This window comes from Prosthecodimorpha hirschii, from assembly GCF_001305515.1.
GTDB lineage: Bacteria > Pseudomonadota > Alphaproteobacteria > Rhizobiales > Ancalomicrobiaceae > Prosthecodimorpha > Prosthecodimorpha hirschii.
Genome location: NZ_LJYW01000001.1, coordinates 3,782,182 through 3,832,959, shown reverse-complemented (window position 1 = coordinate 3,832,959; position 50,778 = coordinate 3,782,182). Strand labels below are relative to the sequence as shown.

48 protein-coding genes (1 of these 48 only partly in view) are annotated in these 50,778 nt (G+C 70.2%); 20 read left to right on the top strand and 28 right to left on the bottom strand.

Annotation, left to right across the window (positions count from 1 at the left end; genetic code table 11):
• The 5 genes from ABB55_RS30935 to tsaD form a co-directional block, all read right to left on the bottom strand.
• Positions 1–205: class I SAM-dependent methyltransferase (locus ABB55_RS30935; protein WP_420848250.1), on the bottom strand; the 205-nt coding region annotated here is incomplete at its 3' end.
• A 23-nt stretch (positions 206–228) separates the two neighbouring features.
• Positions 229–645: an EVE domain-containing protein gene (locus ABB55_RS16820; RefSeq protein ID WP_054359835.1), complete on the bottom strand. Its 417-nt coding sequence runs from the start codon at positions 643–645 to the stop codon at positions 229–231.
• Positions 646–652: 7 nt separating this feature from the next.
• Positions 653–943, bottom strand: coding sequence for a YciI family protein (locus ABB55_RS16815; protein ID WP_054359834.1), 291 nt, complete (start codon positions 941–943; stop codon positions 653–655).
• 178 nt (positions 944–1,121) lie between these two features.
• Positions 1,122–2,120, bottom strand: a complete 999-nt coding sequence (locus tag ABB55_RS16810; protein WP_054359833.1) for an NAD(P)H-dependent glycerol-3-phosphate dehydrogenase — start codon at positions 2,118–2,120, stop codon at positions 1,122–1,124.
• Positions 2,117–3,193: a tRNA (adenosine(37)-N6)-threonylcarbamoyltransferase complex transferase subunit TsaD gene (gene tsaD / locus ABB55_RS16805; RefSeq protein WP_054359832.1), complete on the bottom strand. Its 1,077-nt coding sequence runs from the start codon at positions 3,191–3,193 to the stop codon at positions 2,117–2,119. Before tsaD ends, ABB55_RS16810 begins: the two co-directional genes overlap by 4 nt.
• Positions 3,194–3,456: 263 nt before the next feature.
• Here tsaD and hemC point away from each other — a divergent pair, with 263 nt between their 5' ends.
• The 4 genes from hemC to ABB55_RS16785 all read left to right on the top strand — a co-directional run bounded on the left by hemC (position 3,457) and on the right by ABB55_RS16785 (position 9,276).
• Positions 3,457–4,377, top strand: a complete 921-nt coding sequence (gene hemC / locus ABB55_RS16800) for a hydroxymethylbilane synthase (RefSeq protein WP_054359831.1) — start codon at positions 3,457–3,459, stop codon at positions 4,375–4,377.
• A 14-nt stretch (positions 4,378–4,391) separates the two neighbouring features.
• Positions 4,392–5,105 carry a uroporphyrinogen-III synthase gene (locus tag ABB55_RS16795; RefSeq protein ID WP_054359830.1) on the top strand — a complete coding sequence of 238 codons (714 nt, stop codon included), beginning with the start codon at positions 4,392–4,394 and terminating at the stop codon, positions 5,103–5,105.
• Positions 5,106–5,666: 561 nt separating this feature from the next.
• Positions 5,667–7,289, top strand: coding sequence for a hypothetical protein (locus ABB55_RS30420; RefSeq protein ID WP_054359829.1), 1,623 nt, complete (start codon positions 5,667–5,669; stop codon positions 7,287–7,289).
• A 10-nt stretch (positions 7,290–7,299) separates the two neighbouring features.
• Positions 7,300–9,276, top strand: coding sequence for a heme biosynthesis protein HemY (locus tag ABB55_RS16785; protein WP_054359828.1), 1,977 nt, complete (start codon positions 7,300–7,302; stop codon positions 9,274–9,276).
• On the opposite strand, the gene ABB55_RS29055 is transcribed toward ABB55_RS16785, so the two are convergent.
• Positions 9,174–9,935: a tRNA-uridine aminocarboxypropyltransferase gene (locus ABB55_RS29055; protein WP_083463691.1), complete on the bottom strand. Its 762-nt coding sequence runs from the start codon at positions 9,933–9,935 to the stop codon at positions 9,174–9,176. The genes ABB55_RS16785 and ABB55_RS29055 overlap by 103 nt on opposite strands.
• A gap of 334 nt (positions 9,936–10,269) precedes the next feature.
• Here ABB55_RS29055 and ffh point away from each other — a divergent pair, with 334 nt between their 5' ends.
• The 5 genes from ffh to rplS all read left to right on the top strand — a co-directional run bounded on the left by ffh (position 10,270) and on the right by rplS (position 14,162).
• Entirely contained in the window at positions 10,270–11,814 is a 1,545-nt protein-coding gene (ffh, locus tag ABB55_RS16775) for a signal recognition particle protein (protein ID WP_054359826.1), read from the top strand.
• A gap of 79 nt (positions 11,815–11,893) precedes the next feature.
• On the top strand, positions 11,894–12,244 hold the full coding sequence (rpsP, locus tag ABB55_RS16770) for a 30S ribosomal protein S16 (protein ID WP_054359825.1): 351 nt from the start codon (positions 11,894–11,896) through the stop codon (positions 12,242–12,244).
• Positions 12,245–12,279: 35 nt separating this feature from the next.
• Positions 12,280–12,978 carry a ribosome maturation factor RimM gene (gene rimM, locus ABB55_RS16765; RefSeq protein WP_083463690.1) on the top strand — a complete coding sequence of 233 codons (699 nt, stop codon included), beginning with the start codon at positions 12,280–12,282 and terminating at the stop codon, positions 12,976–12,978.
• 38 nt (positions 12,979–13,016) lie between these two features.
• Complete coding sequence (gene trmD, locus ABB55_RS16760; RefSeq protein ID WP_244472176.1) at positions 13,017–13,721, top strand: tRNA (guanosine(37)-N1)-methyltransferase TrmD; 705 nt, start codon at positions 13,017–13,019, stop codon at positions 13,719–13,721.
• A 69-nt stretch (positions 13,722–13,790) separates the two neighbouring features.
• Positions 13,791–14,162, top strand: a complete 372-nt coding sequence (rplS, locus tag ABB55_RS16755) for a 50S ribosomal protein L19 (RefSeq protein WP_054359823.1) — start codon at positions 13,791–13,793, stop codon at positions 14,160–14,162.
• A 102-nt stretch (positions 14,163–14,264) separates the two neighbouring features.
• Here the strand turns inward: rplS and ABB55_RS16750 are convergent, their stop codons facing one another.
• A complete protein-coding gene (locus tag ABB55_RS16750) occupies positions 14,265–15,179 on the bottom strand; it encodes a glycosyltransferase family 61 protein (RefSeq protein ID WP_054359822.1) in 915 nt (304 codons plus the stop codon).
• 318 nt (positions 15,180–15,497) lie between these two features.
• Here ABB55_RS16750 and ABB55_RS16745 point away from each other — a divergent pair, with 318 nt between their 5' ends.
• The 4 genes from ABB55_RS16745 (at position 15,498) to ABB55_RS16730 (ending at position 18,481) form a co-directional block, all read left to right on the top strand.
• Positions 15,498–16,037 carry a prolyl-tRNA synthetase associated domain-containing protein gene (locus tag ABB55_RS16745; RefSeq protein WP_054359821.1) on the top strand — a complete coding sequence of 180 codons (540 nt, stop codon included), beginning with the start codon at positions 15,498–15,500 and terminating at the stop codon, positions 16,035–16,037.
• A gap of 389 nt (positions 16,038–16,426) precedes the next feature.
• A complete protein-coding gene (gene trxA / locus ABB55_RS16740; RefSeq protein WP_083463689.1) occupies positions 16,427–17,485 on the top strand; it encodes a thioredoxin in 1,059 nt (352 codons plus the stop codon).
• A gap of 106 nt (positions 17,486–17,591) precedes the next feature.
• Positions 17,592–18,269: an LON peptidase substrate-binding domain-containing protein gene (locus ABB55_RS16735; protein ID WP_054362119.1), complete on the top strand. Its 678-nt coding sequence runs from the start codon at positions 17,592–17,594 to the stop codon at positions 18,267–18,269.
• A gap of 5 nt (positions 18,270–18,274) precedes the next feature.
• Positions 18,275–18,481 carry a Trm112 family protein gene (locus tag ABB55_RS16730; RefSeq protein ID WP_054359820.1) on the top strand — a complete coding sequence of 69 codons (207 nt, stop codon included), beginning with the start codon at positions 18,275–18,277 and terminating at the stop codon, positions 18,479–18,481.
• 64 nt (positions 18,482–18,545) lie between these two features.
• On the opposite strand, the gene folD is transcribed toward ABB55_RS16730, so the two are convergent.
• The 9 genes from folD to ABB55_RS16685 form a co-directional block, all read right to left on the bottom strand.
• Positions 18,546–19,469, bottom strand: coding sequence for a bifunctional methylenetetrahydrofolate dehydrogenase/methenyltetrahydrofolate cyclohydrolase FolD (folD, locus tag ABB55_RS16725; RefSeq protein ID WP_054359819.1), 924 nt, complete (start codon positions 19,467–19,469; stop codon positions 18,546–18,548).
• Positions 19,470–19,600: 131 nt separating this feature from the next.
• Positions 19,601–19,927, bottom strand: a complete 327-nt coding sequence (locus ABB55_RS16720) for a DUF167 family protein (RefSeq protein ID WP_054359818.1) — start codon at positions 19,925–19,927, stop codon at positions 19,601–19,603.
• Complete coding sequence (locus ABB55_RS16715) at positions 19,924–20,211, bottom strand: YggT family protein (protein ID WP_054359817.1); 288 nt, start codon at positions 20,209–20,211, stop codon at positions 19,924–19,926. The genes ABB55_RS16720 and ABB55_RS16715 overlap by 4 nt, the downstream gene beginning before the upstream one ends.
• A 202-nt stretch (positions 20,212–20,413) precedes the next feature.
• Entirely contained in the window at positions 20,414–21,661 is a 1,248-nt protein-coding gene (gene ispG / locus ABB55_RS16710; RefSeq protein WP_054359816.1) for a flavodoxin-dependent (E)-4-hydroxy-3-methylbut-2-enyl-diphosphate synthase, read from the bottom strand.
• Positions 21,662–21,790: 129 nt separating this feature from the next.
• The gene (locus ABB55_RS16705; RefSeq protein WP_054359815.1) at positions 21,791–23,077 is read right to left on the bottom strand and encodes a TRAP transporter large permease; all 1,287 of its coding nucleotides are present in this window, start codon (positions 23,075–23,077) and stop codon (positions 21,791–21,793) included.
• Positions 23,074–23,571, bottom strand: a complete 498-nt coding sequence (locus tag ABB55_RS16700; protein WP_054359814.1) for a TRAP transporter small permease — start codon at positions 23,569–23,571, stop codon at positions 23,074–23,076. The genes ABB55_RS16705 and ABB55_RS16700 overlap by 4 nt, the downstream gene beginning before the upstream one ends.
• A 153-nt stretch (positions 23,572–23,724) precedes the next feature.
• Positions 23,725–24,726 (bottom strand): sialic acid TRAP transporter substrate-binding protein SiaP, encoded by a 1,002-nt coding sequence (locus ABB55_RS16695; RefSeq protein ID WP_054359813.1) that lies wholly within the window; start codon positions 24,724–24,726, stop codon positions 23,725–23,727.
• 92 nt (positions 24,727–24,818) lie between these two features.
• Complete coding sequence (locus ABB55_RS16690) at positions 24,819–25,493, bottom strand: GntR family transcriptional regulator (protein WP_054359812.1); 675 nt, start codon at positions 25,491–25,493, stop codon at positions 24,819–24,821.
• On the bottom strand, positions 25,490–26,380 hold the full coding sequence (locus ABB55_RS16685) for a dihydrodipicolinate synthase family protein (protein WP_054359811.1): 891 nt from the start codon (positions 26,378–26,380) through the stop codon (positions 25,490–25,492). The genes ABB55_RS16690 and ABB55_RS16685 overlap by 4 nt, the downstream gene beginning before the upstream one ends.
• 113 nt (positions 26,381–26,493) lie before the next feature.
• Here ABB55_RS16685 and ABB55_RS16680 point away from each other — a divergent pair, with 113 nt between their 5' ends.
• The 3 genes from ABB55_RS16680 to ABB55_RS16670 are packed head-to-tail and all read left to right on the top strand — an operon-like array spanning position 26,494 to position 29,710.
• Positions 26,494–27,864 carry an aconitase X gene (locus ABB55_RS16680; RefSeq protein ID WP_244472057.1) on the top strand — a complete coding sequence of 457 codons (1,371 nt, stop codon included), beginning with the start codon at positions 26,494–26,496 and terminating at the stop codon, positions 27,862–27,864.
• Complete coding sequence (locus tag ABB55_RS16675; protein ID WP_054359810.1) at positions 27,861–28,298, top strand: aconitase X swivel domain-containing protein; 438 nt, start codon at positions 27,861–27,863, stop codon at positions 28,296–28,298. Before ABB55_RS16680 ends, ABB55_RS16675 begins: the two co-directional genes overlap by 4 nt.
• Complete coding sequence (locus ABB55_RS16670; RefSeq protein WP_054359809.1) at positions 28,295–29,710, top strand: MFS transporter; 1,416 nt, start codon at positions 28,295–28,297, stop codon at positions 29,708–29,710. The genes ABB55_RS16675 and ABB55_RS16670 overlap by 4 nt, the downstream gene beginning before the upstream one ends.
• A gap of 146 nt (positions 29,711–29,856) precedes the next feature.
• On the opposite strand, the gene ABB55_RS16665 is transcribed toward ABB55_RS16670, so the two are convergent.
• The 5 genes from ABB55_RS16665 to htpX form a co-directional block, all read right to left on the bottom strand.
• On the bottom strand, positions 29,857–30,099 hold the full coding sequence (locus ABB55_RS16665) for a hypothetical protein (RefSeq protein ID WP_054359808.1): 243 nt from the start codon (positions 30,097–30,099) through the stop codon (positions 29,857–29,859).
• A 158-nt stretch (positions 30,100–30,257) separates the two neighbouring features.
• Positions 30,258–31,874: a bifunctional phosphoribosylaminoimidazolecarboxamide formyltransferase/IMP cyclohydrolase gene (gene purH, locus ABB55_RS16660; protein ID WP_054359807.1), complete on the bottom strand. Its 1,617-nt coding sequence runs from the start codon at positions 31,872–31,874 to the stop codon at positions 30,258–30,260.
• Positions 31,875–31,986: 112 nt separating this feature from the next.
• Positions 31,987–33,693, bottom strand: coding sequence for a heparinase II/III family protein (locus ABB55_RS16655; protein WP_054359806.1), 1,707 nt, complete (start codon positions 33,691–33,693; stop codon positions 31,987–31,989).
• Positions 33,694–34,006: 313 nt separating this feature from the next.
• A complete protein-coding gene (gene rsmB / locus ABB55_RS16650; protein ID WP_083463687.1) occupies positions 34,007–35,407 on the bottom strand; it encodes a 16S rRNA (cytosine(967)-C(5))-methyltransferase RsmB in 1,401 nt (466 codons plus the stop codon).
• Complete coding sequence (gene htpX / locus ABB55_RS16645) at positions 35,404–36,477, bottom strand: zinc metalloprotease HtpX (RefSeq protein ID WP_054359805.1); 1,074 nt, start codon at positions 36,475–36,477, stop codon at positions 35,404–35,406. The genes rsmB and htpX overlap by 4 nt, the downstream gene beginning before the upstream one ends.
• A 243-nt stretch (positions 36,478–36,720) precedes the next feature.
• Between htpX and ABB55_RS16640 the strand changes: the two genes are divergently transcribed.
• Positions 36,721–36,951 carry a DUF1674 domain-containing protein gene (locus ABB55_RS16640; RefSeq protein WP_054359804.1) on the top strand — a complete coding sequence of 77 codons (231 nt, stop codon included), beginning with the start codon at positions 36,721–36,723 and terminating at the stop codon, positions 36,949–36,951.
• 128 nt (positions 36,952–37,079) lie between these two features.
• Here the strand turns inward: ABB55_RS16640 and ABB55_RS16635 are convergent, their stop codons facing one another.
• The 4 genes from ABB55_RS16635 to sucC all read right to left on the bottom strand — a co-directional run bounded on the left by ABB55_RS16635 (position 37,080) and on the right by sucC (position 43,393).
• Positions 37,080–37,808, bottom strand: coding sequence for a GntR family transcriptional regulator (locus ABB55_RS16635; protein ID WP_054359803.1), 729 nt, complete (start codon positions 37,806–37,808; stop codon positions 37,080–37,082).
• 373 nt (positions 37,809–38,181) lie between these two features.
• The gene (locus ABB55_RS16630) at positions 38,182–41,043 is read right to left on the bottom strand and encodes a phosphoenolpyruvate carboxylase (protein WP_160321256.1); all 2,862 of its coding nucleotides are present in this window, start codon (positions 41,041–41,043) and stop codon (positions 38,182–38,184) included.
• A gap of 215 nt (positions 41,044–41,258) precedes the next feature.
• The gene (gene sucD, locus ABB55_RS16625) at positions 41,259–42,161 is read right to left on the bottom strand and encodes a succinate--CoA ligase subunit alpha (RefSeq protein WP_054359801.1); all 903 of its coding nucleotides are present in this window, start codon (positions 42,159–42,161) and stop codon (positions 41,259–41,261) included.
• Positions 42,161–43,393 (bottom strand): ADP-forming succinate--CoA ligase subunit beta, encoded by a 1,233-nt coding sequence (gene sucC / locus ABB55_RS16620; RefSeq protein WP_054359800.1) that lies wholly within the window; start codon positions 43,391–43,393, stop codon positions 42,161–42,163. Before sucC ends, sucD begins: the two co-directional genes overlap by 1 nt.
• A gap of 141 nt (positions 43,394–43,534) precedes the next feature.
• Here sucC and ABB55_RS16615 point away from each other — a divergent pair, with 141 nt between their 5' ends.
• Both ABB55_RS16615 and ABB55_RS30415 read left to right on the top strand, forming a co-directional pair.
• Positions 43,535–44,077, top strand: coding sequence for a hypothetical protein (locus tag ABB55_RS16615; protein WP_054359799.1), 543 nt, complete (start codon positions 43,535–43,537; stop codon positions 44,075–44,077).
• Positions 44,074–44,250: a hypothetical protein gene (locus tag ABB55_RS30415; RefSeq protein WP_160321255.1), complete on the top strand. Its 177-nt coding sequence runs from the start codon at positions 44,074–44,076 to the stop codon at positions 44,248–44,250. Before ABB55_RS16615 ends, ABB55_RS30415 begins: the two co-directional genes overlap by 4 nt.
• 68 nt (positions 44,251–44,318) lie before the next feature.
• Here ABB55_RS30415 and ABB55_RS16610 read toward each other — a convergent pair whose 3' ends face one another.
• The 3 genes from ABB55_RS16610 to ABB55_RS31150 form a co-directional block, all read right to left on the bottom strand.
• Complete coding sequence (locus tag ABB55_RS16610) at positions 44,319–46,463, bottom strand: acetate--CoA ligase family protein (RefSeq protein WP_152982270.1); 2,145 nt, start codon at positions 46,461–46,463, stop codon at positions 44,319–44,321.
• Positions 46,464–46,915: 452 nt separating this feature from the next.
• On the bottom strand, positions 46,916–48,226 hold the full coding sequence (gene oxlT, locus ABB55_RS16605) for an oxalate/formate MFS antiporter (RefSeq protein ID WP_054359798.1): 1,311 nt from the start codon (positions 48,224–48,226) through the stop codon (positions 46,916–46,918).
• Positions 48,227–48,656: 430 nt separating this feature from the next.
• The gene (locus ABB55_RS31150; protein WP_276326406.1) at positions 48,657–48,791 is read right to left on the bottom strand and encodes a hypothetical protein; all 135 of its coding nucleotides are present in this window, start codon (positions 48,789–48,791) and stop codon (positions 48,657–48,659) included.
• Positions 48,792–49,160: 369 nt separating this feature from the next.
• Here ABB55_RS31150 and ABB55_RS16600 point away from each other — a divergent pair, with 369 nt between their 5' ends.
• Positions 49,161–50,778: the 5' portion of a thiamine pyrophosphate-binding protein gene (locus ABB55_RS16600; RefSeq protein WP_083463686.1), read on the top strand. 140 nt of this gene lie beyond the right edge of the window; only the first 1,618 of its 1,758 coding nucleotides appear in the window; its start codon is at positions 49,161–49,163; its stop codon lies off the right edge, out of view.

Below are 50,778 nucleotides of genomic sequence, written 5' to 3'. Positions count from 1 at the left end.
GATCGAGCACATGGCGCGCGAGCGCCTGCCCGCCCGCCCAGGCAAAGGCCCAGTAGGGCGGCGGCAGGCCGATCGTCTCGAGCTCCGCCTCGGTCCGGTGCCAGAGCTCCACCGCCTCGTCGGCGAGGTGGAGCCGGATCTCCGGCACATGCGGCGGCGCCTGCAGGCGGGTGTTGGCCGCCACGAAGGCGACCAGCGCCGGCAGGTCCGGATCGGCGGGCGTGCCGGTCACGAGCCGCCGCCACGCTCCAGGATGGCGTCCCATTCCGCGTCGGTGACCGGCTGCACGGACAGGCGGGAATTCTTGACCAGCACCATCTCGGCGAGGCGCGGATCGGTCTTGATCGCGGCCAGTTCGACCGGAACCTTCAGGGGCGCGACCGCCTTCAGGGTGACGGCGCCGAACCGGCCGGCCTCGTCCTTGGGGTCGGGCGCCCAGGGCTTGACCACCTCGACCACGCCGACCACGGCCTTGCCGTCGTTGGAATGGTAGAAAAAGCCGCGGTCGCCGACCTGCATCGCCTTCATGTGGTTGTTGGCGAGATGGTTGCGCACCCCGTCCCAGAAGGTGCCCGCCGGCCCGGCCGCGACCTGGTCGTCCCAGGACCAGACGCCGGGCTCGGACTTGTAGAGCCAATGCGCCATCGCGCCCTCACGCCGCCGGATTGCCGAAGGTCCAGCGCCAGGGCTTGACCTCGACGCTCTCGAACAGGCCGGCCTTGGCGTAGGGGTCTTCGGCGAACAGCGCCTTGGCGGCGCCGAGGTCGGCGGCTTCGACGACCACGAGCGAGCCCGACATGGTCTCGGCGGCATCGTCCAGGAACGGACCGGCCAGCTTCAGCGTCGCGCCGAGGCCTTTCAGCCAGGCGACATGGGTGTCGCGGGTATCGAGGCGGAGCTGCAGGTGGCCGGGCTTGTCGCGGCAGATGGCGAGAAACAGCATGGATCAACGATCTCCGATCGGGTTTCGGCGAGCGACCATAAGGCCAGTCGCCCGCAAACGGAATCGTCCCGTCGCAAAGAAGGCGGGAAAGCGCCCGTCCGTCCGGCACCGGACCGGACGGCTTGGGCCGGGCGGCCTCAGCCGGACGGCTCCGGCTGGACGCTTCCGGCCGGGCGATTCAGGTGCCCTCGCGCCGGAGCGGCCGCGTCATCAAACCCTCGACGGCGGCATCGACCGACAGCCGGCCGGCCAGCACCGCCGCCACCGCACCGGTGATCGGCAGGTCGACCCCATGGCGCTCGGCCAGATCGAGCGCGACCGACGCCGTGAAGGCGCCCTCGGCCAGCTTGGCGCCGGTGCCGGTCAGGTCCGCGACCGAGCGCCCCTCGCCGATGCCGATGCCGAGCGAGAAGTTGCGCGACTGCCGGGAGGTCGCCGACAGGACCAGGTCGCCGAGGCCGGACAGGCCCATCAGCGTCTCCGGCTCGGCGCCGAGCGCGCGGGCGAGGCGGCCGAGTTCGGCGAAGCCGCGCGCGGTGAGCGCGGCCTGCGCGCTGGCGCCGAGGCCGCGGCCGACCACGATGCCGGACGCGATGGCGATGACGTTCTTGAGCGCGCCGCCGATCTGCACGCCGACCACGTCGGTCGCCGCATAGGGCCGGAAGCTCGGCGAGACCAGCGCGGCCGACAGCCGCTCGGCAAGCGCGCCATCCGCCGCCGCGACGGTCAGCGCCGTCGGCAGGCCGCGCGCCACGTCGTCGGCAAAGCTCGGCCCGGACAGCACCGCGGCCGGCCGGCCCGGCAGTTCCGCCGCGACGATCTCGGTCATCAGCGCGTCCGTGCCGCGCTCGATCCCCTTGGCGGCGACCAGGACCGGCACGCCCGGCCGGACATGGGCGGCGAGGTCGCGCAACAGGCCGCGGGTCGCCTGCGCGGGCACCGCGGCGATCACGATGTCGGCCGCCGCCGCCTCGGCCAGATCGCCGGTCGCGGTGAAGCGCGGTTCGAGCCGGATGCCGGGCAGGAACTTGGAATTGGTGCCGAGGGAGCCGACCTCCGCGGCCACGGCCCGGTCGCGCGCCCAGAGGGTGACGGTCCGGCCCGCCCGTGCCGCCACCAGCGCCAGCGCGGTCCCCCAGGCGCCGCCACCGAACACCCCGACCCTGATCCCGCTCATGCCTTGGCTCCGTGCTGGCCGGAGCCGAGCTTCGGCACGGCATCGGCATCGAGCGGCCAGCGCGCCCGCGCCGGGGCATCGAGCCCGTCGACGAGGCCAGCCGCCAGCCGCTCCGCACCGGCCCAGGCGATCATGGCGCCGTTGTCGGTGCAGAGCCCGGCGGGCGGCACCACGAGGCGCGCGCCGACCGCCGCGGCCGCCGCCCGCAGCGCGGTTCCGATCGCCTGATTGGCGGCGACCCCGCCGGCGACGACCAGGACGGGCGCGGTCACGCCGGTCTGCTTCGTGAAGACGGCCAGCGCCCGGCGGGCCTTGATGGCGACGATCTCGGCGACGGTCGCCTGGAAGGCGGCGGCGACATCGGCGACATCCCGGTCGGTGAGCGGCGCGGCGGCCTGCGCCGCCTGGCGGACCGCGGTCTTCAGGCCCGACAGCGAGAAGTCCAGGCTGTCCCGGCCGAGCAGCGGCCGCGGCAGGGCGAAGCGGTTGGCGTCGCCCGCGCGCGCCGCCCGTTCGACCGCCGGCCCGCCCGGATAGGCGAGGCCGAGCAGCTTGGCGGTCTTGTCGAAGGCCTCGCCGAGGGCGTCGTCGATGGTGGTGCCGAGCCGGCGGTAGCGGCCGAGCCCCTCGACGGCGACGAACTGGGTATGGCCGCCGGAGACCAGCAGCAGCAGGTAGGGAAATTCGACACCGTCGGTCAGCCGTGCGGTCAGCGCATGGCCTTCCAGGTGGTTGACGGCGACGAGCGGCAGGCCATGCACCAGGGCGATGCCTTTGGCGCTCATCAGCCCGACCAGGACCCCGCCGATCAGGCCCGGGCCGGCGGTCGCCGCAACGCCGTCGAGATCCGCGAAGCCGATGCCGGCCTCGGCGAGCGCGCGCGCGACGATCCCGTCGAGAGCTTCGACATGCGCGCGGGCGGCGATTTCGGGCACGACGCCGCCGAACCGCGCGTGGTCCTCGAGCTGGGAATGGACCACGTTCGACAGGATGCGCCCGCGTCCGTCCGCGTCGCGGGCGACCACGGCGGCGGCCGTCTCGTCGCAACTCGTCTCGATTCCGAGAATCAACATGGCGATCAGGGGACCCGGTTGGCCTCGTGCGGCGGTGGACGCCGTCAGGCGCAGGACGGTGCCGGACCCTGCCGGCGCGGTTTCGGAGTGCGCCGTCCAGCCGGTTTTCGGATGAACGCCGGATGGCGCGTGCGGCCGCCTTCGGCTAAAGACAAGTCTCGATATGGGGCTTGCCCGAGGCCGGTTCTAGCGTCCGCATTATGGACCGGCATCAGGCGATCCAGAGGGCGGCGCGCCCGGCTTTAACAGACGGTGGTCTTCACGTGCAATCCAAACTGTGGCGGATCGGGACGCGCGGCAGCGCACTCGCCTTGGCGCAGGCCTACGAGACGCGCGCACGCCTGATGGCGGCGACCGGGGCACCAGAAAGCGCCTTCGAGATCGTCGTCATCAAGACGTCCGGCGACCGCATCCTCGACCGGCCGCTGTCGGAGGCCGGCGGCAAGGGATTGTTCACCAAGGAGATCGAGGAGGCGCTGCTCGACGGGTCGATCGACCTCGCCGTGCACTCCTCGAAGGACATGCCGACCCTGCTCCCGGACGGGCTGGCGATCACCGCCTTCCTGCCGCGCGAGGACGTGCGCGACGCCTTCGTGTCGCCGGTCTATCACAGCCTCGCCGAGATGCCGGCCGGTGCGGTGGTCGGGACCTCGTCGCTGCGCCGCCGCGCCATGGTCATGCGGCTCCGGCCCGACCTGAAGGTGGTGGAATTCCGCGGCAACGTGCAGACCCGGCTGACCAAGCTGCAGTCCGGCGTCGCCGACGCGACGCTGCTGGCCCATGCCGGGCTGAAGCGGCTCGGGCTCGGCCATGTCGTCAGCCAGGTGATCGAGACCGACGATTTCCTGCCCGCCGTCGGCCAGGGCGCGATCTGCATCGAAAGCCGGGTCGGCGACGCGGCGACCGATGCCCTGGTCGCCCATCTGCACGACCCGCAGACCGGCATCTGCCTGGCGGCCGAGCGCGCCTTCCTGGCCGCCCTGGACGGATCGTGCCGCACGCCGATCGCCGGCCTCGCCCGGATCGATGGGGACGGCTTGCGCTTCGACGGGCTGATCCTGAAGACCGACGGCAGCGAAGCCCACACCATCGCGCGCCAGGGCGCCGTCGCCGACGCCGCGCGCATCGGCGCCGAGGCCGGACAGGCCCTGAAGGCGGTCGGGGGGCCGGACTTCTTCGGCTGAGAGGGGCGAGCGCGATGCGGGTTCTGGTCGTCCGTCCCGAACCGGAGGCGCAGAAGACGGCCGCGGCCCTCCTGCGGCGCGGCCATGAGGCGATCGTCGCCCCGCTCCTCGCGATCGTCCTCGCCCCCAACGCGGCGATCCGGCCCGACGGCCTCGCCGCCCTCGCGGTGACCAGCGCCCGGGCGCTCGAAGCGCTCGCGGCGCGGCCGGACTGGCCGATGCTGGCCGGACGGCCGATCTTCTGCGTCGGCGACGCGACCGCGACGGCCGCCGCCCGGCTCGGCGGCACGGATGTCCGCTCGGCCGCCGGCAATGCCGCCGATCTCGCCGCCCTGATCGCCGCCAGCCTGAACCCCGAAGCCGGAGCCATCCTCTATGCCGCCGGACGGGACCGATCCGGCGATCTGGACGGCTGGCTGCGCGCGGCCGGCTTCGCGGTCGACCTGGTCGAAGTCTACCGGGCCGAAGCCGCCGCCCGGCTGCCGGAAGCGGCGGCGGCCGAACTCTGCGCGGGGCGGATCGATGCCGTCTTGATCCACTCGCGGCGCACGGCGGAGATCTTAGTCAGTTGCCTGACTGAGTTGCGACCGATCCCCGACCTGGGGCATGTTGTCGTCCATGCCATCTCGGCGGCGGCGGCCGAGCCCCTTGAGGGCCTTGGCTTTCGCCGGATCGAGATCGCCCCGCGCCCGACCGCCGAGGCGATTTTGGAAACCTTGTCGGCGTAAGTCGGGACCGGCGCCGGTCGGCCCTCACGATCTCGCCACGATCGCCGCGATAGGTTGGTCGCCGCGATCGCATGATCGCCAAGAGCGGTTCGCAGCCGGGGAGGAACGCTGATGGCAAGGGACGGCAAGACCCGCTCCGGTCGACCCGACGGACAGGCCCGCGGTCGCAACGGCGGCTCGGAACCGGGCATGGCGGCGCCGTCCGGCGAGCAGCCCGCACCGATGCCGATATCGGCAGCGGCATCCGTCGCCCATGCCGGCCCGGATCACCCCATCCCTTCGGCCTCCGCAGGGTCGCCGCCGCCGGCCGACGGAACCGGACCGGACGGCCCCGCGACAGCTCCCGCCGATTCGGTCGCCGCAGCGCCGCCAGCCCCAGCCGGCTTGGCGGGCAGCCCGCCCGGCGGACCTTCCGATCCCATCCCGGTCTCCGCCGCGTCGGACGGACCGGTCGCAGAGCATGGACGTCCGATGTCATCCAGCACGCCCCGCCCCGTAGATCCGCTCCCCGAAGCCCCGGAGGTCGGTCCGGATCCCGCTCCCGCTGCGTCCGGCGGTCCCGTGCCGGGTCCGGCCGGGTCCGGCTTCGACCTGCGCCTTGCCGCCGCGGCGGCGGTCGGCGGCCTGATCGGCATCGGCGGCTCGCTCCTCCTGGCGGTCGGCGGCAGCTGGCCGGACAATTCTCCCGCCGCGAGCCTCGACCGCGCCCGCGTGGCCGGCTTCGAATCGCGTCTTTCCGAGGCCGAAAAGCGGCTGGCCGCGCCAACTCCGTCGGCCTCAGGCGCCGCCGTCCCGGCCGATCTCGCGCGGCGGCTCGCCGCGCTCGAACAGGTTGCCGCCGACCGCGGCAAGCAGATCGAGGCGCTGCAGAAGGACCTGCAAGGCCTGCGCAGCGCGGCCCCGTCGGGCGCTTCCCCGGGGGCCTCGTCCGGGGCCCCGGTCGCGTCCGGCACCGCACCGGCCGCCGATCCGGCCCGGCTGGACGAGCTCGAACGCAAGTTCCTGGCCGATATCGCCGTCGCTCGCGGCGGCTTCGAGCAGGCCTTGGCGGCGCAACGCCAGGCGCTTGCCGCCGAGATCAAGGGCGTCGCCGGCCGCACCGAGGCGCTGACCGCGCGGCTCGATGCCGGCGAACGGGCCGCGGCCGAGAAGCTGACGGCCGAAATCCGCAGCCTGGGCGACAAGGTCGCGGCCGGAGACACGGCGCTGGACGCCAAGCTGTCCGGCCTCGCCGAGACGCTCGGCCAGTCGGCGCGCCGGCTCGAAGCGCTCGAGACGGCGGCCGGCGACACGGCCAAGCGGCTGACCGGCTACGAGGATCTGAGGAAGACCGTCGACGTGCTGTTCGCCCGCGTCGCCGGTTTCGAGGAAACCCGCCGGCGCATCGAGACGATCTCGGCCGACATGGCCCGGCTCGCCGATCTCGGCAAGGCGGTCGAGGCGAACGGCACGGGGCTCGGCGAGGCCCGCCGCCAGGTCGAGGCCTTGACGGCGCGGTCGACGGAGGCCGAGCGGCGCACCGGCGATCTCGACGGCCGCCTCGGCCAGATCGGCAAGGGCCTGGACGCCGCGGCGGCCCGGACCGCCGCCGTCGAGGCCCGCTTCAACGGCTTCAGCGACCGGATCGGCGAGATCGAGAGCTTCGCCCGGCGCGGCGCCGATGCCCGCACCGACGCGGTGCTGGCCTTGTCGCTCGGCGCCTTGCGCGCCGCCGTCGACGACGGCCGCCCCTTCGCGACCGAACTCGCCACCGCCCGGACGCTGGCGCGCGGCGCGGTCGACCTCGCCGTCCTGGAGCCGCTCGCCGCGACCGGCGTGCCGACCAGCGCGCTCCTGGTCGACCGCTACGGCGCCGTCGCCAAGCGCATCCTGCAGGCGACCGCTCCGGCGGAAGCCGGCGGCCTGATGGACAAGCTCCTCGCCAATGCCGGTCAGGCCGTTTCGATCCGCAAGGTCGGCGAGGTCGGCGGCGACGGGCCGGAAGCCCGCGTCGCCCGTCTCGAAGACCGGCTCAAGGCGCGCGATCTGGCCGGGGCGCTCGCCGAATGGCGCGCCCTGCCCGAAGCCGGCCGCAAGGCCTCGGCCGACTGGGCGGCCGGGCTCGAAGCGCGCGTCGCCGTCGACAAGGCGCTTGCCGCCTCGACCGCCTCGGTCCTCTCCAAGCTCGTGCAGCCCGGCCAGTGAGAACCCCGCGATGATCCGCGTCCTCGTCTTCTTCGCCGTCCTCCTGGCGCTCGCCTTCGGCTTCTCCTGGCTCGCCGACCATCCGGGCGAACTGACGCTCGTCTGGCAGGGGGTCGAGATGAAGACCTCCACCATGGTGGTGGCGATCGCCATCGTGGCCTTCACGGCCGCGGTGCTGGCCGTGTTCGCCCTGCTGCGCGGTCTCGTCCGGACGCCCGGCGCGGTCGGCTCCTTCTTCACCCGGCGCAAGCGCGAGCGCGGCTGGCGGGCCTTGAGCCAGGGCATGATCGCGGTCGGCGCCGGCGATCCCTCGACCGCCGGCCGGCTCGCCCAGGAGGCCCGGCGGGTGCTCGGCGCCGAGCCGCTGGCGCTGCTCCTGGAAGCCCAGGCGGCCCAGCTGTCGGGCGACCGTGCCGCCGCCCACGAGGCCTTCGAGCGCATGCTGGAGGATCCGGAGACGCGGCTCCTCGGCCTGCGCGGCCTCTATGTCGAGGCCGGCCGCTACAACGATGCGACCGCCGCGCGCCATTTCGCCGAGGAGGCCAACACGCTCGCGCCGCGCGTCGGCTGGGCCGGCCAGGCGCTGCTCGAATTCCAGTCCCAGGACCGGGACTGGGACGGCGCGCTGGCGACCCTCGACCGCAACGCCCGCCACAGAATCGTCGACAAGCCGCGCGCCAAGCGGCTGCGCGCCGTGGTGCTGACCGCGCGCGCCCTGGAAATCGAGATGGGCGAGCCCGATCTCGCCCGCAACTTCGCCATGGAGGCGCATGGGCTGGCGCCCGAACTGGTGCCGGCGGCCGTGGTCGCCGCCCGCCTGATGGCCCGGGCCGGCGACATCAAGCGGGCCGCGCGCGTGGTCGAGACGACCTGGCGCCACGAGCCGCATCCGGAACTCGCCGACGCCTATGCGCATCTGCGGCCCGGCGACAGCGCGCAGGACCGGCTCGCCCGCATCAAGGATCTGATCCGGGTCCGCGCCCATCACACCGAATGCGCCTTCGCGCTCGCCCGCGCCGAATTGGAAGCGCGCAACGTCTCCGCCGCGCGCGCCGCCCTGAAGCCGGTCATGCACCCGGCGCCGAGCCGGCGCGCCTGCCTGATCATGGCCGAGATCGAGGAAGCCGAGCACGGCGCCCCCGGCAAGGTGCGCGGCTGGCGCGCCCGGGCCGCGCGCGCGCCGCGTGATCCGTCCTGGATTGCCGACGGTTTCGTCGCCGAGCGCTGGGCCCCGGTCTCGCCGGTCTCCGGCCGGCTGGACGCCTTCGAGTGGAAGGTGCCGGCCGATCTCCTCGGCGGCCCGGTGACCGACCCGTTCGACGAGACGGACGAGGCCGGCGACGACACCGCCGGCCTGCTGCCGCTCGAACAGGCGCGTCCCGACCCGACCCGCGCCGACTCGTTCCGTCCCGATCCGGCCCGTCCCGAACAAGGTCGCCCGGCCCACATGCCGCCGGCCGCGGAAGCCGAGCCGGCGAAGGCGCCGCCCGCCGCGGAGCCGCCCCGCGCCGAGCTGCTGCCGCCGGAGCCGACCCGCCCTGCGCCGTCGGCCCCCGCGCCCTCCGCTGCGACGCCCCCGTCCGCAGCGCCCGCACGCGAAAAGGCCAAGTCCGGCGCGCCGGACCGCAAGCCCGAGCCTGCGCTGATCGAGGCGAAGCCGGAACCGGTCAAGCCGGCCGGCCCGACCGCTCAGGCCGGCCCTGTCGCCGCCGAGCCGGCCAGGCCGACCGTCGTGGCGTCCGACAAGGTGGTGATCCTGCCCAAGGCGGCCGGCGAAACGCGGCCCGAGCCGCCGCGCGGCGAGACCGGCAAGCCGGACGCCCCGAAGGCCGACGTCCCCAAGCCCGACACCGCGCGCGCCGAAGCGGCGAAATCCGCGGCCTCCTACGTGTTCGCGCCGCCGCCGGACGATCCGGGCCCGGATGCCGGCGCGGCCGACGGCGCGGAGGCCGGCGAGCCGGGCCGGCGCTTCCGGCTCTTCTCCTGAGGCGGCGGCAGCGAATCCCGGTAGCGCTGCAGCATGCGCCGGAAGCTCGACAGCATCGCCTTCTCGATCTCCGGCTTGCCTTCGAGCCGGCTGATCACGAAGGCGACCGCCTCCAAGGTCGAGAGGCCTTCGCGGCGCGGCTCCTTGCGCAGCTTGCCGTAGAGCGAGGGCTGCGCCGGCCGGATCACCAGCCGGCGCGCCTTCAGGACCCAGGGATTGCGCCACCACAGCGTCTTGGCCTGGCTCCAGCTGCCGTCGAAGGCGACGACACCCTCGATGCCCTTGAGCGCCGCCGCCTGGTCGGCGACCGGCTTGCCGTCCTTGTCGACCACGGCCAGATCGCGGCCGGGCGGAAAGGCGTCGGTATCGACCGAGCCGAGATGCATCACCGCCCAGCGCTTCACGTCGACCTCGCGCCCAACCGCCTTGGACAGGCTCGGCCAGGACAGTCCGACCTTGAAGATGCCGCCGACGAAATGCCGGACGGCCAGCCGCGCCGAGCCGAGCGTCACGTCCTGCTCCTGCGGATGCTGCAGGATGGCCAGCCTGACCCGGGTCTCGACCGGCTCGACGAAGTCGCAGACGCACAAGGCCGCCGGCTTGCCGCAATGCGGGCAGGATTCGGGGGCGGCGGCGGGCAAGGCGGGGGTATCGGTCATGGGTTCGATCTCGGTTCGGCGTTCTGTCTATCCGGTCGTGCGACCTGCCGCGAGGGCCGAATAGGATCGGCATCCTTGACCCCCGCCGGCTTTGCGCGTATTGACCCGCGGTCTCGCCGAGAATTCGACGACGATCCGCCGACCGGGACCCGATCCCGGAGGTCCACGCCCGCCAGCGCGTTGCGCCCGCGGGCGCGTTTCCGTTTGGCGGGTTCGGTTCCGGACATGGGCTTTCCGCCCGTTCCGGTCTGTCGGCCTCCCGGACGAGACCCTATCTGAGTGCGATCGGGATCAACCCGTCGCCCTCGGGCGGCCTGAGCGAAGAGCGAGACGCATGTTCGAGAGCCTTTCGGAACGCCTGTCCGGCATCCTGGACAAGCTGACCCGGCGCGGCGCGCTGACGGAGGAAGACGTCAACGCGGCCATGCGCGAGGTGCGCCGTGCGCTGCTCGAGGCGGACGTGGCGCTCGACGTCGTGCGCTCGTTCACCGACAAGGTGCGCGCCCGCGCCGTCGGCCAGGAGGTGATCCGCTCGGTCACGCCCGGCCAGCAGGTGATCAAGATCGTCCACGACACGCTCGTGGACATGCTCGGCTCGGATGCCCGGCCGATCGACCTCGAAGCCCCGGCCCCGGTCGCGATCATGATGGTCGGCCTGCAGGGCTCGGGCAAGACGACCACCACGGCCAAGATCGGCCTGCGCCTGACCGCGCGGTCGCGCCGCAAGGTGCTGCTCGCCTCGCTCGACACGCGCCGCCCGGCCGCGCAGGAGCAGCTGCGGGTGCTCGGCGTCCAGAACGAGGTCGACACGCTGCCGATCGTGGCCGGCCAGTCGCCGACCCAGATCGCCGAGCGGGCCATGACGGCCGGCCGGCTCGGCGGCTACGACGTGGTCATCCTCGACACCGCCGGCCGCATCCATATCGACGAGCAGCTGATGCTCGAGATGGCCGAGATCAAGCGCGTCGCCAAGCCGCACGAGATCCTGCTCGTCGCCGACGCGCTGACCGGCCAGGACGCCGTCAATCTGGCCAAGTCCTTCGACGAGCGCGTCGGGCTGACCGGCATCGTGCTGACCCGCATGGACGGCGACGGCCGCGGCGGTGCGGCGCTGTCGATGCGTGCGGTCACCGGCAAGCCGATCAAGCTGATCGGCGTCGGCGAGAAGGCCGATGCGCTGGAGGATTTCGATCCCGCGCGCATCGCCGGCCGCATCCTCGGCATGGGCGACATCGTCGCGCTGGTCGAGCGCGCCGCCCAGGAGATCGACGTCCAGAAGGCCGCCAAGGCCGCCCAGCGGATGCAGAAGGGTCTGTTCGACCTGGACGATCTCGCCGAGCAGCTGCGCCAGATGGAAAAGATGGGCGGCATGAAGGGCATGATGGCCCTGCTGCCCGGCATGGGCAAGATGAGCAAGGAACTCGACAAGGTCGACGACCGGATCGTCAAGCGCCAGATCGCGATCATCTCGTCGATGACCTCGAAGGAGCGGCGCAAGCCCGAACTGCTCAATGCCTCGCGCAAGCGCCGCGTCGCGGCCGGCTCGGGCACGCGCGTGGAGGACATCAACCGCCTCCTCAAGCAGCACCGCCAGATGGCCGACATGATGAAGATGCTCGGCAAGAAGAAGGGCGGCATGCTCGGCGGCCTCGGCAGCATGCTCGGCATGGGCGGCGGCGCGCCGCAGATCGACCCGGCCGAGCTCGAACGGCTCGCCAAGTCCGGCAAGCTGCCCGACATGCCGCCCGGTTTCGGCGGCGGCGGCGGCCTGCCGCCCATGCCGCCCGGCGGGCTCGGCCTGCCGCCCGGCATGGGCTTCCCCGGTCCGAAGGGACCCGGCGGCTTCCCCACCCTTCCGGGGCTCGGCAAGAAGAAGTAGCCGACCCCACCCGCAAAACCGCCCCGGTCTCCGGGGCGCCTCGATCCCAGCCTCAAGACTTCGAACGGAAAGGTCTACGATGTCCCTCAAGATCCGGCTCGCCCGCGGCGGCACCAAGAAGCGCCCCTACTATCGCATCGTCGTGACCGATGCCCGCAACCCGCGCGACGGCCGCTTCATCGAGAAGGTCGGCACCTACAACCCGATGCTGGCCAAGGACTCGACCGATCGCGTCAGCCTGGTGCCGGAGCGCATCAAGCATTGGCTGAGCGTCGGCGCCCAGCCGACCGACCGCGTCCTGCGCTTCCTCGCCGATGCCGGCATCGCCACGCGCGAAGCCCGCAACAATCCCGAGAAGGCCGTCCCGGGCAAGAAGGCCCAGGAGCGCGCCGCCGAGAAGGCCAAGAAGGCCGAAGCCGCCGCAGCGTGATCCGCTGATCCGTCCGTCCGGGAGCAGCCAAAGCCATGGCGCCGAAGCGCATCCTCGTCGGACAGATCGGTGCCGCCCACGGCATCCGGGGCGACGTGCGGGTGAAGTCCTTCACCGAACCGCCGGAGGCGATCGCGGATTACGGTTCGCTCGCCTCCGAGGACGCGGCCTTCGCCCTCACGGTCGAGCGCCTGCGTCCGGCCGACACGGTGCTGATCGTGAAGTTCCGCGAGGTTGCCGACCGCAATCGCGCCGAGGAACTGAACGGGACGCGCCTCTTCGTCGACCGCGACGCCCTGCCGGCGCCGGAGGACGAGGAGACCTTCTATCAGGCCGATCTGATCGGGCTGAGGGCCGAGGGTGCCGACGGCACGCTCTACGGCACGATCCTGGCGGTGCCGGATTTCGGGGCGGGCGACCTCCTGGAAATCCAGCCGGCCGCCGGCTCGACCGTCTACCTGCCCTTCACCAAGGCCTTCGCGCCGGTGGTGGACGTGGCCGGCGGACGGGTCGTGATCGAGCCGCCGGAGGGCCTGTTCGCGGGCGCCACGCCGGACGACGAGGCCGCCGCTGCGGCGGAGGCGTCGGGCGGCCCGGAGGGCGTCGAGGCCGGCAGCCTGAAGCGCCGGCCCGGACGCCGGCGGAAGGGTCGCAAGGCTGCCGGGGATGCGGCGGGTCCGGCGGCGGGTCCGGCAGCGGGTCCGTCCGATGCGGCCGGAGGATCGGAGCCTTGACCGGCTTCCGCGCCACGGTGCTGACGCTCTATCCGGAGATGTTCCCGGGTCCGCTCGGGATCGCGCTCTCCGGCAAGGCGCTGGCCAAGGGGCTCTGGTCGCTCGACGTGGCGGACATCCGCGACGCGGCCGAGGACCGGCACCGCAGCGTGGACGACACGCCGGCGGGCGGCGGTCCCGGCATGGTGATGCGGGCCGACATCGTCGCCCGTGCGCTGGACCGGGCGGCCGCACCGGACGATCCGCGCCCGCGGCTCCTGATGAGCCCGCGCGGCCGGCCGCTCCGGCAGGATTTCGTCCGCGACCTCGCGGCCGGACCGGGGGCGGTGATCGTCTGCGGCCGGTTCGAAGGGGTCGACGAGCGGGTCATCGAGGGACGCGGGCTGACCGAGGTTTCGGTCGGCGACTACGTCCTGTCCGGCGGCGAGCCGGCGGCGCTGGTGCTGCTCGACGCGGTCGTCCGGCTGCTGCCGGGCGTGATGGGCAAGACCGAGTCCGGTACGGAGGAGAGCTTCGAGGCCGGGCTCCTGGAATATCCGCACTACACCCGGCCGCAGGTCTGGGAAGAGCAGACGATCCCGGAGGTCCTGACATCCGGCGACCACGGCAGGATTGCGCGCTGGCGCCGCGAGGCGGCGGAGCGGCTGACCGCCGAGCGCCGGCCGGACCTCTGGACGGACTACCAAGCCCGGCGACGGGCGGACGAGACGAACCGGCCGCGACGGTCGCGTTCCCGCGATTGACGCGACGGGGACATGACAAGCGGCTCGACATCGAGTATAGGCAACGCCGATTTCGGAACAGGTGCACCCATGAACATCATCGATCAACTCGAAGCCGAGCAGATGGCGGCCATCGCCGAGAAGCGCTCGATCCCGGACTTCGCCCCCGGCGATACCGTCCGCGTCAACGTCAAGGTCGTCGAAGGCAACCGCACCCGCGTGCAGGCCTATGAAGGCGTCTGCATCGCCCGCTCCGGCTCGGGGCTCAACGAGAGCTTCACGGTGCGCAAGATTTCCTACGGCGAGGGCGTGGAGCGCGTGTTCCCGGTCTACACCCCCCTGGTCGAGTCCGTCGACGTGGTCCGCCGCGGCAAGGTCCGTCGCGCCAAGCTCTATTACCTGCGCGGCCTGACCGGCAAGGCGGCCCGCATCGTCGAGAAGCAGGACAAGAAGTCGGCCTGATCCGGGCCGCTCCTTCTGCTCGATGCCGCGAGAGGCCGGGGGTTCCCCGGCCTTTTTGCGTTGGCGCAAGATGGAAGGCGCCGGGACGGCACGCCGGGCGGATCAGGGCAGCAGGCAGGCCAGTACCGAGTCCGGGTCGACCAGACGGGACACCGTGCGCGCCGCAGCACCCGAGACATAGTCGAGCGTCGGATAATGCACCGTCTGGGTGAAGCCTTTCCGCTCGGCGATGATCCCGAAGTGCCGGCTGGCCGGACGGCGACGGGCGAAAATCTCGACCCTGCCGGGCACGTCCATGAACAGCAGGGTGTGGAAGGCCGATCCCTCGAACCCGGCGATGCGCTCCGCGCCGTCGAGCCGGTCGATTTGCTCGGCCACGCTCAGCGTCTCAGGATGCACGATGTCCCAGCCGTGGTGCTGCAGGACCGCTTCGAGATCGGCCTCCCCGACAATGCGCCCCTGATTGGCGGCCAGACGGCTGCGCGACAGCCAGACCTTCCGTCCGGCCGTGACCGGGGTGCCGCGGCGCAGCCGAATGGCGTCGAAATAGTCCGGCTCGTAGCGGGTCGGGCTCATCCAGCCCGGCTCCGGAACCTCCAGGCTGTCGATGCGCGTCAGTCCCTCGACGAACTGGAAGCGGGCCGGGTCGATGCCGAACAACGCGAAGATCTGGCCATGCCACGTCCGCATCGGTCTGTCGTAATGGCGCAGCCACAGGATCGGCTGATCCGGTGCGGCCGCGCGCAGAGCCCACAGGCGGGTCAATCCCTCCAGCAGGAAGTGGCCGTAGTGGTTGAACAGGATGCCGGCGAAGAGATGGTCGCCGGCCAGCCTGCGGGGCTCTTCCGACGGAACCGGGACGAACTGCGACAGGCGCTGTCCGCGCCGAAAGCGAAGGTCTTCGATCGCCGCCCCGGTTTCGTCATGAGCCCCATAGGCGAACAGCCATGTCGGATCCGAGGCCGGCCGGAGCGGCGTGAGGCAGACGTTTCGATAGCTTCGGCTGACCAGCGTCATTGGCCCGTTTCACTCCGCCGCAAGACCGCGGACGTCCCATCACCGATTTCTAGCATGCCACCGTGGCGATCCGCAGTACGGCGTCCACACGCCTTGATCCGCCCTCCCCGGATGCGCCATCCGGACCGTACCCTGCCAATCGACGGACCGCGACGGGCCTGCTAGATCAGGTCGGACCGCGATGCAATCGTCTCGCCACGGGAGCCTGTCCCGATCGACGGACGTGCGGCTCGGCCGCTCTGGACGATCCCGAACAGACGGACAGCCCCCGGCGAGCGACCCTCCGATCCCTGTCTTTCCTTCAATGATGAGTTCCCCATGCCCCTGACCCGCGCCGACCTGATGCGCCGCTTCGACGACCTCGGCATCAAGACCGAAACCATCGAGCACGAGGCCTTCTTCACCGTGGCCGAGAGCCGGCAGGGCAAGGGGAACATTCCCGGCGGGCATACCAAGAACCTGTTCCTGAAGGACAAGAAGGATCGCGTCTTCCTGGTCGTCGCGGAGGCGGATGCGGCCATCGACCTGAAGAAGATTCACGAGAAGATCGGCGCCTCCGGCCGCGTCACCTTCGGCAAGCCCGAACTGCTGATGGAGCTGCTCGGCGTCATTCCGGGCTCGGTCACGCCGTTCGGCCTGATCAACGACGTGCAGGGCCGCGTCACCGTGGTCCTCGATCAGCCGATGCTCGACCACGAGATTCTGAACTACCACCCGCTGGAGAATACCGCGACCACGTCGATCCGGCGCGAGGACCTGCTCGCCTTCATCCGCGCGACCGGACACGATCCGCAGGTCGTCGCGGTGTCGCACGGCAAGCTCGATCTCGACGCCCCCGAGCCCGCCGCCGCCGATTGAGTGCAGTTCCCGCGCGCGCCGGAATTGCCATGACGAAGGTTCGTCACCATGTTATTGCGCGACCGAGGTTGCCGGCGGACCGGGCCGGACGCCCTCGGCCGCCAGGCTGGGCGCCGGATCTGATCCGACCAGGTCGATGGCGGCCGGCGGGAGCGATCGGCGGTACCGGATAGGGCCGGCAGGCATCCCCCGGCCACGATCGTCATGGATCGGGTCGCGCGGGACGCGACGGGAAGGGACATGGCGCCAACGCGCCGGTCGGTATGGATTCGGCGCGGACGCGCCGGTCGGTAGATTGGGCGCGAAAGCGCCGGTTGGTATGGATTGGGCGCGGCAGCGCCGGTTGGTATGGATTGGGCGCGGCAGCGCCCTGGCGACGGGACAGGACCATGAGCGGACCCAGCTTCTCCTTCGGCAACCAGTTCAGCGGCCGCCCCGCGGCCCAGCCGGCAGAGGCCCGGCCGGCGGCTGGCGCGGCGCCTGCGGGCCGCCCGGCTTCGGGCGGCGTGACCGCGTCCTTCGGTGCAGCCCCGGTGCCTCCGGCCGGCGGTGCCATGCCGGCCCCCGCCGCCAAGGGCGACGATCTGATCAAGGAGACCACGACGCGCGACTTCATGCGCGACGTGATCGAGGCCTCGCGCCAGGTCCCCGTGCTGGTCGACTTCTGGGCGGAGTGGTGCGGCCCCTGCAAGCAGCTGACGCCGGTCATCGAGAAGGTCGTGCGCAATGCCAAGGGCAAGGTGCGGCTGGTCAAGATGAACATCGACCACCATCCGGAGGTCGCCGGCCAGCTGGGCATCCGCTCGATCCCGGCCGTGATCGCGTTCAAGAACGGCCAGCCGCTCGACGGCTTCATGGGCGCCGTTCCGGAAAGCCAGATCCAGAGCTTCATCGAACGCGTCGCCGGGCCGGTCGGCCCGTCCGACGCCGAGACGCTTCTGGCCGAGGCCGAAGCGGCGCTGGCGGCGGGCGACCTGCAGGGCGCGGCCGATCTGTTCGCCGCCGTGCGCGAGATGGAGCCCGACAATCTCGCCGGCCTCGCCGGCCTGGTCCGCACGCTCGTCGCCGCCAAGGAGTTCGACGAGGCCCGCGCCCTGATCGCGACCGTCCCGGCGGCCAAGCAGTCCGACCCGGCGGTCGCCGCCGCCCGGGCGCAGCTGGAACTGGCCGAGCAATCGGCCAAGCTCGGCGATTCCCTGGAGCTGGAGGCGCGCCTCGCCAGCGACGCCAACGATCACGACGCGCGCTTCAATCTCGCCCTGATCCTCAACGCCCACGACAAGCGCGAGGCGGCGGTCGATCATCTGGTCGAGATCGTCCGTCGTAAACGGGACTGGAACGAGGAAGCCGCACGCAAGCAGCTGCTGCAGTTCTTCGATGCCTGGGGTCCGAAGGACGAGATGACCCTCTACGGCCGGCGCCGCCTCTCCTCGGTGCTGTTCGCCTGATGAGGCCCTCGCGCCGGCGGCCCCCGTCCCCGGCGCGAACGGGTTCGGACGGTCCGAACCGCGCCATCGCAGACCGGAGCGGCCACCAAGGGAGGCGACCATGACGCTGGCAGGCAACCGGACCTATCGCGGCCCGGACGACATTCCCATGGTGGTACCGGTCTTTCCGCTGCCGGCCGCGCTGCTGCTGCCGCGCGGGCAGTTGCCGCTCAACATCTTCGAACCGCGCTATCTGGCCATGGTCGACGCCGCCCTGCGCGGCGACCGGATCATCGGCATGGTCCAGCCGCGCTTCGACCACGGGTCGGTCGATCTGACCGGCCGGCCGGCGCTGTGCGAGGTCGGCTGTCTCGGCCGGATCACGCAGTTCGCCGAGACCGGCGACGGCCGCATCCTGCTGACCTTGTCGGGGATCGTCCGCTTCTCGGTCTCGGAAGAATTGTCGACCACGACGCCCTATCGCCAGGTGCGGGTCGCGACCGAGCCCTTCGCCGAGGATTTCGAGCCCAATCGCGGCGAGGCCGAGGTCGACCGCAAGGCGCTGATGAGCGTGTTCCGGGCCTATCTGGAGGCCAACAACCTGGAGGCCGACTGGGCCAGCTTCGATCAGGCGCCGACCGAGGCGCTGGTCAACACGCTGTCGATGATGGCGCCCTACGGCCCGGCCGAGAAGCAGGCGCTGCTGCAGGCCTCCGACCTGAAGACGCGCGCCGAGATGCTGATCGCCCTCACCGAGCGAACCCTGACCGGCGAGCCGGGCCGGCCGCGCAGCCCGCTGCAGTAGAGCCCATGACCGAAAAGCGCCCCGTCGAAGACCGCCAGAAAGGCCGGATCGACCCGAAGCTCCTGGAGCTGCTGGTCTGTCCGCTGACCAAGACCACGCTCGAATACGACGCCGAGCGCCAGGAACTGATCTCGCGCGCCGCCCGGCTCGCCTACCCGATCCGCGACGGCATCCCGATCATGCTCCCGGACGAAGCGCGCACGCTGGATTGACGGCGGTGGCGCCGGGTCGGGGCGCCGGATGCGCGCCGACCCGTCTTCCTGCGGCCAATGATCGTCAGCGGAACAGATCCCGGTCGATCTCGGCGAAATAGGCCGGCGCGGCGAGGCCGCGGCGCTGGCAGGCGGCGATCAGGGTATTGCCGAGCAGGGTCGCGATGGTCATCGGACCGACGCCGCCCGGGACCGGCGTGATCGCGCCGGCCACCTCGGCCGCCGCCGCATAGTCGACATCGCCGACCAGCTTGGTCTTGCCTTCGCCCTTCTCCGGCGCGGGCACGCGATTGATGCCGACATCGATCACCGTGGCGCCCGGCTTGACCCAGTCGCCCTTGACGAATTCCGGAATGCCGACCGCGGCGACCAGGATATCGGCGCGGCGACAGACCGCCGGCAGGTCCTGGGTGCGGGAATGGGCGATGGTGACGGTGCAGTTGGCCTTCAGCAGCAGCTGCGCCATCGGCTTGCCGACGATGTTGGAGCGGCCGACCACGACCGCCTCCTTGCCGGCGAGCTTGCCGAGGGTCGCCCGCAACAGGATCATCGAGCCGTAGGGCGTGCAGGGCACCAGGCTCCACTGCCCGGTCGCCAGCTTGCCGACATTGACGACGTGGAAGCCGTCGACATCCTTGTCGGGCGCGATCGCCTCCAGGACCTTGGCGGAATCGATATGCTTGGGCAGCGGCAGCTGGACCAGGATGCCGTCCACGGCCGGGTCGGCATTGAGCTTTCCGATCAGGGCGAGCAGGTCGGCCTCGGTCGTGGCGACATCGAGCTTGTGCTCGATCGAGTTCATGCCGACCTCGACCGTCTGCTTGGCCTTCGAGCTGACATAGACCTTGCTGGCCGGATCCTCGCCGACCAGCACCACCGCCAGACCGGGCACGAAACCGTGGTCGGCCTTGAGCCGCGCCACCTCTCCGGCCACCGCCGCCCGCAGCGCCTCGGCCTGGGCCTTGCCGTCGATGATCTGTGCCGTCATGAACCTCTCCCCCATCGGCCGCGCGGCGCCGGGCCGCGTCGGGCGCAAAACCCTCTGGCCGGACCCGAGCGGGCGCCGGCAGCATCATCCCTGCGATCGTTCGAGATGACTGGTATTTGGTATACCAGAACTCAACCGTGATCGACCAGTCGTTCGACGGCGGCGGAGAGCTCGGACGGATCACCCTCGATACGCAGGATCTTCGTCCGGGACGTCTGGCCGGAAACGACCGCGACCTTGCTCTTCGCGACGCCGAGCGACTTGGCGACCAGTCCCTCCAGCGCCACGTTGGCGGCCCCCTTCTCGGGGATGGCCCTGACATGGACGGCGAGCACGGTCTCTCCGCTCGACAGCACTTCGAACGCACCGACCTTATCGCGACCGGCGCGCGGGGTCAGCCGGACGCGCAGTCGCACCGCGCCCGCCTCGGTCTTGACCGCGTCGCCGGCGCCGCTCACGGCACGAAGCGGAACAGATAGATCAGGTACTCGCGGATCAGGTAGAGGCCGAGAATGACCAGGATCGGCGCGATATCGATGCCGCCGAGATTGGGCAGGAAGCGCCGGATGCGCGCGAACAGGGGTTCGGTCGCCCGATAGAGGAAGTTGCCGATCGTATCGACCAGCTGATTGCGCGAATTGACGATGTTGAAGGCATAGAGCCAGGAGAAGACCACCGCGAGGATGACGATCCACCAATAGATATCGATCGCGAAAATCAGAACCTTGACGAGGGGCTGCATGGACGATCCCTGGGGCGGCGCTTCACGGGAGAGACGGGCCGTCCGGCGCGACCCGGCGGCTCCCCCCATGTAAAGCGCGGCCCCCGCGGCGACAAGAGGACGCGGCATCGCGGCGGGACGGCATGATCGCGAGGGCGGACGCATGCGGATCGGCGCACCCGACGCGCCGGACCGAAATCCGGCCGCACCGGCTACCGATCGCCTATTCCGCCGCCTTGGCGCCCGAGCCGAAGCGCCGCTCGACATAGTCCTCGACGATGCGCGTGAAGGCCTCGGCGATGCCGGGGCCGCGCAGCGTCATGGCCTTCTTGCCGTCGATGAAGACCGGCGCGGACGGGGTCTCACCGGTGCCCGGCAGAGAGATGCCGATATCGGCATGCTTGGATTCGCCCGGTCCGTTGACGATGCAGCCCATCACGGCGAGGTTCAGCGCCTCGACGCCGGGATATTTCTCGCGCCAGGCCGGCATCGACCGGCGGATATGATCCTGGATGTCGCGGGCGAGTTCCTGGAACACGGTCGAGGTGGTCCGCCCGCAGCCCGGGCAGGCGGCGACGATCGGCACGAAGGAACGGAAGCCCATGGTCTGCAGCAGTTCCTGCGCGGCGACGACCTCGCGGGTGCGGTCGCCGCCCGGCTCCGGGGTCAGCGAGAAGCGGATCGTGTCGCCGATGCCCTGCTGCAGCAGGATGCCCATGGCGGCCGAGGAGGCGACCAGGCCCTTGGAGCCCATGCCGGCCTCGGTCAGGCCGAGATGCAGGGCGTAGTCGCAGCGCCGGGCCAGTTCGCCGTAGACGGCGATCAGATCCTGCACCTGGCTGACCTTGGCGGAGATGATGATCCGGTCGCGCGGCAGGCCAATCTCCTCGGCGCGCGCGGCAGAGAGCAGGCCCGACTGCACGATCGCCTCGTGCATCACCTCGCGCGCGGTTCGCGGGCTGCCGGCGGCGGCATTCTCGTCCATCAGGCGGGTCAGCAGCTCCTGGTCGAGCGAGCCCCAGTTGACGCCGATCCGGACCGGCTTGCCGTACAGGATCGCCTTCTCGACGATGGCGCCGAACTGGCCGTCGCGCTTGCCCTTGAAGCCGACATTGCCCGGATTGATCCGGTACTTGTCGAGCGCCTCGGCGCAGGCCGGATGGTCGGCGAGCAGCGTGTGGCCGATATAGTGGAAGTCGCCGACCAGCGGCACGCGGATGCCGCGGCGGGCCAGCCGGTCGCGGATATGCGGCACGGCGGCGGCGGCCTCGTCGCGGTCGACCGTGATGCGCACCAGTTCGGAACCGGCCCGCGCCAGATCGGCGACCTGGGCGGTGGTCGCCTCGATGTCGGCCGTGTCGGTGTTGGTCATCGACTGGACGACGATCGGCGCCGAGCCGCCGACCACGACCCCGCCGACGGAGACGGGAACGGAACGGCGGCGCGGCAGCGGCGCGAAAGGGCTGGTCATCGGCGATTTCCTCGGCTCGTCCGCCCGAGATGGGACGAGGCGGCCGTCATCGTCAAGAGGCTAGAGCCTGTCCCGTCTGGATCGAAGCGATCCAGACGAAAAGGACTGGCTCAAGGTGTTGATGCCCGGTCAGTGCCCGAGCACCAGGCGCGGCAGCCAGGTGGTCAGCGGCGGCCAGAAGGTGATCGCCGCCAGCACCGCGATCAGCGGGATAAGCCAGGGCACGATGGCGCGGCTCATCGCCTCGAAGCTGATATTGGCGACCCGGCAGGTGACGAACAGCACCACCCCGACCGGCGGCGTCACCGTGCCGATCATCAGGTTGAGGACGAAGATCAGGCCGAACTGGATCGGATCGATACCGAACTGCGCTGCGGCGGGCGTCAGGATCGGGATCAGGATCAGCATGGCGGCGAGCGCCTCCATGAAGCAGCCGACGATCAGCAGCAGGATGTTGACCACCAGCAGGAACATCATCGGATTGCCGACGAGATCGACGATCATCGGCCCGGCCGTCTGCGGGATGCGCGAGATCGACAGGCACCAGGCGAGCGCGCCGGCGGTCATCACCAGCGCCAGCACGATGCCGGTCGTCTCGACCGTCTCCACGACGATGCGCGGCAGATCGGAGAGGCGGAAATCGCGGTAGACGACGAGGCCGAGGAACAGGGCGTAGACGGTCGCCACGCCGGCCGCCTCGGTCGGCGTGAACAGGCCGCCCATCATGCCGCCGAACAGGATGACCGGCGTCATCAGCGCCCAATGGGCCCGCCGGTAGGCATGCCAGACCGCGCCGAGGCTCGGGAAGGGATGGCGCGGCAGGTTGCGGCGACGGGCGACCTCGGCGACCATCAGCATCAGCGCCACGGCCATCAAGAGCCCCGGGATGACGCCGGCCAGGAACAGGCCGCCGATCGAGACGTCGGCCGAGACGCCGTAGACCACCATCGGCAGCGAGGGCGGGATGATCGGCCCGATGGTCGCCGAGGCCGCGGTGATCGCCGCGGCGGTCTCCGGATCGTAGCCCTCGTCCTTCATGGCCTTGATCTCGAGCGTGCCGACGCCGCCGGCATCGGCCACCGCCGAGCCCGACATGCCGGCGAAGATCACCGAGGCCAGAATGTTGGCGTGGCACAGGCCGCCGCGCAGCCAGCCGACGCAGACGGTGGCGAAGCCGAAGATGCGCTCGGTGATGCCGGCCGAATTGAGGATGTTGCCCATCAGGATGAACAGCGGCGCGGCCAGCAGCGGGAAGGAATTCGCCGCCTGGGCGATCTTCTGCGGCACGATCGAGGCCGTGAAGCCGCCGAGATAGACGAAGGCGTAGGCGGCCAGCCCCATCGAGGCATAGAGCGGCACGCCCATCAGCAGCGCCGCGAACCACACCGCCAGGATGGCGAACATCATGGTCGTCATGACAGCGCCTCCGCGGAGGCCTGGGCGCGGCGCGGCCGGCCGGACAGGGCATCGAAGAGGTCGGCCAGCGCCTGCAGGGCGACGACGGCGCCCGCGAAGGGCAGCGGCACGTAGAGGATCGCGGTCGGCACCGGCAGGCTGACCGCCTCCACGTCCCAGGTCCGGCCGATCAGGGCGTAGCCATGCACCGCCATGCCGACGCCGAGCGCGACGATGCCGGCCTGGGTCAGCACCTCCAGCACGCGCTGCAGCACGATCGGCAGCCGGCTGGAGAAGACATCGATGCGGATATGGCCGTTGCGGCGCGTGCCGATCACCCAGCCGACGAACCCCGTCCAGACCAGCAGATATTGCGCCGCCTCGTCCGACCAGGCGAGCGGATCGCCGAGCTGTCGGAAGACCACGCCCAGCACCACGGCGGCGAGCAGGGACAGAAGCAGCACGACGGCGGCCGCCTCGACGAGGCGATCCACGGTGCGGACGAGGAGGCGCATGGCGGCTCCGTTTGACAGGGGAAGGGGTCAGGGGGATCGACGCGAACGGCGGTCGGGACGGTCCGGCGCGCGGATAGGCGTCGCCCTCCCCGGACGGCAGCGGGCGCCGTCCGGGTCAGGTCCGCCGATGCGGCGGGGCGGGTCGCGGCGCGATCAGAGGGCGAGCAGGCCGTCGAAGACGCCCTTGCCCCACTTCTCCTCGAATTTCGGCGGCACCTGCGCCAGGACCGGCTTGCGGAAGCTGTCCATGTCCGGCTCGATCACCGTCATGCCGCCGGTCTTCAGCGTGTCGACCAGCGAGGCCTCCTGGCCGGCCAGTTCCTTGTCCTGCCAGGCGACCGCCGCCGCGATGGCGGCATCGAGCACAGCCCGGTCGGCCGCCGCGAGGGTCTTCAGGAAGTCCTCGTTGAAGATGACCAGGCGCGGCGTGATGATGTGGCCGGTCAGGACGAGATACTTCTGCACCTCGTTCAGCTTGGCGCTGGCGATGGTCGGCAGCGGGTTTTCCTGCCCGTCGACCGCCCCCTGGCTCAGCGCCAGATAGAGTTCGTTGAAGGCGATCGGCGTCGCCTTGGCGCCCCAGGCCTCGGCCATGGCGCGGAAGGTGTCGACCGGCGGCACGCGCAGCTTGAAACCGGCCATGTCGGCGGCGGACTTGACCGCCTTGGAACCGGTCGTGATGTGGCGCTTGCCGTAATAGGTCACCGCCAGCATGCGCATGCCGCGCTTGGCGACCAGCTGCTCGTTCATTTGCTTGAACAGCGGCGTCGCGCCGAGCTTGGCCATATGGGCCGCGTCGCGCCACAGATAGGGCGCCTCGATCACCGAGAGCTGCGGCAGGAAGGCGCCGAGCGCGGCGGCGCCGTCGGTGGTCGCCGTCAGGGCGCCGGAACCGACCGCCTCCATCATGTCCTTGCCGGTGCCGAGCTGGCCGCCCGGAAAGGTCTGGATCTCGAGCCGGCCGCCGGTCTTGTCCTTCACCTCGGCGGCAATGCGCTCCAGCATGCGCACCTGCGGGTGATTGGCCGGCAGCAGATCGCCCCAGCGGATCACCGTCGGGGCGGCACGCGCGATCGCCGGCATGAACAGCCCGGCGCCGACGGCCGCGCTGCCGGCCATGATGCTGCGGCGGGAAAGCCTGAATTCTCGTGCCATGTGGTACCTCCCTTTTCGGCGGCCGTCTCGTGCGGCTTTGCCTTGTGTCGGGCATGGGGGCCCGGTGCCGGGCATGGTGGCCCGGATGGCGATCAGAGATCCAGCGCCCTGTTGCGGGCGTTGGTGATGTGGTCGGAAATCGCGGCCGCGGCCGCGGCCGGATCGCGCGCCTCGATGGCGGCGATCACCTTCAGGTGGTCGGCCATCACGGGCACGATCAGGTTCTCGTAGAGCCGGGTCTCGTCGCGCCGGATCAGCTTGATCTTGATCCAATTGACCCGGTAGGCCTGCGAGATGATCGCATTGTCGAGATGGTCGATGATGGTCTGGTGCAGGCGCCGGTCGACCTCCTCGGCGTCGCGCACCAGGTCCGGATCGCCGCCGGCCTTGGCGCGGGCGACGATCTCCTCATGCGCGCGGCGCAGGGCGGCGACCAGATCGGCGCTCGCCGCGGCCGCGAACAGCGCCGTCGCCTCGCGCTCCAGGAACAGCCGGAACTGGAAGGCGTTGCGGATCAGGTCGATATCGACATGGGCGACCTGCATGCCGCGCTGCGGCACGGTGGTGATCAGCCCCTCCGCCTCCAGCCGCGGGATCAGTTCGCGGATCGCCCCGAGCGGCAGGCCGGTGATCTCGACCAGTTCGCGTTGCGACACGAACTGGCCGGGCTTGATCTCGCGGGCGAGCAGCCGCTCGGTGAAGCTCGCATAGGCGAGATCGCGCAGTTTCGGCTCGCCGCCCTCCCGGGCCGCCCGCGGATTGGTCATGCGGCCGCCTTGGCCATGATGCCGTCGAAGGTCGCAAACAGTTCGGCACGCTCGGCCGCGGTGAGCGCCCGGAGCGGCGGGCGCATCGGGCCGTAGCCGGAATCCTGGTAGACATGGCCGACCAGCGCCTTGGTGGCGGCCATCACCGGATGCTTCACGACCGCATCGACGATCCGGTTCACGTCCGGATTGTCGGCGCCGCCATAGATGACCGGGCGCAGCATTTCCGGCGCGAAATTGGCGAAGCCGCAGATCGAGCCGCCCGCCCCGGCGCGCACGGCGCGCGACAGCAGGCGCTCGTCGCCGACCAGGATGTGCAGATCGGGATGCGCCGCCAGGAAGGCCTGCGTGCCCTCCCAGTTGGAGGCGGAATCCTTGACCGCCGTGATCACGCCCGGGAAGGCGGCCTTGAGCCGGCCGACCAGCTCGACCGAGAGACCGACCGAGGTCATCGACGGAATGTGGTAGAGCACGATGCCGCGCGCCGCCGCGCCGAGGCCTTCGATGAAGGTCGCGAACCAGCGATACAGCGCCTCCTCGTCGATCGACTTGAAATAGAAGGGCGGCGCCACCAGCAGGCCGCGCATGCCGAGATCGAGCGCGATGCGGCCCTGCGTGATCGCATCGTCCAGCACGGCGGATGCGACGCCGGCATAGAGCCGGCCCGCTTCGACACCGCCGGCGACGACCGCACCGGCCATGCGCTCGCGCTCCAGGAGCCCGATCGCGGCGCCCTCGCCGGTCGTGCCGTAGAGCGTGACGGTGTCGCAGCCGCGCTCGATGACGCGACCGGCATGGAAGGCGAGCCGCGGCAGATCGACCGCGCCGGTCTCTGCGAACGGGGTCACGAGCGCACAGGACAGGCCGAATTTCGTCTTTTCCGACAAGGGACTTCTCCACCTGAACAATCAGTAACATGTTACTGCGCACAAACTATGCGGCAAACTGCGTAGGGTCAAGCGGGAATCCGTCGGCCGGTCCTTTTGTGGGACCGCTGCCTGTGCCGCTGCCGATGCCGGAAGAAGAGGCCGGCAATGCCCTTGCCCTTCGGCCGTCCGGGCACGAGGATGCCCGCCGAAACACGCCCCGACCACGAGTCCTTCCCCTGTCGATCGAGACCGACCTCGCCCCCCATCTCGCCGGCGCCCGCGGGCCGGCCGCGGCAACCGCCGCCCGCATCCTGGCCGAAACGGCCCGGCTGCTCGGCACCGACAGTCTGGTGCCCGTCGCCTCGGCGCATATCGACGGCTGCCTGTTCCATGGCGATGCCGGCGTGCTGTTCGCCGAGACGCTGGTTGCGGGGGGCGGACAGGTGGCGGTGCCGACCACGCTCAATGTCGGCGCGCTCGACCTGATCCATGCCGGCCGCGTCCGCTTTGCCGCCCATCAGCAGCGGATGGCCGAGCGCATGGTTGCCGCCTACGAGGCGCTCGGCTGCCGGCCGACCTGGACCTGCGCGCCCTATCAGGCCGGGCACCGGCCCGGCCTCGGCGACCACGTCGCCTGGGGCGAATCGAACGCGGTCGCCTTCGCCAACTCGGTGCTCGGCGCGCGCACCAACCGGCTCGGCGACTTTCTCGACATCTGCTGCGCCCTGACCGGGTTCGCGCCGGAGACCGGGCTGCATCTCGACCGCAACCGCATCGGCCGCTTCGTCTTCGATGTGACCGGTCTGTCCGAACGGCTGAAGGCCGAGGAGGCCTTCTATCCGGTGCTCGGCAGCCTGGTCGGGAGCCTCTGCGGCGAGGCTGTGCCGGTCGTGGTCGGCCTGCCGCCGGGCGTCGACGAGGACCGGCTGAAGGCCTTCGGCGCGGCAGCCGCCTCGTCGGGCGCGGTCGCCCTGTTCCATATCGTCGGATCGACCCCGGAGGCGCCGAGCCTCGCGGCGGCACTTGGGCGTGCCGAGCCCGCCGAGCGGGTCGTGGTCACGCCGGCGCTGGTGCGCGACGCGCGCGATCGCCTGACCACCGCGGACCGGGCCGCCGAGCCCGACGCCATCGCGATCGGCAGCCCGCATCTCTCCTTCGAGGAACTGGCCGCGCTGGAACGCGGCCTCGCCGGCCGCCGCACCCGGCTGCCGATCTATGCCTGCACCAGCCGCTTCGTCTGGCAGGTGCTGCAGGAGGAGGGCCGCGCGGAGGCCCTGGAGGCGGCCGGCGTGGTGCCGATCGTCGACACCTGCGTGGTGGTCGCCCCGATCCTGCCGGAGGCGACCTTCGACCGGCCGAAGGTGCTGATGACCAATTCCGGCAAGTTCGCCCACTACGCCCCCGGCAATACCGGCTGGGCGACGGTCTACGGCTCGCTCGACGACTGCGTCGAGACCGCCGTCGCCGGCCGGCTGGTGCGCGACGAGGGGGCCTGGGCATGACCGACGCGCCGGTCGCCACCGTCCTGGTTCCCGGCCCGGCCGTCTCCGGGCCGATCCTGCGCCTGACCGAACCGCTCAGCTTCTGGGGCGGCGTCGACCCGGTCACCGGCCGGATCACCGACATTCGCCATCCCGAACACGGGCAGTGCGTCGCCGGCACCATCCTGATGATCCCGGAGACGCGCGGCTCGTCCTCGTCGAGTTCGATCATGCTCGAACTGATCCGTGCCGGCGCCGCGCCCGCCGCCCTGGTGCTCGACCGGGTCGACGCGATCCTGGTGCTCGGCATCCTGGTCGCCCGCGAAATGGGGCTCTCCCACCCGCCGGCCTATCGCCTGCCGCGCGCCGCCATGGCAGAACTCGCCGGCATCGCCGCCCTCGACCGGCAAGGCCGCATCACCTGTCTCGACGCCCTTCCGGAGCAGCCGACGTGACCCAACCCGCCCCGACGGCCGCCGCGCAGGCCGACGGCCACCGCGCCGCATCCCGCCATGCCGGCCCGGCCGGCATCGCCGGCTGGGTCCTGTTCGACTGGTCGATGCAGCCCTTCTTCACGCTGGTCACCACCTTCGTGTTCGGCCCCTTCTTCGCCGCCCGCGTCGCCGCCTCGGCCGCCGACGGCCAGGCGCTGTGGGGCTACGCGACCGCGGCGGCCGGCCTCGTCATCGCGCTGATGTCGCCGGTGCTCGGCGCGGTCGCCGACGCGAGCGGGCGGCGCAAGCCCTGGGTGATGGCCTTCGGCCTCCTGATGGCTGTCGGCTCGACCGCGCTCTGGTGGGCGATCCCCGGCACGCCGGGCGCGGTTGCGATCGGCCTCCTGGGCTTTGCGATCGGGACGATCGGGGCGGAATTCGCGACCGTCTTCAACAATGCCATGATGCCCGGCCTGGTGCCGAAGGAACGGCTCGGCCGCCTCTCCGGCCTCGGCTGGGCCTGCGGCTATGTCGGCGGGCTGATCAGCCTTGTGTTGACGCTCGGCTTCCTGTCGGCGAGCCCGGAGACCGGCCGGACCCTGCTCGGCTTCGGGCCGCTGTTCGGCCTCGATCCGGCCACCGGCGCCGGCGACCGCGCCACCGGCCCGCTTTCCGCCGTCTGGTTCTTCGTCTTCGTCCTGCCGATGCTCATGTTCACGCCCGATAGGCCCGCGACCGGGCTCGGCCTGCGGGCCGCGATCCGGCACGGCCTCGCCGAACTGCGCGTCACGCTCGCCGCCCTGCGCCGCGACGAGCGCAACCTGATGCGCTTCCTGATCGCCAACATGATCTATACCGACGGCCTCGCCGCACTGTTCGCCTTCGGCGGCATCTATGCGGCCGGCGTGTTCGGCTGGACGACGATCGAGATCGGCATCTTCGGCATCCTGTTGACCATCACCGGTACGATCGGTGCCTGGCTCGGCGGCCGTCTCGACGACCGGCTCGGCTCCAAGGCCGTGGTCGCCGGCGCGCTGACCGTGCTGATTGCCGCCACGATCCTGATCGTCTCGATCGACGGCGGCCATATCCTGTTCGTGCTGCCCGCCGCCGGCCCGGTGCCGGGCGACGGCCTGTTCGCCTCGACGCCCGAGCGGCTCTATGTGGCGCTCGGCTGCGTGATCGGCCTCGTCTCCGGTCCGATGCAGGCCGGTTCGCGGACCTTGCTGGCCCATCTGGCCCCGGCCGAGCGGATCGGCCAGTTCTACGGCTTGTTCGCGCTGTCCGGCAAGGTGACCAGCTTCGCCGGCCCATTGGCGGTCGCCTTCGTCACAGACATCTCGGAAAGCCAGCGCGCCGGCGCCTCGGTGCTGCTCGCCTTCTTTGCGGTCGGCCTCTGGCTCCTCGCCGGCACCGCGGCGCGGCGGGCATAGCCGGGATTTGGCCCCGGGTTCGCTCCATTGGGGCGACGAGGGTGTCTAGCCCACCCGAATCAAAACCGGGGCCTTTGGCCCCGGTCGGTCGTCACAGCCACGGGGCGCCGCCGGTCCGGTCGTTGCAGACCGGACGGCCTAGCGCGTCAGTGCCAGTAGCAATGCTTGCGATGGTGGCGCCAGTAGCAGTGCTTGTGACCGTGCAGGCGCGGACCGCCGACATAGGCGCCGATCGCGCCGCCGACGATCGCACCGGGCGGACCGGCAACCACGGCGCCGACGCCGCCGCCGATGGCGGCTCCGGTCAGGGTCCGCTCGGAATGGGCCGACGCGGCCGAAGTCATCGCGATCGAGGCCGCGATCGCCGCGGCGGCAAAAAGAACACGCATGAGAGGCTCCTGTCGAGATCGTTTCCTGTCCAGGGGTAACGCACCGTCTTGGGCGGAGTTCCCCGCGTTTCGGCACTTGGACCAACAAACGATAGCCTGACAGTTGCCGGCACGCCAGCCACCGCGCGAACGACGGCATGGGACGGCCTGGATCGGCCTCAATGGCGGAAGTGGCGCATGCCCGTGAAGGCCATGGCGATGCCGGCCTTGTCGGCCGCCTCGATCACCTCGTTGTCGCGCATCGATCCGCCCGGCTGGATGACCGCGGTCGCGCCGGCAGCGACGATCGTCTCCAGCCCGTCGGCGAAGGGGAAGAAGGCATCGGACGCCGCGACCGACCCTTCCGTCAGCGGCCGGTCCAGCCCGGCGGCCTTGGCGGCCTCGGTCGCCTTGGAGACGGCGATACGGGCGGAATCGACCCGGCTCATTTGGCCGGCGCCGATGCCGACGGTGGCGCCGTCCTTGACGAACACGATGGCGTTCGACTTGACGTGCTTGACCACCCGGAACGCGAAGGCCATGTCCTTCTCCTCGCCGCCGGTCGGCTGGCGGCGGGTCTTCACCTCCAGGTCGATGTCGTCGACCGTGCCGTAGTCGCGCGTCTGGGCGAGGAAGCCGCCGGCGACCGTCTTCACCGTCAGCCCCATCTCGGCCGGCTTGGGCAGGCCGCCGGCCAGCAGGAGGCGGAGGTTCTTCTTCGCCGCCACGATCGCCTTGGCCTCGTCGGTGGCATCGGGCGCGATGATCACCTCGGTGAAGATTTTGACGATCTCCTCCGCGGCTTCCGCATCGAGCGTCCGGTTCAGCGCCACGATGCCGCCGAAGGCGGAAACCGGATCGCAGGCGAGCGCCTTCAGATAGGCATCCTTCAGGGTCTTCGCCTCGGCCACCCCGCACGGATTGGCATGCTTGATGATGGCGACGGCGGCGGTCCGCTTCGGGTCGAACTCGGCGACCAGCTCGTAGGCCGCGTCGGTATCGTTGATGTTGTTGTAGGAGAGCGTCTTGCCCTGCAGCTGGGTGGCGGTGGTCACGCCGAAGCGCTTCTCGCCGGTCCGGTAGAAAGCCGCGAGCTGGTGCGGATTCTCGCCGTAGCGCATCACCTCGACCAGTTCGCCGCCGATCGCGCGATAGCGCGGATTCGGCTCGCCGAGCTGGTCGGCGAGCCAGTTGGAGACCGCCGCGTCATAGGTCGCGGTCCGGCCATAGGCGGCGAGCGCCAGCTTCTTGCGCAGGCGCAGGGTCGTCGTGCCGTCGCCGGCCTCGATCGCCGCCATCACGTCGGCATACTGCGCCGGGTCGACCACCACCGCCACATAGGCATGATTCTTGGCCGCCGCACGGATCATCGCCGGCCCGCCGATATCGATATTCTCGATCGCGGTCGCCCAATCGCTGGTCTTCGCGACGGTCTCCTGGAACGGATAGAGATTGACGACCAGGAGGTCGATCGCCCCGATGCCGTGCTCGGCCATCGCGGCGGCATGGCCCTCGTCGTCGCGGATGCCGAGCAGGCCGCCATGGACGCCGGGATGCAGGGTCTTGACGCGCCCGTCCATGATTTCCGGAAAGCCGGTCACGTCCGAAACGTCCTTCACCGCGAGACCGGCCGCCGCGATCGCCTTGGCGGTGCCGCCGGTGGAGATCAGCTCGACGCCGCGCGCCGCCAGGGCGGCGGCCAGATCGATCAGGCCGGTCTTGTCGGAGACGGACAGCAGGGCGCGGCGGACGGCGACCTGATCGGGCGCGGCGATGGACTTGGGCGCGACGGACATGGCGAACCTCGGACAGGCCGGGAGACCCCGGGAATGAAAGGAATTGCGCGCCCGATAGCACGAAACCGACAGGGGGCAAACCCGGCGGAAAGCCGGATGGCGGCGGGCGGCGTCAGGTGCGGCGCCGCGCGCCGTGCGGTTCCGCCGCGCGCAGGAAGGTCCAGCGGATTTCCGCCGGCGCCTTGCCGTTGACGACAAGCTGCAGGCTGCGCCGGGCCCCGTGCGGATCGGCGAGATAAACCGAATCCTCGACCGAGGCGGCGGTGCCGTCGACATGGAACTCCCAGGTCTCGCCGTCGGGCGCGGCGAGCATGATCGGCCCGCCTTCGAGCGGGGTCGCCTGGATCGACGGATGCAGATGGAAGCGGATGGCGAAGGGCGCGTGACCGCTGCGCCGGGTCCCCTCCTCGATCAGCCGGTCGCGCCCGTCGAGGCGATCGCCGGCCGGAGCGAGCCGGAGCGTGCGCTCGTGAATGAGGCCGAAGGCAAGCAGCCAGGCATCGTGCCGCGCGATCACCGCCACGGCGCCCTCATGCTCCTGCCGGTCGATCTCGACGCGCTGCGCGCCGGCGATCAGGACCCGCCCGGCCATGCGTTCGAGGACCCCCTCGGCGAAGCGTCCGGCAACCGCGTCCGCGACCGTCACGGTGGAATGGGCCGCGGTCCGCCGCGCGATGTCGCGCCACGGATCGCCGGTCCGCGGCGGGGCGCCGCAATTGACCACGAAACGGTTGCGCCCGCTCGAGAACTCGAAGGCGAGCGGCCCCGCATGCGCATCCCGGGCGTAGTCGGGCGGCGGCGGCCGGCCGCAGTCGACGATCACCACGGTGCGGTCGGCCTCCAGCCGCTGATAGCCGGAATGCGGCGCATTGCCGGGCGGGCGGCCGAGCGCGTCGTCATGGACCAGGACCGAGGCGACCAGGCTGACCGGCGTCACGCCCGCGCCGTTGAACAGGGCCAGCGCGCCGTCGCCGTGGCGGAAGAAGCGCAGCAGATGCATCATCCGGTCGATCGCGTTCATCACGCCGGAGGAGACCGGAATCCCACGCGCCGCATGCGCCTGGCGCAAGGGCAGCAGGTCCACCAGAATTTCGAGAAGGGCCGCAGGATTGCGTCCGACATGGCCGCCGTCGGGAAAGATCTGGCGGGCGAGTTCGTCGTCGAGCCGCTTCATCGCCGCCTTCACGCGCGGCCGGAAACTGTCCACCGCGACCGCCACGGCGACCAGCGCCACCGCGATCCGCAGCCGGCCGAGGCCGGGTGGAACCCGCTCGAAGGCATTGCGCAGCCGGCGGGCATGCAGGCCGATCGCCGCCATGAAGCGCCGATAGAAGGCGGCACTGCAGCCGTCGAGCAGCATCGGCGACTGCGCCAGGAAGGAAATCAGGCGGCGGCCGGCCACCTCGGGCTCCCAGGCGACCGGGTTGCGCAGCCCCTGACGCAGCCAGGCCTCGATCAGCGCCCGCGCCTCCCCATGCACCTCGGGCCCGCCGGCGGCGCGCAGATGGCGCAGCCAGCCGAACCCATGCAGCACCCGTTCCCACTCCGCCGAGACCGGCGGCGCGAGGAAAGGCGACTGGCCGAAGGTCTCGACCATCTGTCCGGAGAAGATGAAGCGGCCGGCCAGGATATCGTCGGCGACCGTCGGATCCGCGGTGCGGATGTCTGGCGGGGCGATCACCAGCCGATCGGCGGCCGACTCGAACGGACGCCCGGCACCGCGCGCCAGGGCGACGGCCGCGGCGAGCGACCGGCGGCCGGCTTCGCGCGCGATGAGAACGGCGGCGGCGACCCGAAGCGCTGTGTCCCCGGCCCGCATGGTCGGACCATTTCCCCCATAAGACTGACCGGAATCGAGCGGCCGGGCCTTGCCCGTGCTGCGCGCATCCGGAGTTTCGCATTGCCACGGCCAGCACGGGACGACCCGGACCATCCGGGCAGCCCCGCCGACGGTGTCGAATCGAAGTGCCGGTCCGCCCCCGACGAAAGTGCAGTCTAGTGGCGCGGGACCGGATCGCGCAATCGCGGCGGATCGGTTGCACACAAGACCATTCGGGCGGATCCGCAATTGCGAACATGCAGATAATTGCGAAACCCGCGCCGCGGCGCGGGTCCCGCAGGACCCGACGGGGTCAGGCCACGCGCACCAGACGCGCGGCGAAGAAGCCGTCGAGCCCGCCGAGCCGAAGGTCCTCGGCGGCCAGATGGCACGGTAGCGTGCGCATATCGCCGTCCCCGGTGATGCACTCGGCGAGCCCGCCGATTTCCTCAGCCTCGATCGGCCGGCGCCGGTAGTCGGGATGGGCCGCCAGGAAGGCGGCGATCTGGGCCTCGCCCTCCTCCGGTTCGAGCGAACAGGTGCAATAGACCAGCGTGCCGCCGGCCTTCACCCAGTCGGCCGCCCGACCGAGGATCGCCGCCTGGGTGGCGGCCAGCGCCGCGACATCGGCTTCGTCCTTCAGATAGGCCACATCCGGATGCCGGCGGATGGTGCCCGTCGCCGAGCAGGGCGCGTCGAGCAGGACCGCGTCATAGGGCTCGGCCGGGTCCCACGCCATCAGGTCGGCGACGACCGTCTCGACGCCGGTGAGCTTCAGGCGATCGAGATTCTGCGTCAGCCGCTTCAGGCGGTCCGCCGAGATGTCGACCGCCGTGACCTTGGCGCCGGCCAGCGCCAGGGCCGCAGTCTTGCCGCCGGGCGCCGCGCAGAGATCGGCGACCCGCTTTCCGGCGACACCGCCGAGGAGGCGCGCCGGCAGGGCGGCGGCGGCATCCTGCACCCACCAGGCGCCGTCCTCGAAGCCGTCGAGCTGCTCGACCGCGCCGCCGGCAGTGCGCCGCACCGTCCCGGTCGGCAGGACGATGCCGTCGAGGCGCTGCGCCCAGCCGGCCGGATCGCTCTTCACCGACAGGTCGAGGGTCGGTTCGGCCGCGTGCATGGTCGCGATGGCCTGGGCGCGTTCGGCGCCATAGGCCACGATCCAGCGCACCAACAGCCAGTCGGGCGTGTTCAGGCGGACGGGATCCTGGCTCTGCAGGATCTCGTCGCGGCGCCGGGCGAGCCCGCGCAGCACGCCGTTGATCAGTCCCTTCCAGGGGCGGCCGAGCCGGTCCTCGCCGGCGAGATCGACCGCCAGCGAGACGGCGGCATGGTCGGGCACATCCATGAACAGGAGCTGGGCCGCGCCGATGCGCAGGATGGCGCGGGCCCGCGCGGCCTTCTCGGGCAGCGGCTTGTCGATCAGGCGCGACAGCGCGTGGTCGATCTGGCCGAGCCGGCGCAGGGTGGTGCCGACCAGCGCGCGCACCAGCGCCCGGTCGCGCGGCTCCAGGCCGCGGAACGCGCCCTGCGCCGCCATGGCGTCGAGTTCCAGATCGAGCGGACGGCCGTTGTCGAGCACGCGCCCGATCAGATCGGTGGCCGCACGCCGCGCGGCCAGTCCGGGGATCGGCGGCAGCCCTGCCGGCTTGCCGGGAGCTTTCGGGCGAAAGGAGCCTCTCGGACGATCACGCGTCTCGGGCGCGCGGCTCATGCCCAGGGACCCCGGGGCGCGCCGCCGCCGACCGGCGGTACGGACGAGCGCCCGCGATTGCCGCCGGCGGTCGGGAAGCGGGCGCCGCCGAAGGCGCCGCCGTCATCTTCAGCCGACTTACCGCCCCAGGGACCGCGCGGGTCGCGACCGGGCGCACCGCCCGTCGGGGCCTGCGGGCCGCGCATGGAGCCGCCTCCGCCCCCGCCCCCGCCATAGCCGCCGCCGCCCATCTGGCGGTCGAGTTCGACCAGGGCGGCGATGCGGTTCTCGGTATTCGGATGCGTCGAAAACAGGTTGTCCATGCCCTGACCGGTCAGCGGGTTGATGATGAACATATGGGCCGTCGCCGGATTGGCCTCGGCATGCTGGTTCGGGATATGGGCCGCCTCGCCGGCGATCTTCTGCAGGGCCGAGGCCAGCCAGACCGGCCGGCCGCAGATCTCGGCGCCGAGCCGGTCGGCGGCATATTCCCGGGTCCGGCTGATCGCCATCTGCACGATCATCGCCGCGAAGGGGGCGACCACGGCCGCCAGGATGGCGCCGATCCAGTGGGTTCCGCCATTGTTGTCGCGGTTACCGCCGAAGAACATGCCGAAATTGGCCAGCATCGAGATGGCGCCCGCGATGGTCGCGGTGACCGTCATGATCAGCGTGTCGTGATTCTTGATATGCGCCAGTTCGTGCGCCATCACGCCGGCGACTTCCTCGGCGGTGAGCGAGTTGAGCAGGCCGGTCGTCGCCGCCACCGCGGCATTCTCCGGGTTGCGGCCGGTCGCGAAGGCATTGGGCTGATCCTCGTGGATCAGATAGACGCGCGGCATCGGCAGATTGGCGTTGTGGGCCAACTGCTGGATCATGCCGACCAGCTCCGGCGCGGTCGACATGTCGACCTCCTGGGCATTGTGCATGGAGAGCACCATGCTGCCCGAGTTCCAGTAGCTGAACAGGTTCATGCCCAGCGCCGCCACGAAGGCGACCAGCATGCCGGTCTTGCCGCCGACCAGGAATCCGACGCCCATGAACAGCGCGGTCATCGCTGCGAGCAGAAGAGCGGTGCGGAAATAGTTCATCGAGCGTCGGTCCTCGTGAGACGTGGCGGCATCGGGCGACACCGCGCCGGAAGCCCGGAATGAGCTGCCGGTTCGGCGGCGACCTTCGGCGGATGGCAAGCGGCCCCCAACGCTCTATATGATGGGAACCGACCCCGTCCACCGCAAGCGGCGCGGCCGGGACTTGCCCGGGCCGCCTGCCGAAGCCGGCGCGCCCGATCCGTGCTTCGCTCCCCAGACGCCCGACCGCCCGATAGGTTCCCGATGTCCGCCCCGACCGCCCCTGCCGCCGAGCCCGCCGCCGCCGCGCCGCGGCCCCGCTTCGAGGACCTGCCGCCGGCGGCCCAGCGCGCGCTGCGCGAAGCCGAGGAGCGTCGGCGAGCGACCGCGGCCGACGCGGCCGATCCCGGCCCGCGCGAGCTGAACGGCCGCAAGGGTCCGGAACCGGTCCGCTACGGCGACTGGGAGATGAAGGGCATCGCGGTCGATTTCTGACCGGGCGAGCGACCCGGCCCAAGATGACGCGGGGCCCGGTCGGCTGGAGCCAAGTGCGCTGCAGCCGACCGATCAGAACCCGCGGGATCGGGCGCCGGGCGCCTGCGGCGGCCGGCGCTCCGCCCGGGTCAGTCGAAAATCTCCTGCCCGTGCGCCGCCACATAGGCGGCCAGCCCGAGCGTATGCTCGCGCGACAGGCGCTCGGCGAGGTCCGGGTCGCGCTTCTCCAGCGCCTCGATGATGCCGAGATGATCCTGCATCGAGCGGCCGATGCGGTCGTCGCGGCCGATGGTCAGCTGGCGGATGCCGCGCACATGCAGGAGCAGGTTGTCGGTCATCTCGCCGAGCAGCTTCGAGCCGGAGATGCGGATGATCGTCTGATGGAAGACGATGTTGGCGCTCGAATAGTCGCCGAGATGTTCGGACGGCTTGTGGCTGTCGTCGAAACCCTCGAACAGCTTGCGCAGCCCCTTCAGCTCGTCGTCGGTGGCGTTGACGACGGCCAGACGCGCCGCCATGCTTTCCAGCGCCGCCCAGGCCTGGATCATCTCGACCACTTCGCGCTGGGTCTTGCGCAGCACCATGATGCCCCGGCGCGGCAGCGACTTGACGAAGCCCTCCTGCTCCAGCATCGCGACCGCCTCGCGCACCGGCGTCCGGCTGACGCCGAGCCGCTCGGACAGCTGCCGCTCGTCGATCCATTTCGGTTCGGGCGAGGAATAGATGTCCATGTTGGCGATGGCCTGCTTCAGCGCCACATAGACCTTGGTCTTGTAGGTCTGCTCCGGAGCGAAGCGTTCGATGACGAGATCGGGGGCCGGGGTCTCGGGGGCTGGCCAGCGCACAGGCGATTTCACGGGCGTTTCCTCAAAAGCCTGGAGCGCCCGGCATCCGATCGGACACGAAAGAGGCGCTCCGCCTTCATTCTTTTATGCTCGCCGGCGGGCGAGCGACGGCACCCGACGACAGGTCTCACCACGAACCCAATTCTGGCACGGGCGCCGGCCCCATGTCAGATCGTAGTGACCACGCACTCCGGATGCCGGCGTTGCGGCATCGGGGTCGGCCGGAACCCGTCCGGCGGAGCGATCCGTCGGACGGCACGGCGGCCGGAGCCACCGCGCGCGGCAGCTCCTGGCATCCCAGATTCAAACGTAACCGATGGCCGCCGCGCTGTCGAGCGGACGCCGCGCCATTCCGCCGGGATCCTTGGTCGCGGCCGCGTCCGGCTCAGCCATGGGCACCGAATTCGAGCGCGATCGCGGTGCCGATCGACAGGATGACCTTATAGACGGCCTCCATCGGGTCGATCATGCCCTCGGTGATGTCGGCATAGTGCGAGACGCGATCCTCCGGATAGGTGCGCGGCTCGTCGAGCGCGTAGCTGCCGATATCGGTCGCGTTGACCGGATAGGTGTCGCGCAGCATGGCGATCGCCTCCGGGATGCGCAGGCTGAAGACCAGCTCCATGATGTCTTCGCGGCTGACATCGTTGCGCGTCGAGAAGCGCGGCACGCGGGCGGCCATCAGGAACAGGTGCTGCAGGAGGGCCAGACGGAGGGCCTGCAGCAGCGCGATCCGGTCGCGCTCGTCGACCGCCTGGTCGTCGACCTTCAGCCCGACCATGGCGAACAGCCGATGCAGGTGGATCGCATCGAGGCGCATCGAGACGGCGAGCGCGTTGAGCGCCACCTCGCGGTCGTCGTTCTGCAGGAGCTGGGCGATGTAGAGGCAGGGCTCCGCCAGATGCTGCTCGGCCTCCGGATAGGGGCGCGAGGACCAGAACGCCGGATCGTACAGATTGGCGAAGGCGGACAGGCACTTGATCGAGGCGAGCCGCTTCACGTGGACGACCAGCCCGGTCAGCCGGCGCAGCCGGTCGGAGGAGGCGTAGGTCTCGGCGAAGCGGTCCTCGTCGCCCTTCACGGCGGTGCCGAAGCCGGCGACCACATTCACCGGATAGCCGAGCTGCTGCAGCATCGCATTGTGCGGAATCGCGCGGATGCGCCGGATCTGATGCACCTCGCCGCCGGAAACGTCGAACTGGCGGCGCGACTTGCGCGAGCCGGTCTCGTTCAGGAGCCCCTGCGCGAAGGAGCCGAGCGCCCGGTGGTAGGAGCGATCCTCCAGCATGGTGTCGTGGTAGGCGGCCAGCCGGCGGAAGAAATCGAGCGAGAAATTGGTGTGGGCGTAGAGCAGGTCCTTGTCGGCCCGGTCGACCCAATAGGCGTCGGCCTCGACCAGACGGGTGATCGTCGCCAGCGACAGTTCCGGCGTCTGGAAATGCGTGTAGCCGTCGCCGCCCTGGAACGAGACCTCGTGGTAGAGCCTGAGGCCCCGATCGGCGAACTGGCGCCGCGCCCAGGGGCTCATGACATAGTAGGCGCGGTCCTCGAACCCGGCCGGATGGGCGCCGCGGCCGGCGCTTTCGCCATGGGTGTCGAAGACCAGAACCTCGACATCCTGCAGCCCGTGCCGCTCGACCGCGCGCGCCAGATGGCCGTGCACCCGCTCGATCGCCAGCACGGCGGTGATCTGGCCCATGAAGCGGCCGGCATCCGAGAAGCCGGTCTGGATCGCCAGCCGGCCGCGCCGTCGCACCTGCTCTCGATACTGCTCGTTCTCGAACATCACGTCGAAGAAGCGCGCCGCGCCCTCGAGCGCCTTCGGGGTCTCGAACAGCGGCGAGACGTCGAGCTTGTCGGCGATGTTGAACAGACGGGCGAAGTAGGAGGCGCACAGCACGGTCGCCGGCGTCTCGCATTCGGCGATCAGGAAGCGGATGGTGGAATCCGCATCGATATGCTTCAGGATCTGCGCGGCGAGCAGGAACTGCCGCATCGCCGTCTTGGTCTCGATGTCGATCGAGCCGAAATTGATCGCCAGCGGCTTGGAATCGCGCATCAGCGCGCCGAGCCGTTCGATCATCGAGCGGCCGTTGAAATGGTCGTCCGAGTCGAGATGCAGATGATGGCGCAGCGCGTTGTGCAACTGCGTGGCGTTGATGCGCAGATGCACCTCGCCGACGCCGAAGGAGAGCGATTCCATCTCGCTGAGGAGGGCCACCAGGCGCACCGCGGTGTCGTCGGAGGCGCGGTCAGCGATGCGCTGCAGGTCCTTCACGAAGGGGGCGATCCGGACCGCCTTGTTGGGGTGGTCGCCGGTCATGCTGTTGGCCGCCGCCGCGACCGCGGCCGGATCGAGCTTGTCGGCCGAGAAGCCGGCCAGCGCCCGTTCGGTCGCCGCCCGCGTCCAGGACAGGCGCGAGGCCAGCGCCTCCAGGTCGTCGGCGACCTGTGGCTCGCCCTGACTCAGCTCCGCGATGCGGATCAGTTCCTGCTCGTAGCGTCCGATCTGGCGGATCTTCTCGATCAGCCGGAAGCGGAAGGAATCGACCCAGCGGATGTCGGTGCGGCCGTCGAGATCGTAGCCGACCCAGGTGCCGAGCCCGACATAGCCGATCCGGGCGTGGCGCCAGCCGGCATGGCCGCGCTCGCGCAGGATTTCGATCGAGGCGCCGGCGAATTCGTTCAGCGCCGTCTTGGCGCGGTCGAGCGCCGCCATCGCGGCCTCGTGCTCGTCGGTCAGCGTGATGCGCTTGTCCGGGCCGATCAGGCCGGCCGGCACGGTTTCCGCCTCGCCCGAGGCGATCGCCGCCAGGGTCTTGCGCAGCGGCGTCGACAGAAGAAAGGTCGGATGCGCCGTGAAGACGATGCCGAGGGTGCGGCGCGCCAGCCGGTTGAGCGCCTCGGGGGTGACCGGGCCGTCGCCGATCAGGCGCAGGATCGCGGCCTTCAGGCGTGTGCGGTTCTCGACCAGATCGACCGGCCCGACATGGGCGGCGAGCCGCTCGGCCCGCGCGGTCAGGCTCTCCCGGCACAGATCGTCGGCCAGCGCGAACAGGTCCTTGCGGCCGATATCGCCGGATTCAAGCTGGCGCGACAGCTCGAAGGCGAGCTGGCTGACCGGATTGTACTTCGGCTCGTTGCGCACGCGCGAGCGGCATTCCTCGAGCCGCTTGCGGCAGAATTCCACGAGGCTCGGAGCGGAGGTGGCGCCGATTTCGGCGGTCTTCCCGAGGGGCCGATTCATGTCGTCCTCCATCCATGAGGCGAGGCGCCGGCCCCGCGCATCCCGTATCCTTCAAAGGTGGTACCGGGAAGCCGACATGCCGTCATCATGCATTGTTGCAAGATCTGCCTAAAATGGGTGCGTCATGTTGAATGGGCATCGGAAGGAATGCCACTCCCCGATTCAAGTCATGGCGGCCGGGGCGCGACCGAAATCGGCGCCCCGGGCCGGGTTCGTCACGACACCTTGCGGGCTCCTTCGGCCAGCAGTTCGACCAGCGTGCGGCCGAGCCGCGCCGGCGACGGCGAGACGCGGATGCCGGCCTCTTCCATGGCGGCGATCTTGTCCTCCGCACCGCCCTTGCCGCCGGCGATGATCGCCCCGGCATGACCCATGCGGCGGCCCGGAGGCGCCGTGCGGCCGGCGATGAAGCCGACCGTCGGCTTCCAGCGGCCGCGGCGGGCCTCGTCCTTCAGGAACTGCGCCGCATCCTCCTCGGCCGAGCCGCCGATCTCGCCGATCATGATGATCGACTCGGTCTTCGGATCGGCCAGGAACAGTTCGAGCACGTCGATGAATTCCGTGCCCTTGACCGGATCGCCGCCGATGCCGACCGCCGTCGTCTGGCCGAGGCCTTCGCGGGTGGTCTGGAACACCGCCTCGTAGGTCAGCGTGCCGGAGCGCGACACGATGCCGACCGACCCGCGCTTGAAGATGTTGCCCGGCATGATGCCGATCTTGCATTCGCCGGCGGTCATCACGCCCGGGCAGTTCGGCCCGACCAGACGCGACTTGGAGCCGGTCAGCGCGCGCTTGACCTTGACCATGTCGAGCACCGGAATGCCCTCGGTGATGCAGACGATCAGCGGGATCTCGGCGTCGATCGCCTCGCAGATGGCGTCCGCGGCGCCGGGCGGCGGCACGTAGATGACGCTGGCATCGGCCCCGGTGCGGGCCTTGGCCTCGGCGACGGTGTCGAACACCGGCAGGCCGAGATGGGTCGAGCCGCCCTTGCCGGGCGAGGTGCCGCCGACCAGACGGGTGCCGTAGGCGAGCGCCTGTTCGGAATGGAAGGTGCCGGTCTTGCCGGTGAAGCCCTGGGTGATGACCCGGGTCTCGGAATGGATCAGGACGGACATCAGTGGGCTCCCTGGCTGGCGGCTGCACCGCTGGCGGCCGTGCCGCCAACCGCGGCAACGATCTTCTGCGCGGCGTCGTCGAGATCGTCGGCCGGGATCACGTTGAGGCCGGACTCGCGGATGATCGTCTTGCCGAGATCGACATTGGTGCCTTCGAGGCGCACCACCAGCGGCACGGCAAGGCCGACATCGCGCACCGCCGCGATCACGCCCTCCGCGATCACGTCGCAGCGCATGATGCCGCCGAAGATGTTGACCAGGATGCCCTTCACGGCCGGATCGGCGGTGATGATCTTGAACGCCGCCGTCACCTTCTCCTTGGTCGCGCCGCCGCCCACGTCGAGGAAGTTCGCCGGCGCGGCGCCGTAGAGCTTGATGATGTCCATGGTCGCCATGGCGAGGCCGGCGCCGTTGACCATGCAGCCGATGGTGCCGTCGAGGGTGATGTAGTTGAGATCGTATTTGGAGGCCTCGATCTCCTTGGCGTCCTCCTCGGTCTCGTCGCGCAGCGCGGCGATGTCGGGATGGCGGTAGATCGCATTGCCGTCGAAGGCGATCTTGGCATCGAGGCAGCGCAGCTGGCCGTCCTTGGTGACGATCAGCGGGTTGATCTCCAGCATGCTCATGTCCTTGGCGACAAAGGCCGCATAGAGCCTGGCCACCAGGCGCTCGGCCTGCTTGGCGAGATCGCCGGAGAGTTTCAGCGCATCCGCGACGCGCCGGCCGTGCTGGGGCAGGATGCCGGTCGCCGGATCGACCGAGAAGGTCACGATCTTCTCCGGCGTGTCGTGGGCGACATCCTCGATATTCATGCCGCCTTCGGTCGAGACCACGAAGGCGACGCGCGCGGTGGCGCGATCGACCAGCATGGAAAGGTAGAACTCCTTCTCGATCGCGGAGCCCTCCTCGATATAGAGCCGGTTGACCTGCTTGCCGGCCGGGCCGGTCTGCACGGTGACCAGCGTGTTGCCGAGCATCTGGTGCACGAAGGCCTCCGCCTCGGCGGCCGATTTGGCCAGCCGGACGCCGCCCTTCTCGCCCGCGGCGGCTTCCTTGAAGCTGCCCTTGCCGCGGCCGCCGGCATGGATCTGCGCCTTCACGACCCAGATCGGGCCGCCCAGTTGCGCCGCGGCCGAACCGGCCTCCCCGGCCGCAAGCACCGGATAGCCGGTCGGCACCGGCACGCCGAAGTCCTTCAGCACCGCCTTGGCCTGGTATTCGTGGATGTTCATCGTTGCGGTCCTCCCTGCCGGACCCGACGGACCGGCATTATCCTTCGGTCAACCACGCCGGCACGATGCGCGTGCCGGGGGTCGGATCTTCATCGAAGCTGAAATCCTCGCGCGTCAGGATGGCGCCGCGACGAGGTTTCGATGGCCCCTTTTCACAAGTTCCTTCTGGCGCTCACGGTGGTGGTGGGCTTCGGCTTCGTGGTCCAATGGAACACGCTGCGCATCTGGACGGCGCGCGGCGGCTGGGTCGCGGCCGAAGACCTGGTCATCGTCGACACCGCGTGCCGGGCCGGCCGGCGCTCGACGCAGAAGCTGGATTGCACCGTCTCCTACCGCCCGGTCGCCGGCGGAGAGATCGAGACCTATCAGATGTATGTGCCGCACGAGGGCGCCCGGCCGCAGCAGATGTGGCGCTCGCGCGGCGAGGCCGGCCTGGTCGCACCCGATCTCGCGGTGACGACGCTGCCGGCCAGGCTGCGGATCCTCTATCTCCAGCTCGGCCTGGACCTCGCGCTGATCCTCTTCGGCCTCGGCTGGGCGTCCGTCCGCTACGGCTGGTTCCGTTCCGAGACCGCGCCGGCGCCCGAGACCGAGACGTGGCAGCCGCGGCCCGCCTCTTCGAGCGCCCCGATGCCCGAACCTGCAACCCGCGGCTTCGGCCGGCGTGGAGTGACCTCGCCGTGACGCTCTCGACCGACTTCCTGATCTTTCTGGCGCTCGTCGCCGTGGCCGTCGCGCTGTGGAACGGTGTCGGCACCGGCTCGGGCGTCTGGAGCGACGGCTGGGGCGGCGGCGATCTCGGCGACGGCGGGGGTGGTGACTGCGGCAGCGGCGACGGCGGCAGCTGCGGCGACTGAGCCGCCCCGCCGCCTCACCGCGGCCGGTCGGAACGGGGCGCCCCGAAACGGAGGCGCCCCGCTTTCGTTCAGAGCAGGCCGGCGCCGCGGGCCCACTTGTACTTGGCGCCCAGCACCTCGACCGGCAGTTCGGTCGAGTAGGCATAGGCCGGCACGCCGTGGGCGTAGAGATATTCGGCGGCCTCCTCGACCTGCACGTCGCCGGCGAGCGAGGCGACGATCGGCTTCTCGATGCCGAGCGCCTTCATCTCCTCCTTCACCTCGACGACCAGCTTGGCGAAGACCATCGGCGGGGTGATGATCGTGTGCCAGTAGCCCAGGATGATCGCGTGGATCCGGTCGTCCTGCAGGCCGAGCTTGATGGTGTTCTTGTAGGTGGTCGGCGGCTCGCCGCCGGTGATGTCGACCGGGTTGCCGGCCGCACCGAAGGGCGGGATGAACTTGCGGAAGGCGGCATCCAGGTCGTCCGGCATCGACATGAGCTGCAAGCCGTTGTCGACGCAGGCGTCGGAGAGCAGCACGCCCGAGCCGCCGGCACCGGTGATGATGACCACGTTCTCGCCCTTGGGCGTCGGCATGACCGGCACGCCGCGGGCGAATTCGAGCAGCTGGCGCAGCGAGCGGGCGCGAATGACGCCGACCTGCTTGAAGACGTCCTCGTAGATCTTGTCGTTGCCGGCGAGCGCACCGGTATGCGACGAGGCGGCCTTCGCGCCCGCCGAGGTGCGGCCGGCCTTGAGCACCACGACCGGCTTCTTCTTGGAGACGCGGCGCGCGACCTCCGCGAAGGAGCGGCCGTCCTTCAGATCCTCGCAATGCTGCGCGATGATCTTGGTGTTGTCGTCCTGCTCGAAGAAGGTCAGCAGATCGTCCTCGTCGAGATCCGACTTGTTGCCGAGGCCGACGATCGCCGAGACGCCCATCTTGGCCGAGCGCGAGAAGCCGATGATCGCCATGCCGATGCCGCCCGACTGGGACGACAGGGCGGCGGAGCCCTTCACGTCATAGGCGGTGCAGAAGGTCGCGCAGAGATTGGCCGGCGTATAATAGAAGCCGTAGATGTTCGGCCCCATCAGGCGGATATTGTACTTGCGCCCGATCTCCTGGATCTCGCGCTGGCCTTCCTCGTTGCCGGTCTCGGCAAAGCCCGACGGGATCAGCACGGCGCCCGGAATGGCCTTCTCGCCGCATTCGATCAGGGCGGCGGCGACGAACTTGGCCGGAATGGCGAAGACGGCGGCATCGATGACGCCCGGCACGTCCTTGACCGACCGGTAGGCCTTGTAGCCGAGGATCTCGTCGGCTTTCGGATGGATCGGGTAGATCTGGCCCTTGTAGCCGCCGTTGATGAGGTTCTTCATCACGGAGTTGCCGATCTTGCCGTCCTCCGAGGAGGCGCCGATCACCGCCACGGCCGCCGGCTTCATGATCCGGTTCATCGAGGTGACGATCTCGTCCTGGCTCGGACGATGCCGCGCCGGGGCCGGATCGAAGTCGACCACGATGCGCACGTCGGCCGCGATGGCGCCGGACTTGGTCGCGAAGACCGGGTTGAGGTCGAGTTCGACGATCTCGGGGAAGTCGGTGACCAGCTGCGACACGCGCACGATCATGTCGGACAGCGCCTCGCGGTCGACCGGGTCGCCGCCGCGCACGCCGTGCAGCATCTCGGCCGCCTGGATGCCGTCGAGCATGGACAGGGCATCGGCCTTGGTGGCCGGCGCCAGGCGGAAGGTGATGTCCTTGAGGACCTCGACCAGCACGCCGCCGAGGCCGAAGGCGACCAGCTTGCCGAAGGAGCCGTCGGTGATCGAGCCGATGATCACCTCGGTGCCGCCGGTCAGCATCTGCTGGACCTGGACGCCGTCGATGCGGGCGTCGGCCTTGTAGGCCTTGGCGTTGGCGAGAATCTTGTCGTAGCCGGCGCGGACCTCGTCGGCCGACTTGACGCCGACCAGCACGCCGCCGGCCTCGGTCTTATGCAGGATGTCGGGCGAGACGATCTTCAGGACGACCGGCAGGCCCATCCGGGTCGCCAGCGCCACGGCCTCGTCGGCCGAGGTGGCGACGCCTTCCTGCGGCACCGCGATGCCGTAGGCGTCGCAGACGATCTTGCCTTCCGGCGCCGTCAGCGCGGTGCGGCCGGAGGCCTTCACCTGGTCGAGCACGGCGCGGACGGTCGCGTTCTGCGCGTCGGACAGTTTCGGCTGCATGTTCATGATGTTCCTCCCTCGAGGCGGCCGAGGCATGACTCGGCGCTATGGGTCGAGCGATCCGCCGAAGTTCGGGATGCGGTCCCGCTTCGGGCTCTTGCTTGTGATCGATTGGCATTTGGCATGCCAGATGCGACGAAAGTCAAGCCCGGAAGCGCCGACTTGTCGCACTTTCGATGCTGCACCGCGGCAAGTCGTCGCAAATTCGAGGCGATCGCCTCGCCGGCGAAGACGCACGCGGTCGCGACCGCGATCTCGGACCGCGGCCGACGGCCATCAGGATTTCTCATGGCTTCGGGGGGCGCGCAGGTCGGCCGCGCCATGTCCGGGCGGTGGACAGGGGCGGCGGTGCGCTGGGTGGCGGGCGCTGGCGTCGGGCCGACGGCGCCGGGACAGAAAAGCCCGCCGTCCGGGGACGACGGGCTTTCGGGATTTTCACACCGTGGAGGCGATCAGGCGGCGGCGCCGACCGGGCCCATCTCGGCCTGGCCTTTCCGGATGACGCCCGCCCGCCAGGGCTTCAGCACGGCGATGGCGAGCAGCGAGGCGAGGATGTTGGCGCCCGCGGCGATCAGGAAGACCGCATCCCAGGTGCCATGGCTCTGCTGCATCGCGTTGGCGAAAGGCACCAGAAGCGCGGCCGTGCCCTTGGCGGTGTAGAGCAGGCCGGCATTGGTGGCGGCGAATTTCGACCCGAAGGTATCCGTGCAGGTCGACGGGAACAGCGAGTAGATCTCGCCCCAGGCGAAGAACACGAAGCCCGACAGGAGCACGAACCAGACCGGATCGTGGCCCCAGAGATAGAGCAGATAGATGCCGATGCCTTCCATGCCGAAGGCGATGAACATGGTGTTCTCGCGCCCGATCTTGTCCGAGACCCAGCCGAAGAAGGGACGGGTCAGGCCGTTCAGGATGCGGTCGAGGGTGGCCGCGAAGGTCACGGCCGCCATGGTGACGCCCATCAGGGTGACGGGGGTCTTGTCGATATGCAGGTCGGCGGCGATCGGCTTCAGGTTGGCGGTGACCATCAGGCCGCCGGCGCCGACGATGACGAACATGAAATACATCAGCCAGAAGATCGGCTGGCGCAGCACCTCGGCCGGCGAATAGTTGCGGCGGGTCTGCACGACGGCGGCATTGACCACCGGCGGCGGGACCTGGCCGGTCTTGGGCGAGAGCAGGAACATCGCCATGATCACGACGATGACGCCCTGGCCGATGCCGAAGGAGAAGAACGCGGCCTGGAAGCCCTTGTCGGCGATCATCGCCTGGATCGGGGCGACGGTCAGTGCGGAGCCGGCGCCGAAACCGGCGGCCGTGATGCCGGCGGCGAGGCCGCGCTTGTCCGGGAACCATTTCAGGGCGTTGCCGACGCAGGTGCCGTAGACGCCGCCCGCGCCGATGCCGGCGACGACCTGGCCGACATAGAACATGGTCAGCGTGGTCGCGTAGGAATTGATCACCCAGCCGGCGGCGCACAGCACGCCACCGAAGACGACCACGACGCGCGGGCCGTATTTGTCGACGAACCAGCCCTCGACCGGCACGAGCCAGGTCTCGAACAGGACGAACAGGGTGAAGGCCCACTGGATCGCGTCGCGGTTCCAGCCGAACTGCTTCTGGATGTCGGGTACGAAAAAGGTCCAACCGTATTGAAGGTTGGCGATCATGGTCATGCAGACCACGCCGATGACGAGTTGGGTCCAACGGAATCCGTCGCTGACGCGCGCAGACGCGGCCTCACCCTGTGCCGATATGGGCATGTCCGTCCCTCGTGTTTATCGATTTGTTCTGGTGCTGGACGGTCTTTCGCCGTCCGGTCGCGACCATCTTGGTATGATGTATGCCAGCGTTGCAATGGGGTCTCGATCGTGGACCGAAACCCGGACATCGAAAATTTCAAACGATTCGAGGGTCGAACCCGTTCGCCGGGGCCCTAAGGCCCCGCCACGACGCGCAGTTTTGACGAGTATTGCTGTTTGTGCATGGCTGATATGCATTTTTCGATATTTGGTGCGGCACGCCCCGACGCAAGTCCCGAGGGCGACCTTCAGGATCCCGGATTCTTCCGATAATACAGGTCTTTACCGTAAACCGGGCAAAGAAAAGCCCCGGACGGTGGAACACACCGGCCGGGGCAGTGGGTCTTGGGAGGATGGAAATCGGATCGGACCGCCGGGAGGACGGGCGGATCTAAAGACCGAACGGAACCGTCCGGCCGGAGCGCTGATCGGCGGCGGCGATCGCCCGCAGGAAGGCGCGGAAGCCGGCGGCGATGCGGTCGGCGACGGACGGCTGGCGGTAGCCCAAGGTGGCGATGGTCGACATGGGGTTTGGCCTCTGTTGGGACGGCACCGGTTCAGGCGGCGCCGTCGTGAACATGGTAATTACTGGCATGCCAGATGCCACCGAACCAGTCAGGCTTTCGCAGACCTGACTATGCATTTTTGCAATGCACAACAATTGCTGCAATGCATTTCGCACAGCCTTCGTTGACACTTGGCATCTGGCATGCCACAAAACGTCGAAAGCGGCAAAGTGACGCCCCTGCCGCCCATCCCCGAAGGGGACAGGCCGCGCCGTGGATCGGTACGGCCGACGATGCGGGGGAAGTCGCTCCTGACCAGACTTGAGCGCCGCCAGGGACCCGACCGACAAGAAGGCGGGCCGGCACGACATATCGGAGGAAGAACGCTCATGGCCACCATCGCTACGATGCCGACCGCGGTCGGCATGTCCACGGCCGAAGACACCCTGAAGGCCAAGACCAAGGACGGCAGCGTCATTTCCGGCGGCCATCTGGTCGCCAAGGCGCTCAAGGCCGAGGGCGTCGACACGATCTTCACGCTGTGCGGCGGCCACATCATCGACATCTATGACGGCTGTCTCGACGAGGGCATCCGCATCGTCGACGTGCGCCACGAGCAGGTCGCCGCCCATGCGGCCGACGGCTACGCCCGCCAGACCGGCAAGCTCGGCTGCGTCGTCACCACCGCCGGCCCGGGCTGCACCAATGCGGTCACCGGCGTCGCCACCGCGTTCCGGTCCGAGAGCCCGGTGCTGCATATCGGCGGCCAGTCGGCCCTGTCGCAGTGGAAGATGCAGGGCCTGCAGGACCTGCCCCATGTCGACATGATGAAGCCGATCACCAAGTTCGCCTCGACGGTCATGTCGACCGAGCGCATCGCCGACATGGTCTCGATGGCCGCGCGCGAGTGCTTCGCCGGCGCCTACGGACCGTCCTATCTGGAAATCCCCCGCGACGTGCTCGACCGGGAAATCCCGAACGAGCGCGCCGTCCTGCCGAAGCCCGGCCACTACCGCGCCTCGGTCCGCTCGATCGGCGATCCGGCCGACATCGAGAAGCTGGCCGACATCCTGGTCAATGCCGAACGTCCGGCGATCCTGTTCGGCCAGCAGGTCTGGGCGGCCCGCGGCCAGGACGAGGCCATCGCGCTGATCCGCGGCCTCGACATCCCGGGCTACTTCAACGGCGCCTCGCGCGGCCTGCTGCCGCCCGGCGACCCCCACCACTTCGACCGCACCCGGACGCTGGCCTTCTCCAAGGCCGACGTGGTCGTCATCATCGGCACCCCGTTCGACTTCCGCATGGGCTACGGCAAGCGCATCAACGTGCCGACGCTGGTGCAGATCGACCAGGGCTACAACATGGTCGGCAAGAACCGCGACATCGACCTCGGCATCGCCGGCGATCCCGGCGCGGTCTGCAAGGCGGTTCTGGAGGCCTGCTCGGGCCGGATCAAGAACGACAAGCGCCAGGCCCGGCAGCAGTGGATGAAGATGCTCGCCGAGCAGGAAGAGGTCGCCTACCAGAAGGTGCTGCCGCTCCTGAAGTCGGACCAGAATCCGATCCATCCCTACCGGGTCGCCTACGAACTGAACGAGTTCCTCGGCGAGGACACCATCTATATCGGCGACGGCGGCGACGTGGTCACCATCTCGGCCCAGGCGGTGCGTCCGCGCGGCCCCGGCCAGTGGATGGATCCGGGCGCGCTCGGCTCGCTCGGCGTCGGCACCGGCTTCGCGCTGGCCGCCAAGCTGGCCAATCCGAACAAGGAAGTGCTCTGCTACTACGGCGACGGCGCCTTCTCGATGACCGCCTTCGACATGGAGAGCTGCGACCGGTTCCACGCGCCCTACCTGGCGGTGATCGGCAACAACTCGGCCATGAACCAGATCCGCTACGGCCAGATCGCCAAGTATGGCGAGCAGCGCGGCAATGTCGGCAACAAGCTCGGCGACGTGGAATTCTCCAAGTTCGCCCACATGCTCGGCAACCATGGCGAGGAGGTCC

What these genes read in the sequence shown, in the direction of transcription:
- ABB55_RS16810 (WP_054359833.1), bottom strand. Translation starts at nt 2,120, where the DNA reads ATGAGCGGGATCAGGGTCGGGGTGTTCGGTGGCGGCGCCTGGGGGACC.
- folD (WP_054359819.1), bottom strand. Translation starts at nt 19,469, where the DNA reads ATGACGGCACAGATCATCGACGGCAAGGCCCAGGCCGAGGCGCTGCGG.
- ABB55_RS16655 (WP_054359806.1), bottom strand. Translation starts at nt 33,693, where the DNA reads ATGCGGGCCGGGGACACAGCGCTTCGGGTCGCCGCCGCCGTTCTCATC.
- ABB55_RS16675 (WP_054359810.1), top strand. Translation starts at nt 27,861, where the DNA reads ATGACCGACGCGCCGGTCGCCACCGTCCTGGTTCCCGGCCCGGCCGTC.
- ABB55_RS16630 (WP_160321256.1), bottom strand. Translation starts at nt 41,043, where the DNA reads ATGAATCGGCCCCTCGGGAAGACCGCCGAAATCGGCGCCACCTCCGCT.
- trmD (WP_244472176.1), top strand. Translation starts at nt 13,017, where the DNA reads ATGTTCCCGGGTCCGCTCGGGATCGCGCTCTCCGGCAAGGCGCTGGCC.
- ABB55_RS16815 (WP_054359834.1), bottom strand. Translation starts at nt 943, where the DNA reads ATGCTGTTTCTCGCCATCTGCCGCGACAAGCCCGGCCACCTGCAGCTC.
- htpX (WP_054359805.1), bottom strand. Translation starts at nt 36,477, where the DNA reads ATGAACTATTTCCGCACCGCTCTTCTGCTCGCAGCGATGACCGCGCTG.
- ABB55_RS16750 (WP_054359822.1), bottom strand. Translation starts at nt 15,179, where the DNA reads ATGACGCTGGTCAGCCGAAGCTATCGAAACGTCTGCCTCACGCCGCTC.
- ABB55_RS16610 (WP_152982270.1), bottom strand. Translation starts at nt 46,463, where the DNA reads ATGCAGCCGAAACTGTCCGACGCGCAGAACGCGACCGTCCGCGCCGTG.
- ABB55_RS16795 (WP_054359830.1), top strand. Translation starts at nt 4,392, where the DNA reads ATGCGGGTTCTGGTCGTCCGTCCCGAACCGGAGGCGCAGAAGACGGCC.
- sucC (WP_054359800.1), bottom strand. Translation starts at nt 43,393, where the DNA reads ATGAACATCCACGAATACCAGGCCAAGGCGGTGCTGAAGGACTTCGGC.
- ABB55_RS16730 (WP_054359820.1), top strand. Translation starts at nt 18,275, where the DNA reads ATGACCGAAAAGCGCCCCGTCGAAGACCGCCAGAAAGGCCGGATCGAC.
- ABB55_RS16785 (WP_054359828.1), top strand. Translation starts at nt 7,300, where the DNA reads ATGATCCGCGTCCTCGTCTTCTTCGCCGTCCTCCTGGCGCTCGCCTTC.
- rimM (WP_083463690.1), top strand. Translation starts at nt 12,280, where the DNA reads ATGGCGCCGAAGCGCATCCTCGTCGGACAGATCGGTGCCGCCCACGGC.
- rsmB (WP_083463687.1), bottom strand. Translation starts at nt 35,407, where the DNA reads ATGAGCCGCGCGCCCGAGACGCGTGATCGTCCGAGAGGCTCCTTTCGC.
- ABB55_RS29055 (WP_083463691.1), bottom strand. Translation starts at nt 9,935, where the DNA reads ATGACCGATACCCCCGCCTTGCCCGCCGCCGCCCCCGAATCCTGCCCG.
- ABB55_RS16695 (WP_054359813.1), bottom strand. Translation starts at nt 24,726, where the DNA reads ATGGCACGAGAATTCAGGCTTTCCCGCCGCAGCATCATGGCCGGCAGC.
- rpsP (WP_054359825.1), top strand. Translation starts at nt 11,894, where the DNA reads ATGTCCCTCAAGATCCGGCTCGCCCGCGGCGGCACCAAGAAGCGCCCC.
- ABB55_RS16820 (WP_054359835.1), bottom strand. Translation starts at nt 645, where the DNA reads ATGGCGCATTGGCTCTACAAGTCCGAGCCCGGCGTCTGGTCCTGGGAC.
- sucD (WP_054359801.1), bottom strand. Translation starts at nt 42,161, where the DNA reads ATGTCCGTCCTGATCCATTCCGAGACCCGGGTCATCACCCAGGGCTTC.
- ABB55_RS16715 (WP_054359817.1), bottom strand. Translation starts at nt 20,211, where the DNA reads ATGCAGCCCCTCGTCAAGGTTCTGATTTTCGCGATCGATATCTATTGG.
- purH (WP_054359807.1), bottom strand. Translation starts at nt 31,874, where the DNA reads ATGTCCGTCGCGCCCAAGTCCATCGCCGCGCCCGATCAGGTCGCCGTC.
- ABB55_RS16640 (WP_054359804.1), top strand. Translation starts at nt 36,721, where the DNA reads ATGTCCGCCCCGACCGCCCCTGCCGCCGAGCCCGCCGCCGCCGCGCCG.
- rplS (WP_054359823.1), top strand. Translation starts at nt 13,791, where the DNA reads ATGAACATCATCGATCAACTCGAAGCCGAGCAGATGGCGGCCATCGCC.
- ABB55_RS16615 (WP_054359799.1), top strand. Translation starts at nt 43,535, where the DNA reads ATGGCCCCTTTTCACAAGTTCCTTCTGGCGCTCACGGTGGTGGTGGGC.
- ABB55_RS16705 (WP_054359815.1), bottom strand. Translation starts at nt 23,077, where the DNA reads ATGACGACCATGATGTTCGCCATCCTGGCGGTGTGGTTCGCGGCGCTG.
- ffh (WP_054359826.1), top strand. Translation starts at nt 10,270, where the DNA reads ATGTTCGAGAGCCTTTCGGAACGCCTGTCCGGCATCCTGGACAAGCTG.
- trxA (WP_083463689.1), top strand. Translation starts at nt 16,427, where the DNA reads ATGAGCGGACCCAGCTTCTCCTTCGGCAACCAGTTCAGCGGCCGCCCC.
- ABB55_RS16700 (WP_054359814.1), bottom strand. Translation starts at nt 23,571, where the DNA reads ATGCGCCTCCTCGTCCGCACCGTGGATCGCCTCGTCGAGGCGGCCGCC.
- ispG (WP_054359816.1), bottom strand. Translation starts at nt 21,661, where the DNA reads ATGACCAGCCCTTTCGCGCCGCTGCCGCGCCGCCGTTCCGTTCCCGTC.
- ABB55_RS16745 (WP_054359821.1), top strand. Translation starts at nt 15,498, where the DNA reads ATGCCCCTGACCCGCGCCGACCTGATGCGCCGCTTCGACGACCTCGGC.
- oxlT (WP_054359798.1), bottom strand. Translation starts at nt 48,226, where the DNA reads ATGCCCATATCGGCACAGGGTGAGGCCGCGTCTGCGCGCGTCAGCGAC.
- tsaD (WP_054359832.1), bottom strand. Translation starts at nt 3,193, where the DNA reads ATGTTGATTCTCGGAATCGAGACGAGTTGCGACGAGACGGCCGCCGCC.
- ABB55_RS31150 (WP_276326406.1), bottom strand. Translation starts at nt 48,791, where the DNA reads ATGTCGACCATCGCCACCTTGGGCTACCGCCAGCCGTCCGTCGCCGAC.
- ABB55_RS16690 (WP_054359812.1), bottom strand. Translation starts at nt 25,493, where the DNA reads ATGACCAATCCGCGGGCGGCCCGGGAGGGCGGCGAGCCGAAACTGCGC.
- ABB55_RS16665 (WP_054359808.1), bottom strand. Translation starts at nt 30,099, where the DNA reads ATGCGTGTTCTTTTTGCCGCCGCGGCGATCGCGGCCTCGATCGCGATG.